Source organism: Rhodopirellula bahusiensis (assembly GCF_002727185.1).
Taxonomy (GTDB): Bacteria; Planctomycetota; Planctomycetia; order Pirellulales; family Pirellulaceae; genus Rhodopirellula; species Rhodopirellula bahusiensis.
On sequence record NZ_NIZW01000025.1, the window covers coordinates 57,672 to 101,674 of the forward strand.

30 protein-coding genes and 1 pseudogene (1 of these 31 only partly in view) are annotated in these 44,003 nt (G+C 55.7%); 15 read left to right on the plus strand and 16 right to left on the minus strand.

Features of this window, described 5'->3' with window-relative positions:
• Nucleotides 1-24, minus strand: a pseudogene (locus CEE69_RS33830) (IS91 family transposase) (its annotated part extends 175 nt beyond the left edge of the window); the annotation flags it as partial.
• Between the two features lie 150 nt (nucleotides 25-174).
• On the opposite strand from CEE69_RS33830, the gene CEE69_RS25325 reads away from it, so the two are divergent.
• On the plus strand, nucleotides 175-552 hold the full coding sequence (locus CEE69_RS25325; RefSeq protein WP_099263388.1) for a hypothetical protein: 378 nt from the start codon (nucleotides 175-177) through the stop codon (nucleotides 550-552).
• Between the two features lie 758 nt (nucleotides 553-1,310).
• On the opposite strand, the gene CEE69_RS25335 is transcribed toward CEE69_RS25325, so the two are convergent.
• The 6 genes from CEE69_RS25335 to CEE69_RS25360 form a co-directional block, all read right to left on the minus strand.
• Nucleotides 1,311-2,231 (minus strand): transglutaminase family protein, encoded by a 921-nt coding sequence (locus CEE69_RS25335; protein ID WP_099263389.1) that lies wholly within the window; start codon nucleotides 2,229-2,231, stop codon nucleotides 1,311-1,313.
• A 5-nt stretch (nucleotides 2,232-2,236) separates the two neighbouring features.
• Complete coding sequence (locus CEE69_RS25340) at nucleotides 2,237-4,909, minus strand: circularly permuted type 2 ATP-grasp protein (RefSeq protein ID WP_099263390.1); 2,673 nt, start codon at nucleotides 4,907-4,909, stop codon at nucleotides 2,237-2,239.
• 146 nt (nucleotides 4,910-5,055) lie between these two features.
• Nucleotides 5,056-8,403, minus strand: coding sequence for a transglutaminase family protein (locus tag CEE69_RS25345; protein ID WP_099263391.1), 3,348 nt, complete (start codon nucleotides 8,401-8,403; stop codon nucleotides 5,056-5,058).
• Nucleotides 8,400-9,350: an alpha-E domain-containing protein gene (locus CEE69_RS25350; protein WP_261341362.1), complete on the minus strand. Its 951-nt coding sequence runs from the start codon at nucleotides 9,348-9,350 to the stop codon at nucleotides 8,400-8,402. The genes CEE69_RS25345 and CEE69_RS25350 overlap by 4 nt, the downstream gene beginning before the upstream one ends.
• 113 nt (nucleotides 9,351-9,463) lie before the next feature.
• A complete protein-coding gene (locus CEE69_RS25355) occupies nucleotides 9,464-11,023 on the minus strand; it encodes a circularly permuted type 2 ATP-grasp protein (RefSeq protein ID WP_099263393.1) in 1,560 nt (519 codons plus the stop codon).
• 248 nt (nucleotides 11,024-11,271) lie between these two features.
• On the minus strand, nucleotides 11,272-12,126 hold the full coding sequence (locus CEE69_RS25360) for a metallophosphoesterase (protein ID WP_099263416.1): 855 nt from the start codon (nucleotides 12,124-12,126) through the stop codon (nucleotides 11,272-11,274).
• A 182-nt stretch (nucleotides 12,127-12,308) separates the two neighbouring features.
• On the opposite strand from CEE69_RS25360, the gene CEE69_RS25365 reads away from it, so the two are divergent.
• From CEE69_RS25365 to CEE69_RS25375, 3 genes are all read left to right on the plus strand, one after another.
• Complete coding sequence (locus CEE69_RS25365) at nucleotides 12,309-13,946, plus strand: outer membrane protein assembly factor BamB family protein (RefSeq protein ID WP_099263415.1); 1,638 nt, start codon at nucleotides 12,309-12,311, stop codon at nucleotides 13,944-13,946.
• A complete protein-coding gene (gene bshB1, locus CEE69_RS25370) occupies nucleotides 13,943-14,695 on the plus strand; it encodes a bacillithiol biosynthesis deacetylase BshB1 (protein ID WP_099263394.1) in 753 nt (250 codons plus the stop codon). The genes CEE69_RS25365 and bshB1 overlap by 4 nt, the downstream gene beginning before the upstream one ends.
• 97 nt (nucleotides 14,696-14,792) lie before the next feature.
• Nucleotides 14,793-16,217, plus strand: a complete 1,425-nt coding sequence (locus tag CEE69_RS25375; protein ID WP_099263395.1) for a hypothetical protein — start codon at nucleotides 14,793-14,795, stop codon at nucleotides 16,215-16,217.
• A gap of 71 nt (nucleotides 16,218-16,288) precedes the next feature.
• Here CEE69_RS25375 and CEE69_RS25380 read toward each other — a convergent pair whose 3' ends face one another.
• Entirely contained in the window at nucleotides 16,289-17,836 is a 1,548-nt protein-coding gene (locus CEE69_RS25380; RefSeq protein WP_099263396.1) for a sialate O-acetylesterase, read from the minus strand.
• 160 nt (nucleotides 17,837-17,996) lie between these two features.
• Here CEE69_RS25380 and CEE69_RS25385 point away from each other — a divergent pair, with 160 nt between their 5' ends.
• The 3 genes from CEE69_RS25385 (at nucleotide 17,997) to CEE69_RS25395 (ending at nucleotide 23,776) form a co-directional block, all read left to right on the plus strand.
• Nucleotides 17,997-18,590 (plus strand): sigma-70 family RNA polymerase sigma factor, encoded by a 594-nt coding sequence (locus CEE69_RS25385; RefSeq protein WP_199169943.1) that lies wholly within the window; start codon nucleotides 17,997-17,999, stop codon nucleotides 18,588-18,590.
• Nucleotides 18,587-22,219 (plus strand): PSD1 and planctomycete cytochrome C domain-containing protein, encoded by a 3,633-nt coding sequence (locus tag CEE69_RS25390; RefSeq protein ID WP_099263398.1) that lies wholly within the window; start codon nucleotides 18,587-18,589, stop codon nucleotides 22,217-22,219. Before CEE69_RS25385 ends, CEE69_RS25390 begins: the two co-directional genes overlap by 4 nt.
• Nucleotides 22,220-22,285: 66 nt before the next feature.
• Entirely contained in the window at nucleotides 22,286-23,776 is a 1,491-nt protein-coding gene (locus CEE69_RS25395) for a DUF1501 domain-containing protein (RefSeq protein ID WP_099263399.1), read from the plus strand.
• Here the strand turns inward: CEE69_RS25395 and CEE69_RS25400 are convergent.
• The gene (locus CEE69_RS25400; protein ID WP_233215627.1) at nucleotides 23,766-25,136 is read right to left on the minus strand and encodes an O-antigen ligase family protein; all 1,371 of its coding nucleotides are present in this window, start codon (nucleotides 25,134-25,136) and stop codon (nucleotides 23,766-23,768) included. The genes CEE69_RS25395 and CEE69_RS25400 overlap by 11 nt on opposite strands.
• Before the next feature lie 92 nt (nucleotides 25,137-25,228).
• Between CEE69_RS25400 and CEE69_RS25405 the strand changes: the two genes are divergently transcribed.
• Nucleotides 25,229-25,558 (plus strand): ArsR/SmtB family transcription factor, encoded by a 330-nt coding sequence (locus CEE69_RS25405; RefSeq protein ID WP_099263418.1) that lies wholly within the window; start codon nucleotides 25,229-25,231, stop codon nucleotides 25,556-25,558.
• Between the two features lie 93 nt (nucleotides 25,559-25,651).
• Nucleotides 25,652-26,758 carry a CobW-like GTP-binding protein gene (locus CEE69_RS25410; RefSeq protein ID WP_233215628.1) on the plus strand — a complete coding sequence of 369 codons (1,107 nt, stop codon included), beginning with the start codon at nucleotides 25,652-25,654 and terminating at the stop codon, nucleotides 26,756-26,758.
• A gap of 36 nt (nucleotides 26,759-26,794) precedes the next feature.
• Here the strand turns inward: CEE69_RS25410 and lhgO are convergent, their stop codons facing one another.
• Complete coding sequence (gene lhgO, locus CEE69_RS25415; RefSeq protein WP_099263401.1) at nucleotides 26,795-28,066, minus strand: L-2-hydroxyglutarate oxidase; 1,272 nt, start codon at nucleotides 28,064-28,066, stop codon at nucleotides 26,795-26,797.
• Nucleotides 28,067-28,208: 142 nt separating this feature from the next.
• On the opposite strand from lhgO, the gene CEE69_RS25420 reads away from it, so the two are divergent.
• Nucleotides 28,209-29,528: an HD-GYP domain-containing protein gene (locus CEE69_RS25420; RefSeq protein ID WP_099263402.1), complete on the plus strand. Its 1,320-nt coding sequence runs from the start codon at nucleotides 28,209-28,211 to the stop codon at nucleotides 29,526-29,528.
• A gap of 25 nt (nucleotides 29,529-29,553) precedes the next feature.
• On the opposite strand, the gene CEE69_RS25425 is transcribed toward CEE69_RS25420, so the two are convergent.
• From CEE69_RS25425 to CEE69_RS25435, 3 genes are all read right to left on the minus strand, one after another.
• Nucleotides 29,554-32,049 (minus strand): glycosyltransferase family protein, encoded by a 2,496-nt coding sequence (locus CEE69_RS25425; protein WP_099263403.1) that lies wholly within the window; start codon nucleotides 32,047-32,049, stop codon nucleotides 29,554-29,556.
• Nucleotides 31,997-32,392 carry a PEGA domain-containing protein gene (locus CEE69_RS25430; protein ID WP_233215629.1) on the minus strand — a complete coding sequence of 132 codons (396 nt, stop codon included), beginning with the start codon at nucleotides 32,390-32,392 and terminating at the stop codon, nucleotides 31,997-31,999. The genes CEE69_RS25425 and CEE69_RS25430 overlap by 53 nt, the downstream gene beginning before the upstream one ends.
• Nucleotides 32,393-32,577: 185 nt before the next feature.
• Entirely contained in the window at nucleotides 32,578-33,399 is an 822-nt protein-coding gene (locus CEE69_RS25435; RefSeq protein ID WP_099263404.1) for a class I SAM-dependent methyltransferase, read from the minus strand.
• 238 nt (nucleotides 33,400-33,637) lie between these two features.
• Between CEE69_RS25435 and CEE69_RS25440 the strand changes: the two genes are divergently transcribed.
• The gene (locus CEE69_RS25440; protein WP_233215630.1) at nucleotides 33,638-34,987 is read left to right on the plus strand and encodes an anti-sigma factor family protein; all 1,350 of its coding nucleotides are present in this window, start codon (nucleotides 33,638-33,640) and stop codon (nucleotides 34,985-34,987) included.
• 172 nt (nucleotides 34,988-35,159) lie between these two features.
• Complete coding sequence (locus tag CEE69_RS25445) at nucleotides 35,160-35,426, plus strand: hypothetical protein (protein WP_099263406.1); 267 nt, start codon at nucleotides 35,160-35,162, stop codon at nucleotides 35,424-35,426.
• A gap of 70 nt (nucleotides 35,427-35,496) precedes the next feature.
• Here the strand turns inward: CEE69_RS25445 and CEE69_RS25450 are convergent, their stop codons facing one another.
• Nucleotides 35,497-37,563, minus strand: a complete 2,067-nt coding sequence (locus CEE69_RS25450) for a S46 family peptidase (protein WP_233215631.1) — start codon at nucleotides 37,561-37,563, stop codon at nucleotides 35,497-35,499.
• A gap of 90 nt (nucleotides 37,564-37,653) precedes the next feature.
• The gene (locus tag CEE69_RS25455; RefSeq protein ID WP_099263407.1) at nucleotides 37,654-39,696 is read right to left on the minus strand and encodes an ABC transporter ATP-binding protein; all 2,043 of its coding nucleotides are present in this window, start codon (nucleotides 39,694-39,696) and stop codon (nucleotides 37,654-37,656) included.
• Between the two features lie 195 nt (nucleotides 39,697-39,891).
• On the opposite strand from CEE69_RS25455, the gene CEE69_RS25460 reads away from it, so the two are divergent.
• The gene (locus CEE69_RS25460) at nucleotides 39,892-40,596 is read left to right on the plus strand and encodes a hypothetical protein (protein ID WP_099263408.1); all 705 of its coding nucleotides are present in this window, start codon (nucleotides 39,892-39,894) and stop codon (nucleotides 40,594-40,596) included.
• A 117-nt stretch (nucleotides 40,597-40,713) separates the two neighbouring features.
• Nucleotides 40,714-41,607 (plus strand): hydrogen peroxide-dependent heme synthase, encoded by an 894-nt coding sequence (gene hemQ, locus CEE69_RS25465; protein WP_233215632.1) that lies wholly within the window; start codon nucleotides 40,714-40,716, stop codon nucleotides 41,605-41,607.
• Nucleotides 41,608-41,705: 98 nt separating this feature from the next.
• On the opposite strand, the gene CEE69_RS25470 is transcribed toward hemQ, so the two are convergent.
• Nucleotides 41,706-42,524 carry a sugar phosphate isomerase/epimerase family protein gene (locus CEE69_RS25470; RefSeq protein WP_099263409.1) on the minus strand — a complete coding sequence of 273 codons (819 nt, stop codon included), beginning with the start codon at nucleotides 42,522-42,524 and terminating at the stop codon, nucleotides 41,706-41,708.
• Nucleotides 42,525-42,783: 259 nt separating this feature from the next.
• Here CEE69_RS25470 and CEE69_RS25475 point away from each other — a divergent pair, with 259 nt between their 5' ends.
• The gene (locus CEE69_RS25475) at nucleotides 42,784-43,680 is read left to right on the plus strand and encodes a fumarylacetoacetate hydrolase family protein (protein WP_099263410.1); all 897 of its coding nucleotides are present in this window, start codon (nucleotides 42,784-42,786) and stop codon (nucleotides 43,678-43,680) included.
• Nucleotides 43,681-44,003: the final 323 nt, after the last annotated feature.

Here is a 44,003-nt window from a genome sequence, read left to right on the forward strand (position 1 = left end):
CACCAGCCACTTCACCTCTTCGACTTCACCGCGCTATCGCCGCTCATCGCCTCGAGTAACGACATTGCGTCGGTGTATGGATGGGTGACACGAAATTCCCCCATTTGGTGGCATTGGCCGAAAACACGACCTATCGTTTTAGGATCAGAACAAACTTGACCTGAAGCGAGCAGAATGATGAAACAATTGATTGGATTTGTTGGCGCCGTCACCATCTTGGCATGCCTGGCGATTTGGATGCCTGAGTACATGGAGGCTCGAGAAAGCCGGGGCGGTCATCGGGTCAATGTTTTGTCAAATCAAAGCGGTGGAACATCGGACCCTGAGTTCATTGCATTCTGGGAATCGATTCATCGGGATCGGCTGCTCGAGTACGTTGATCGATACAATGAGACCGGACAGGTTGATCTGGACTCGCTCTCGAAGTGCGCCGATTTTGATGCCTATTCAGTCTACTTGCGAATCTCGAAATTGGAGTCCGTCAAGAAGTTTGAGTATGCACTGCGTTTCACAGACAGCCTGTTGGAATTTCAAGACCGTTTGACGCGTTGACTTGTGGCGTGTGTTGGGGGTCAAGTTGCCGGGAGCGATAAAGGGGGACGGAGTTCTTTTAACCAAATCGCTGCACCGGAGAGCTTCGGACGCATTCTTGCTGGTGGATCGTCGAATGGTGCCAAGCACCATCGTTCGGCTCGATAAGGCCCGAAGGGCCGATACATCCATTGCCGGGGTCGTCAGGCCCCGGAACGATGAACCGCCCAAACAGTCCCCACGACGGCCCCGTCCGGGGCGGCCTGCTGGGTTCCGCATCGGTCTCGGGGCTTCCGCCCCGAGCTACGGACGATTGCCCCATCCGGGGCGAAAGTGGAGAAGCCCGATGAAGCCGGCTCGTTTTCCAAAAAGCCTCCAATACGGAGGTCGTGCAGTTTTGAAGTGCCGTGCTCGCAAGGTTGAAATCAGCCTCCTGAACGCAATTGGGGAGGATCGGAATGCGAGCGTTCAGCGAGAATTCCGGGGAGGGTAATGTGCGCCTTTTCCCATGCTCGGCCCTCACCCTCGCGTACGCCTGAACGGCGTCGCTCGACCGCTCACCAAACTTCGTTTCAGGAGAGGTACGCCGTGTGGGAATCTGCCGAAAAGCGGCATCAAAAAACCGCACGATCTCTACTCACGGCAGATTTGCGTGTCGATCAATTGATCGTTCCCACAGCAGCGACGTTCTTACAATGGACAAGATCCTTGTGGACGTTGCTGGGTGCCAATAGCGAATGGGCAAAGAGGCGTTGAGGCGAGAGGCGTCCAAAGGTGCCTCAGGCAGGTGGCCCCACCTCTGTTGGCAGTTCGACCGGTGCGACGTCCACCTTGACGGCAAGGGTCGTGTCGCCGCCGCCTAGTACGATGCCGCGCATGGGGCTGATGTCGTCATAATCTCGACCCACACAAACCGGAATATGGTCGACGCCGATTTGACACGCATTGGTCGGATCAAAATCGATCCAGCCCAACGTTTCTCCCGCGTAGACACTGATCCACGCGTGCGATTCGTCGTTGCCAATCAATCGCGGTTTTCCCGGGGGAGGCAAGGTTCGCAAGTAACCGCTGACATAACGGGCCGGCAATCCTAGGCTTCGCAAACATGCAATTTGGACATGCGAAAAATCTTGGCAAACACCCGCTTTCAATTCGAACGCGGCTTGTGTGGTGGTCGCGACATCGGTGGCCGTCGAATCGTATTGAAAGTCCTCGTTGATGTGCTTGGTCAAATGAAGCACTGCATCCAAGAGCGAGGAGGACTCGTCCATGATCGACCTGGCATACTCGGCGAAGTGGTCGCCCAAAGGAATGCGAGGTGAAGCGAAGATATATTCCTTCGCGAAAAGATCCGACTCATTTTGGCCCGTTCGAATCGCGTTGACCAATTCAGCCACCGTTGGAATGCCGGGCGAATCGAATGGGTTGATCGCGTTGACTTGCACCTGACTGGTGACATTGACGACCAAAGCCTCATGCGGCGATTCGATTGCAAACGAATCGACAATGTTGCCAAAGTAGTCCGGGTGCATGTCGATTTTCGCAGGCACCGGATCAATCGAAACCGAACACTGGTTGCAAACCACCGACGGCGGACGAGTTTGCGGACGCATGCGAAGTTGATTCAAGCAGACCGCAACGGGTTCGCTGTATCTGTACTTCGTTTCGTGAACGATGTTGTAAGTAACCGACCGAGGCATAAAATTCACCCTTGAGTCGCTTCGGGAGGCATCAATGACTCATCCAACGTTTGTTCGCGGTCACCAGTCAGAGTTTGTTCCGGCGCGGTGTGGATGAGGTATCGCCCCGCGATGGCATTGGCGAGCTGAGGGATTCTGGCCTGGACCAATTCGAGTAAGCGTTGCAGTTCGGCACGATTCCCCGACTCGCTGACTTCTGTCAATGTCGCCACGTCGGCAATCAACAACGGGTGCTGAAGTTCTCGCGCCAAACGCTCGTCTGCACCCAATGCGACCCGTCCGGGTTCGGTTGGCAAATCGTTGAGCAACTGTTGGATGTCGTTGAGTTGAAAACGCAGTGATCGTGGGTTGGTTTCATCCGTGACCATCAAATCAATCGTCGGTGCGGGACGAACCAACGACAAATATCGCGAACGATACGTCATCAAACTGTCGGTCGCATCGAGGATGCTTTCGCACAAGCCGACTTCGTCCGCGATCGGTCGGACCATCGTGGCAAGCAACAATTCCGCGGTCTGATCGGCTCGTTCCAAACGACGTCCCAACAAGACAAAACGCCATCCATGGGTTCGCGTGAGGCTTTCCGCAGTCAATCCACTGAACGCCATCAGGTGAGTGATCAGACGATTGAGTCGCTCCATCGCTCGAGAAACGTTGATCGTCGATGGTCGCCGCGAACCAGAAATATCCGCGTGCACACTCTGGAAAATTCGATAGGCATCGAGCGAGATCCGATCGCGAACCGCGGTCGCGTTGTGCAGCGCACTGGCGACCGATATTTGCAATGCGCGTGGATTGGAGGTGTCGAACACACTGGCGGGCAACATGCTGTCCACTTGCGGCATCGCGCCGTCGAGACCTTCAATCGCGTAGTCCGGTTCCAATTGGCCGACAGCCGCCAAAGCAGCAATCAACCTCGACATTTCGGGCGGATCAGTGAGGTCGTCTTCACCGACCAAACGAGCCAACGTCGTCCGCAGCAATCGTGCAATGGATTCACAACGCTCGACATAACGTCCCAACCAAAACAGATGCTCCGCCACGCGACTCGGCAATTCGGCGCCGCTACGTCGCAACACAATCGTGCTCTCGTCATTCGATAGCAACGTCGTGTCATGGTCGACGGGTTTGTCGCTCACGATCCAACAATCTTGCGTCAGCTGACCCTGCGTGGGCGAGTTGCTCAGCAGATCCTCTTTGGGACTGACACGAGCCAAGGCACCCGGCAACACTTCGATACTGGTTTTGGTCTGCAACACGAACGTTCGCAGTGAGACGTGCCACGGTTCGAATCGCTCGCCGTGCCACACGGGCGTGACGCTGTGAGCCAAACGATGCTGTCCGACAAATCGGTTGGGCTGCGCCTTGATTCGACGAACCAACGCCTCCTTCTCTTCGGCTGTGCAGCGGACCGGCATCACCGGACGAGTGTCGTTGACCGCGAATGCGTCTCGCAAAACCAATTCGTCGAGATGTTCCAGCACATAGCGACGTTCTTTCTCGGCCCCACACCAATACGTCGCGACGCTGGGGAGTTGCAGCGTTTCACCGAGCAACAACTTTGCGGCAGCGGGCAAGAATGGAATCAAAGCGGGCATCTCGGCGATCGCGGTGCCGATGGAATTGACCACCGCCAATTGGCCGCCGCGTTTGCATCGCAACAAACCTGTCACGCCTTCGGTCGAATGACCATCCAATTCCAGTGGATCACACTTCCGATCAGAAACGTGTCGCCAAAGAACTTCGATGGGCAGCAATCCACCCAACGTTTTCAAATGCAACCGCTCGCCACGCACGGCCAAATCACGGCCTTGCACGAGTGTGTATCCCAGATACCTCGCCAAATAAGCGTCTTCAAAATCGCGGTAACTGCCGTGTCCGGGCGTCAGCAAAGCAACCCGTGGATTCTCGTTTTGGCGAGGTGCCAGTGAACGGAAGTGCCGCCGCATCGTCCCGAAAAAAGATGCCAATCGACGCACGTTCGCTGCACGACTGAGATGCGGGAAAACGCGGCCGTGAACGATGCGGTTCTCTAGCAAATAGCCCAATCCGCTCGGCGCCCGGGTGCGATCACCGGTGACCCACCAAGCGCCATCGCTGGCACGTGCGACATCGAAGCCAACCAAGTGCAACCGATGTCCGGCCGAGACGGACAAGTTGTGATAGACGCGAAGGAACCGGGGATTGTCCCACAACAATTCCGGCGGCAACACGCGCTCGCGAATGAGTCGTTGAGGCCCAAGCAGGTCAGCCAAGATGGCTTCGAGGACGCGAGTTCGTTGTGCCAACCCGGTCGCCAACCGATTCCAGTCGTCGTCCGCGATTGCCATTGGAACGGTTGCCAATTGCCACGGACGAGTCTGCGTGCCTTCGCCCGTATCAATCTGAAAAGTCGAACCGTTTTCGCGAATCAATTGCTCGATTTGCGATTCGCGATCGTTCAGTCCCGATGCGCCGAGTGCCGAGACTTCATCGGCAATGCTTTTCCAACACGGACGCAACGGCCCATCGGGCAGCCGACATTCGTCGTATCGTTCCGCCATCGTGGCGTAGTTTGCCAGTGACAGAGCCGGGGGCGGTGCCGGCGATGATTCACTGGATTGGGCAGCTGCGGTGGGAATCGGCACGTTCACCTGTGGTTCGATCTGAGTTGGCAACAGCGACGACCCAAGGATCATCCATCTGGGTCAACACACTTCGTCGCGGTTAAGCGTTGACGCTCAATTGTAACGAAGCTCGTGGATTAACGAATAACCTGATCAGCGGCTGGTATTCACCATTTCCAAGGAAACTCGCGGCCTCAACAACGGTTTTCAGAGTTTCTTTATCCGCGTCGTAGATCCATCGTCACAGGGAACGGCTCAAATCCAGTTCGCGGTGGCAATCCAGGCAACACAATTTCGCCACCCGTCAGCGTCAATTCACGGAAACGCGATGCGCGACGCGATTCGGCTTCCTTCGGATTGACCGGGAAACGCTCGTGACTGAGTCCGCCCGGGTGGACGGTGTGGTAAGTGCACCCGCCAATGGAACGATGAGCCGCTCGGTTCACCAGATCAAATCGCAGCGGGGTGTGGATGCCGATTGTCGGATGCAAACATCGAGGTGGCTGCCACGCTCGATAGCGAATGCCAGCGACGTATTGCCCAGCGACGCCGGTCGCATGAAGCGGAACTTCGCGGCCCGCAACCATCAACGCGTGACGATCGGGTTCCAAACCTTCGACCAAGACCTGCAATCGTTCGAGCGATGAATCAACAAACCGAGTCGTGCCGCTCGCGCCGGGTTCTTCGCCCATTACGTACCAAGGCTCGATCGCACTTCGAAGTTCCACACGCATTCCATCGAGAACCATTTCCCCAATCAACGGGAACCGGAATTCGTGATGCACCGCGAACCAATCCGCTGACATCGGGGATCCCTTGGCGTTGAGTTCCCCGACCAGTTGCGTGAGGTCCTGCCAAGCAAAGTGAGGCAGCAAGAATTGATCGTGAAGCCGTGTGCCCCAGTGTTGGATCGGGCGGTCGTAGGGTTTTTGCCAGAACGCGGCGACACACGATCGAATCAATAACAACTGAGCCAAACTCATTTGTTCGTGCGGCGGCATTTCAAAACCACGCAATTCGACCAAGCCCAAACGACCGGTGGAACTGTCCGGCGAATACAACTTGTCGACGCAGATTTCGGCGCGGTGCGTGTTGCCGGTCAAATCAACCATCAAGTCACGGAACAAACGGTCGACCAACCACGGCGGTACATCCGTTTCTGACGGCGGCAACTGACTCAGCGCGATATCCATCTCGTAAGCCGCGTCCTGCCTTGCCTCGTCCATCCGAGGCGCTTGGCTGGTCGGGCCGATGAAACGACTGCTGAACATGTACGACAGCGACGGGTGATTGTTCCAGAACCGAATGAAGCTGGCTAACAAATCTGGCCGTCGCAAGAACGGGCTTTCGTTGGTTGATCGCCCGCCCATCACGATGTGGTTCCCGCCACCAGTCCCAGTGTGGTAGCCGTCCAGATCGAACTTCTCGGTTCCCAACCGTGATTTGCGGGCTTCGTGATATAGCGATTCAGTCAATTCAACCAACTCATCCCATGACGCCGTTGGTTGCGTGTTGACTTCGATCACACCTGGGTCAGGAGTGACCTTGAACAACTCAATTCGATCGTCCGATGGAGGCAAGTACCCCTCGATGATGACCGGCAGTTCAGTCGCCGCACAAGTCTGCTCGATCGCTGTGACCAGATCCAAGTAGTCTTCGATCCGCTGCGTTGGCGGCATGAAGACATACAACCGGCCATAGCGACATTCGACGCAAAGTGCCGTTTGCACGACATCTTCACTGGTTGGCAAATTGTCGTCGTCTTCTTCATCCAAAACCTGAGGATGAATCCGTGTGCGTGCCTCTTCTCGAGAATCTCCTCGTTGCTGGGTGCGAGGATCCTGTTCATTGCCGCGCGGCATGTCCGTCGATGGCAGCGGTCCATGCGGAGCGGTCGGGTCCATCGGTGCGGTGTAGAACGGAACTTCCGAAGCGGAAGCAACCGGCAAACGGTCCAACGGCAATCGCAAACCAATCGGCGAATCACCAGGAATCAAATACACCCGTTCGCTTCGAACCGGCCATCGCCCACTGATCCAACCCGGACGAGCCTGCCACCACGCCCGACGAACGGGAAGCACGAATCCAACCGGTGACCCCAATCCCGCGTTGAACGTCCGCATCATCATCGCGCGTTCGTTGGGGTCTTCTAACTTCGGGTCCGTTGGCTCGACGTCAATCGGAAGACGGTTCTCTCGCCACAGGTAGTGAAAGACGTCTTCGTGAACTGGAAACGTCATTCGAGCGCTGACATTCAGCTCACGGGCCAAAGATTTCACGAAACGTTCGGCATCGCGATGAGTGTGACCGTAGTCTTTGCCTTCGTCAGCGATCCACTGATCATCGTGCCAAATCGATTGTCCATCGCGACGCCACAAACAGGTCAGCGCCCACCGAGGCAGTGACTCACCGGGATACCATTTGCCTTGTCCGTAGTGCAGCAAACTGCCGGGAGCCCAGCGTTCGCGCAGTCGCGTGAGCAGCACATTGCTGAGCACACGTTTCTCTTCGCCAACCGCATCTGTGTTCCACTGCGGGTCATCCATGTTGTCGATTGAAACAAACGTGGGTTCGCCACCCATCGTCAACCGCACATCAGCGGCTTCCAGTTGCTCATCGATCTCTCGACCGGCCTGCAGAATGTCTTGCCAAGTGGATTCGGCGTACGGCTTCGTCACCCGTGGATCTTCATGGACCCGCGTGACTGTCATCTCGTGCTCAAATTCGACTTCACACGGTTCGTGTCCACCAATGATCGGTGCCGCGTCGGTGAACGTCGGCGTGCAGGCCAGTGGAATGTGACCTTCGCCGGCCATCAAACCGCTGGTCGGGTCCAGTCCGACCCATCCGGCACCCGGAAGGTAAACCTCGGTCCAAGCGTGCAAATCGCAGAAGTCTTCGGTCGGTCCATTTGGCCCATCCAAGGATTCTTGATCGGCAGTCAACTGAATCAAATAGCCCGAGACAAACCGTGCGGCCATCCCCATGTGACGAAAAGCGTTGACCAGCAACCATGCCGAGTCACGACACGAACCGCTGCACAGCGTCAGCGTTTCTTCCGGTGTTTGAACACCCGGTTCCATGCGAATTTTGTAGTCGACCTTCGACTGAGCGGCTCGATTGACATCGACCAAGAAATCGATGATTCGCTCCGACTTCTTGGGAAGCGTCTCAATCCACTGCTCGAACTTCGGCGTCATCTCCACCGGCGCCAAATAGCTGGCCAGTTGCCGTTTGACTTGATCGTCGTATTCGAACGGCCATTCCTGAGCCGAATCATCGACGAAGAACTCAAACGGATTGATCACGGTCATGTCCGCGACCAAGTCCACGCAAACCGTGAAGTGATCCGTCGGTTTTTCAAACACCAATCGCGCAACCGGGTTGGCAAACGGATCTTGTTGCCAGTTGCAGAAATGGTCCTCTGGCGAGATCGCTAGGTTGTACGACACGATGGGCGTTCGACCGTGATAGGCCGGACGCAATCGGACTTGTTGAGAACCGACCATGATCGGTCGTTCGTACTTGTAAGACGTTTTATGATGCAGCGCGACGCGGATCGTCATGTATTCACCGAGATTTGAAAATAGTCTTGTCCAAGAGCCTCACCGATTCGGTTGATCTCGGTTTGCACCGAATCAACGAATTGGTGCATGCCGCCCGCCAGGGCTTCTTCGACTTGTGTGTGAGCCAAACGATGCTGCAGTTCGTCGAGTATGGGACCCGCCGTCCGCGCCATATCACTGGAAGAGGCTTCTTCGATTTCACCAAGCGACCAGTTTGCTGATGCGATGCAGTGGTGAATCGATCTTGGAAAACTACGATTGAAGAGGAAGAAGTCAACGACCTTTTCAATTTCAATTTGATGGTGATCACGTCGATAGGCTTCGATCCCGCTGATTGCGAGAAGCAGCGCCGACCATTGCAAATCATCCACCGCCGTGCCAACGTCGGCCAAGTTCGGTAATAAGTTGAAGTACTTCACATCCAGGATGCGAGACGTCTTGTCGGCCCGCTCCAGCATGCGACCCAGGTTCGCGAAATGCCAGCCGCTGTCTTGGGCCATGGTGCTGGCAAAGACACCACTCCATAACAACGTTTGTTTGCGTACCGCGTCAAAGAACTGGCTGGTCGGATCCATCGCCGCAGCCGGCGAGGCGTCACCGACAAAGTGATAGAACTCATTCAATTGTTCAAACGCTTCGGATGACAACGTCTCGCGAACGCCCCGGGCATTTTCGCGAGCCGCACGCAAGCATGAAACCATGCTGTTGGGATACTCATCGTCAAAAGCGAGAAACTGAACAACATTGCGACTGTCCGGTTTGCCGTACTTCTCTTCAAACCATTCTTCGTCGGCAGTGACCTGCACCAACGGACTCCATGGATCAACCAAGTTTTCAGGTTGATCCAGGATCAAGTTCAGAGTGACCTCCAGGAAACGTGCAATGTTCTCGGCACGTTCCACTTGGCGACTCATCCAATAAACGGATTCAGCAACGCGTGAAAGCATATCAGTGGTGTCAGCGAAGAAAAGAAAAGCGGCGGTGGGATTGCAAAGAGAGTGACGGCGAAAACGGATCAAAGCAGGGTTGCCATCGTGGCCGACCAAACCCTGCCCAAGTCTTAAACCCGCGCGATGGCTTCACCAGCTTGGGCCACCACCCACGTGTCCTTGCTGCCGCCACCTTGGGACGAGTTCACGACGAGACAGCCCTTCTTGAGCGCCACACGAGTCAAACCGCCTGGCAGAACCCAGACGTCATCCGGACCATCACACAGAATATAAGGTCGCAAATCGACGTGACGTCCTTCCAAATGATCGCCCACCATGGTCGGAACCCTGGACAATTGCAGGGTTGGTTGAGCGATGTAATTGCGAGGATTCTCGATGATTTTCTCGGCGAATTCTTGGCGTTCTTCTGGTGTCGCGTGCGGACCAATCAAGATGCCGTACCCGCCCGATTCGCCCGCCGCTTTCACGACCAACTCGTCCAAGTGATCCAGCACGTAAGCGCGGTCTTCTTCTCGGTCGCACAAGTAAGTTGGCACATTGGATAGGATCGGTTCTTCGCCAAGATAGTATCGGATCATCTCCGGCACATATGCGTAAACCACTTTGTCATCAGCAACACCGGTACCAGGTGCATTGGCCAAAGCCACATTGCCGGCACGATACGCCGACATCAGTCCGGGGACACCCAACACTGATTTCGGGTTGAACACTTTCGGATCCAAGAACGTGTCATCGACGCGTCGATAAATCACGTCCACGCTTTGAAGGCCATCGGTCGTTCGCATGTAGACACGATCGTCCTTGACCAACAAGTCTCGGCCTTCGACCAGCTCGACGCCCATCTGGTGAGCCAGGTAAGAATGCTCGTAGTAAGCGCTGTTGTAGACTCCCGGTGTCAGAACAACCACGTTGGGATTCGTGATATGGGCGGGTGCCATTCGGCGAAGCATCTGATAGAGCCGTGCGGGATAGTCGCTGACCGGGCGGACCATCGATGCCGTGAAGGCTTGCGGGAAGTTTCGCTTCATCACCGAGCGGTTTTGCAACACATACGAAACACCCGATGGGCAACGCAGGTTGTCTTCCAATACGAACACGTTGCCGTCGTTGTCGCGAACGAGGTCGGTTCCCGTGATGTGGCACCAAACGTCGTGTGGCGGACGAAGGCCTCGGCACTGAGGCAAATAGGCCGGGCATGAATCCACGATTGACGCCGGAATGATGCCGTCTTCGATGATTTTTCGTTCGTTGTAGATGTCCGAAAGAAATCGGTTGAGCGCGCGAATGCGTTGCTTCAGTCCGCTATCGATGTGCGTCCAAACATCGGGCGCGATGATTCGCGGAACGATGTCGAACGGCATGATTTTTTCGGTACCAGCCGAATCGCTATAGACCGTGAACGTGATGCCCATCTGGTACAGGGATCGTTCGATCGCCAACTGTCGACGATTCAGCTCACCCGACGGCAGCCGGTTGATCAAATCGACCAGTGCGACGGCATCGGGCCGCGCACAGGCATCTTGATCCACCACTTCATCGAAGAACGATCCCGTCTCGTAACCGTCCAAACAAGGAACCGGCCCCGACTGAGATTGCATCTGTCCGTTTTGAGATTGACCGGCCTGAGCCTGAGCCAACTGCGACTGAGTTTGTTGCGGCTGATTTTGCATGGAGCAATCTACCGGTTCGCGTTCACGAAACCGGCCAACAGAGTAAACACGACGACACTCATCCCTCTCAACCACCGAACAATCGGTAGGGGTTCACGGTCAGTCCGCCTCTGACTGATACGCTGCAGTGTATCTCAACTGATGGTGCCAATGAAACGACTTGACTGTGACGATCTCGAAGGAAGGTCAGATTTCCACCGCGAAGCATTAGCAGTGCGGTGAATGCCATAAACGAACGTATGAGTCACTCAAACACTGACCGAAACCGGCAGAACCACGGGTTCGAATTTCACGTGTTTGACCGCGGCGCCGGCGTTGTAAAAGTCAATCCCAGCGACATGGACACCACGGAGGCACCGGTGAGTGTGACCAAACACGACTTGGCCAATGTTGTGGTGCATCCAATCAGGTTGTTGCCTCGCCCAGTGAAGCAAACGCAAACAAGTCGACCGGCGACGATGTGCCACTCCCGCTGCGGCCAAATGCAATCGCGCGGTCACCGCAGCGTCGTACAAACCGTTTTGTAGATTGGCCGGCGAGGTGGCTGGTTCGTGAGCCCAACGGTTTCGATATTGATCCAGTCCGACAGAATTGCGACCACCCTCGATCACGTCGCCGTGGACCATCAATGTGTCGGCCAGACGAATCGCATCCAATCCCACATAAACGGAACCCGGTCGCATCGGCAGCCGAATGTGCTGAGCTGCCCCCGTCGAGTCCGAGTTGTCCCCATTGGTATCGCTCGGCGACAAGTTTTCGGGCTGAGTGTGCGGAAGAGCCCACTGATCCAGCGACTCGCGAAAAGCGGCTTGGGCGTCGTGATTGCCGGTGAGATAAACGAACGTCTTCTCCGGAAATTCAGCTCGCCAGGCTTCCAACCAATCGATCGCGGCTTTGCGAGACACATCGCCGCCACCGATCCGACTCCAGCAAAAGTCGAACAGATCGCCGCCCCATACGCAGACGTCCGAGGCCTCCACCGCCCGTCGAATTGTCGCTTCATGCCGCTCATAATTGCAGCGTGAACTGAACAGATGCAGATCCGAGATGAATGCCAGTTGAAGCGGATCGGTAGGATCAGACTCGGGAACTAATTCCGCCAACCTGGGCGGCGTGTTACCGTTCTCCGATAGTTGTTTTTTCCTACGCTTCAACATTTCTCTCTCGCAGTGTTTGGTCGACCATGACCGTGACTCCTCCCGATTCGACACCCTCGGATTCTGAACCAACAGGTTTCGAACCCGCGAAAACCGTGCCTACTAAAGTAACCGCCGTCCGCCGCCATGTGCTGAAGGCTTTGGTCGCCCTGATCGCAGGCATCATTGTCGTCGGGCTGATTCAGTCCCGAGCCCACGAAACCGACTATCAAAAAGCTCTGCTGCAAAGTTTGGCGGCCGGAGGATTCGCGTTGCTGGTCGTGTTGTATCAGCTACAGCGAGCCAGCGCAGCGGCGGCACTGGCGTGGTTGGTGCCGGCCAGTTGCTTGGCGATGGTTCTCGCAGCTGTCACTTTTCTTCGATTCGAGAGTTTTTCGGGTGAGATGGTTCCACGCTTTTCATGGCGATTCGGCAGCGCGGAGACTCCCGATCTGAAAGTCACCCCGCTGGCTCAAACTGACTCCGATGAACCAACCGTCGAATCGGAAGGCCTTGCCGAAACCGGCTCGTGGTTGGAATTCCTCGGGAACAATCGCACAGGAATGATGCCAGAACGCGAGTTTGCCATTCCAACATCCGCCGATGAGGTCAATCGACGTTGGGACATTGGCATCGGAGAAGGATGGTCTTCATTCGCGGTTTCCGACGGCATCGCGGTGACCCTGGAACAACGCGGTGAGATGGAATGCGTCACCGCCTACCGACTGTCCGATGGTCAATTGCTTTGGTTGGTCGAGCACAAAGCGAATCACTTTCAAGCACTCGGCGGCGGCGGTCCGCGATCGACTCCCGCGATTGTTCCCGCAACCGAGTTGTCGCCCGGCAGGGTCTACGCCCAAGGTGCCGCAGGAACGGTTTGGTGCCTGCGACTTTCGGACGGCGAAATTCTTTGGCAACGCGATCTACTGGAAATCACCGGCTGGACGCTTTCGAATTCTGAGAATGCCATCTCATGGGGACGGGCTGGGTCTCCTTTGATCGTCGACAACCTGTGCGTGCTACCGCTCGGCGGCCCCGATTCTGAATCCGATGCAGGCCGGTCGCTCATCGCGTTGGATGCCGCCACCGGCGAAACACGTTGGCGTTCCGGCGAACAGCAGATCAGTTACGCCTCCCCGATGGTCATGACCCTCGGCGGCAAACGACAAATCGTGTCCGTCAACGAAGCCGACATCACAGGTCACGACATCGCATCGGGAAAAGTCCTTTGGTCATTCCCCTGGGAGGGCAAATCAAACTCCGGTGCCAATTGCGCCGCGGCGATCCCTGCCGGCGAAGACCAATTCGTAATTGGCAAGGGCTACGGTGGCGGAAGCTCACTGATTCAAGTTTCCCAGGCGGACGACACCTCGAGTTCCGATGAATCGTCATCGAAGCAGGAGAAGTTTGTCGCCACAGAACTTTGGCATTCGTCACGAGTCTTGAAGACCAAGTTCAATCACACGTTGGTTCGAGACGGCATTGCCTACGGGCTGAGCAACGGTGCTTTGCAGGCGGTCGAAATCGAATCCGGCGAACGGCTGTGGGAACAATCACGTCGAGATCGGCTCGGACAAGGGCAAGCTGTTTTGGTCGAAGACGTCTTGGTGGTGCAAGGAGAAGAAGGAGAGGTCGTGCTGGTTGCCGCCGATCCAGATGATTACCGAGAGTTGATCCGCATTCCAGCTTTGCAACACAAGACGTGGAACATTCCTACCGTGGTCGACAACCTCATTCTCGTACGCAACGCTCATCAAGCCATTGCATTGGAGCTACCTCAACGATGACCGTCACTTCCTCCGTGTTCACGGACTCTGATCCCTATCCTGATCCAGACAAGATCGAACCACTCGATTTTTTGGTCGTCGCACCTCATCCTGACGACGCGGAGTTGGGCATGGGTGGAACGATCATGCGAATGATCGACGAAGGAATGCGAGTCGGAGTGTTGGACCTGACCAGTGGCGAACCGACACCCCATGGAAGCCTTGAGATCCGAAAGCGTGAAACGGCCCGAGCAACGGAAATCATGAAGTTGACTTGGCGGGGCAACGCGGGGTTAACCAACCGAGCCGTCGAAGCCACCCTGCCCGCTCGAGAACACATTGCTTCTTTCGTTCGGTGTTTGCGACCGCGATGGTTGTTCGCACCCTATCACGAAGACGCTCACCCAGATCATGTTGCTGCGACTCAGCTGGTCGAAGCCGCACGGTTTCATTCCAAGCTCAGCAAAACGGCGATGCCGGGTCCGCGGCATCATCCCCAGCGGATTTACTATTACTTTTGCATTCACCTGCGTTTGGCGGTGCAACCCAGCTGGATCGTCGATATCTCTGAACAGTGGGACCGCAAACTCGAATCGATTCGTGCTTACGAAAGCCAGTTCATCACCGGTCGCGACCCGGGCCCGCCGAGCCTGACCGATCGATTCCGAGACGATGCGGCTTACTGGGGTCGTTTGATCGATCGCCAGTACGGCGAGCCGTTTGCAACCAAAGAACCTCTTGCGATGACCAGTTTGCGAGACTTGCTCTGAGAGCCCGTGTCGTTCCCAAATTGCATTTTGTCATCGGCGGATTAGCCTGTTCTCGAGAGCGACGCGCTCCATTTTCTTTGACGCTTGAGTTTCCAAAATGCCTGCACAGGAATCAGACGAGCCGCTGTTTCCTTTGCCGCTGACGCCGTTGGAAACCTTCTTCGTCCTGGATGAAAAAGAGTCTTGTCCGAGCGCCATGTTTATCGAGCTGCAATTCTCGTCACCTTTGCAGCTACCCACCTTGCAGAACGCGTTGGACGAGACGGTGAAAGATCACCCGTTGCTCGCTTGCAAACTGGTGCGTGAAGGCGAGCGGTTTTTTTGGCATTTTGATCCAGATCTGGCACCGCAGGTACTAACCAACGATGACCTGCCATTGACCACCGGACCCGCTGACAATCCCCAGACACAACCCTTCGATTTGTTTCGTGAGTCAGGATGTCGCTTCTGGTACGTTCCCGAGGAAACCGGCAGTCGCCTCTATGTCCAACTGCATCATGCTTGTGGCGATGGCGTGGGAATGCGGCAAGTCCTTCTAGAGACCCTCACCCGTTATGCGCAGGCAACGGGCGATCCAGAGTGCGGAAAAACCTCTCGAAAATCTTCGCGGTCCGCGCCCGATCCAGAACGTCTTCGCGATCGAAACGACTTCTCCGAGTTGCTTTCTAAACCACCCAAACGTTCGTTGACGACTTGGGATCGAATTCGGAATGCCTACTACTTCCACTTCCAACGTCCCGCGGTTCTTTCCAAACCCCGAGGGTTTGGCTCTGCATCAACCCAGCAAGCAATTGAGTCGCAGGCAATCAGCCAACCCTTGCGACATATTCTGTTCAGCAAGGAAGAATCAGCCTCGATTGAGAAGGCTTGCAGCAACGCGTCCATCCGAGTCAACGACCTTGCCATCGCGATGCTGTTCCAAACCTTTGAGCAATGGGAACAAACCCATGGCGGCGGCAAAGCGATTCGCTACCGAGTGATGATGCCGGTCGATTTGCGATCTCGAAGAGACTTAGATCTGCCCGCAACCAATCGGCTCAGCTTCGCTTTCTTAGGACGACGCAAAGACCAATGCCAGGATATTGAGGCACTCGTTTCCAGCGTCGCGGACGAAGTGGTGGCAATCAAGGAAACCCGCGTGCACATGGATTTTCTGGATGGTTTGGCTGCGGCGGTTCAACACCCACGTTTCATGCGGTGGGTGATCGATAAAAGTCGTCACATGACCACCAGCGTGCTCACCTACACCGGTGATCTTTCGCGAGGAATGAAAAAGTTCTTTCCGGAATCGGATGGACAACTCCAGATCGGCGACGCTTACCTTCGAAACGCGCTCGGATCGCCCCCAGCACGGGAGGGAACCAATATCGCTCTGGGCATCTGCATCAATTGGGGCCAGATCTGCATCTCCGCCTCCTGGAACCGCCAAGCCTGGGACGCAGCCACCACCGACCAATTCTTAGAAATGTACGCGAACAACTGGCGATCCTGGTTGCAGCAGCGAAACGAGATCTCCAGTTGAAACAAAAAACCCGCCCAAGCAAGAGACTTGGGCGGGAGAAGTCATTCTGTTACCGGACGATTCCGTACCACTCACTTCTTTGGTTGGGTGACGCCTGGCCAGTCGTCGGTTCGGAAGGGGGTCATTGGCAGGCCCTCTTTGCTTTGCACGTTACTGATCGGGTTGTCGGCCCAAGCGTAGCGAACGGAAGCTGGTTTTTTGACCGAGTCGGCTGAGACTTCGATGGTGTCCTTGCCGACGATCTTTGCCTTCGCGTGTACGAACTTTTGATCTTCGCCCGCGATTGTGAACCCGATCAATTCGCGAACGTCGAATGTGTCCAATCCACCACCGACGTGATCGAACTTGACGATTGCTTTGTTGTCCTCGAACTTCACATCGCGATAGGTTGGGCTTCGATAAGGAATGTCGTAGCCATAATCCTTCGCGAGCGCCCATCGTGCCAATCGTTTGGCCACGTCCTGTTTGTTCTTCGGGTGAATGTCAGCCGATTCGCCCAAGTTCAAAATCACCGCTTCGCCGGTGTTCGGCAAACGCGACATGGTCATCGTTTGCGCCTCGCGAAGTTCGGCCCAATCACTGTCGGCGGGCTCTTCGACTTCCGAACGAAAGTCAGCCAATTGCACCCAGTAAAATGGGAAGTCGCCCTGTCCCCATTTGTCGCGCCAAGTTTGAATCATCAGCGGGAACAAATCACGGTACTCGTAAGCTCGTCCCGCGTTTGATTCACCCTGGTACCAAATTGAACCACGAATCGTGTAGCCGATCGTCGGCAGCAACACGCCGTTATAAATGTTGGCAGGACGATGATTGCCGGCGGAGTCATCCCGTGGTCGTCGAGGTGCGTTGCCTTTGCGACCATCGGCCACCCATTTTCGATGCTTCTCTTCCCACGATTTCAACAGCGCGTCGTAGTCGTAGTTTGCCATTCGTTTGTCCCAACCCGCCAACAAGGATTCGTACTTGTCGTCGGCTTCCAAGACATCACGAGGAACCCAAGCTTCGGCCGCCGATCCGCCCCAGGCGTTGTCGATCAAACCAACCGGCACATCCAAGGTTTGGTGCAGTTGCCGGCCAAAGAAGTAACCCACTGCGGAAAAGCCTTTGACGGTCTCTGGCGTCGCAGCGGCCCAATTGCCTTTGAAGTCTCGCTGGGGCTCTTGCGTCCCGACTTGAGGCACGGAGATCAAACGGATCTCGGGGTAGTTCGCGGTCAGGGATTCCAAGTCAGCATCATTGGCACTTTGAACGGCCCAGGCCATGTTCGATTGCCCCGAGCAGATCCAGACTTCGCCAACCAGGACATCGGTGAACGTCTTGGTCTCGTCCGCCTTCACGGTCAAATCGTAGGGTCCGCCGGCAGGAAGGGCTGGGACGGAAATGTCAAACCGTCCTTCGTCGTTGGCTTTGCCTTTGGCCGCTCGATCGCCCAGTTGAACGCTGACCTCTTGGCCGGGTTTGGTCCAGCCCCAAATGTGAACGGGCTCATTTCGCTGCACGACCATCGAATCGCCAAAGATCGCCGGCATCATCAATTCCGCCTGGACGGTCGAGCCCGTCAGACAGCTCGCGATCGCGATTCCGGCAAGTAAAAACCGGGTGAAAAGGGGTGTTCTCATGGTGGGAACTTCTCCGTGGGAGGGAGGGAAGGTGGGAAAGTCTGCAGCAGCATAATCGCTTCTTCACCCCAATTGGGCTTGGGACCGATTTCACAAAAGTGTGAAAATTCCGAGTAAAACGAAGCGTGTTGGCAACATTACCTGCTGGAGACCCAATGGTTTGACTCGTTCCTGCAAGGCTTTCGAAGACCTGCTTCAGCAGGCTCAACGTCCGGTGCTTGGTCATTTGATCAGGCTGACCGGATCGGTCCACGCTGCGCAGGACTTGCTGCAATCAGCGAATGTGACCGCGATGGAAAAACAAAACACGTTTGAACCGGGAACCAACTTCGTTGCCTGGTTGATCCAGATCGCCTGCAACCACCATCGCAATCAGGCTCGCAAACTTGCCTCCTCGCGGTCTGTGGTGCTGATCGACGATCAACTCCACGAAGTCATCGAACGACGGTACCGCGAACGAGTCGAACAACAGCGTCAGCACAACGATTGGCAACGCTTGAAGCATTGCGTGGAACAACTGCCCGACCATCAGCGTGAACTGGTCAAGCTCTTTTATTTTGATGGACAAACGTTGAACCAATTGGCCGAACACACCGGACGCAAAGCCAATGCAATCGGCCAAGCCCTTCACCGGGCTCGCCAACGTTTGATTCGCTGCGTTCAACGGAACCAAGATCCGACGGACACCGAGTCCATCGACGTCGAGCTTCTCACCGATCCTCCCCTTTCTCAACAAACAGCGGAAACCCCATGAGTTCCCGGGAACGAATCGATCAATTGCTGACCGCTCACTCAGCAAACGAACTGACGGCCGAGGAAGCCAGCGAACTGCGCGGGATCTTGATGTCCGACAGCGATGCCTTGGACCACTACCTTGATCTTTGTGCTTTGGACGAAGCGTTGGTTTCGCAAAATGCGTTCGCAACGCCAATCACACGTTCGCCAATCGCATCCCAACACTCGAGCATGCGTCCGTTCCTCGCCTGGTGTGCCGCCGCCTGCGCATTGGTCGTTTTCAACATGCTTTGGTTGCAGAACTGGACTGCATCGAACCGCTCACCTGTGGCGATGGTGGATGAAATCGTGACCTCATCCCCTGAGGTCGATCGAACGACGACCCAGACCACCAATCACTCCGACGGCGGGCGTTCCTCCGACCGACGTACCCCCAATCCTTGGAAGGTCATCAATTCCTCTGGTTCGATGAACCATCCCGCGTTGACCGCCGTGTCGATTCCTGAATTCGAATCCGTTGCCGATCGCAAACTGAAATTCAATCGCGATATTCGTCCGATTCTTTCGGAAACCTGCTTTCACTGTCACGGTCCCGATGAACATGGTCGTCGAGCAGACTTGCGACTGGACACACTGGAAGGCGCCACGGCAGATCTCGGCGGCTACCAACCCATCGTGCCCGGCGACCTGGAAGACAGTGAAGCCTGGAAACGAATCATCAGCGAAGATCCCGACATGCTGATGCCACCACCGGAATCCCACCTGGTTTTGACGCAGGAACAAAAGACGTTGCTCCAGCGCTGGATTGAAGAAGGCGCCGCATACGAAGGCCACTGGGCGTTCATTCCACCGACCATGCCCGAAATCCCAACGGTTGATTTCACCGAGGAAGATTCCACCCAAAATTGGGCTCGCAATGAAATTGATTTCTTCGTGGCCCAGCGCTTGGCCGAAGCCGGTTTGGCACCCTCACCGGAGGCCGACGCGAAAACGTTGATCCGTCGACTGAGCTTTGACTTGATCGGTTTGCCGCCCACCCCCGAAGAAGTCAACGCATTCGTCCGCGACTACCAATTGCACGGTGAAACCGCTTACCAAGAAACGATCACCCGGTTGTTGAGCTCGCCACATCACGGCGAGCGAATGGCACTCCCGTGGCTCGATCAAGCTCGCTACGCCGACACAAACGGTTATTCGATCGACGGCGGTCGTCACATGTGGCTGTGGCGTGACTGGGTAATCCAGGCCTACAACGACAACATGCCATTCGATCAGTTTTTGACGGAACAACTCGCGGGTGATTTGCTTCCCAATCCAACCGAGTCGCAACTGATTGCGACAGGATTCAATCGCAACCACATGATCACACACGAAGGCGGCACGATCCCCGAGGAAAACCTCACCAACTATGTCGCTGATCGGGTGAAAACAACCAGTGAAGTATTCCTGGGTTTGACGATGGGTTGTGCCCAATGCCATGACCACAAATACGACCCCATCTCGCAACGCGAATACTATCAGTTTTTCGCGTTCTTCAACGAATTGCAAGACAACGGGTTAGACGGAAATTCGGGTCGCAATGCGTCTCCAAACGTCATGGCCAAAACGGTGCTGCAAACTGACGAGTTGCCGCAACTCGAATCAGAACTGGAGCAACTACGTGCGCAACTGGCGGAAACCACGGAAGGTTTGGAAGCTTGGTTGGAATCGCAACGACAGGAAGAAGCATCACGCGGTGACCAGTTTCGGTATGTGCCGATCGAACTGCTGGATGTTTCCTCGCCCAACCTTCGCGGTGCGATGGAGTTTGATGCAAACGGCACGGTGAAGCTCGCTCAACCCAGCGGCGGATTGAGTGGGATGAGTCACTCGCTGCGGTTGTCGGCGGATAAGCTGTCCGATGGATCACCGATCACGGGCCTTCGTGTCTCCTTTCACCCGCGACCCGGTCCAGCCAAACCCGCACAAGAAGCAAACAAAGAAGACGCGGCCAAGCCGACCGAACCACCGATGGTCCTCACGCCCTTTGACGAGGGGGTCCCCAAGGTCACCACCGTGTTGATCTCGGCAACGGAACAACCGGCGGACCAAGTTGATTACCACCGTCAGCTCTCATTCCACAAAGTCACCGCGAGCACTCAAGCTGAAGGACACGCAGCGGAATCAATCCGGGACGAAAGCAATGAACGTTGGTGGCAACCTGCCACCGGCCAATCAGAACAACATCTCACAGTGACTTTCGATCAACCGATCGATCCTCAGACGACACCGTACCTGAGCGTGCTGTTGGTCTTTGGCCAAGGGAAATCACTTCCGTACGAATGGCAAATCCAACCGTTCACCGGCAATGACACCGACAGTCTCTGGAGTGATTCGCTGGTCGATGCCATTCAAACTCCGTCCGACGAATGGGACGACACCACACGACAAACGGTCCTCAAAAAGTTTCGTCAAACGAGCGATCAGCTCCAACCGTTGCGAACCCGGATCAGCAACCTCGAAGAACGTCGTGATGTGTTGACCGGAACTTTCTCGACCATGGTGATGAACACCGCCAAGAAACCTCGCGAAACGTTTGTGCTCGACCGAGGCCAATACGATTCGCCCACGGATCGGGTCACTCCAACGACACCCAGGGTGCTACCTGGACTTGCCGATGAAAATGACAAAGCGGACCGATTGGACTTGGCTCGTTGGCTGACAAGTCCCGATCACCCACTCACCTCTCGCGTCGCGGTCAATCGTCTGTGGTCGCTGTTCTTCGGCACGGGGTTGGTCGCGACCTCGGCGGACTTTGGATCGCAAGGCGAATACCCCAGTCACCCGGAATTGCTGGACTATCTCGCGACACACTTCTTTGAGATTGGCTGGAACCAACAACAGTTGATTCGCGAAATGGTCAGCAGTGCGACCTATCGTCAACAATCTTCTGCCACACCGCAACAGATCGAACTCGATCCGAAGAATCGGTTGCTCGCACGCGGGCCTCGGTTCCGTTTGCCCGCCGAATTCATTCGCGATCAAGCTCTCGCGGTCAGCGACTTGTTGGTGCCTCGTGTTGGCGGACCAAGTCTGCAACCTTACCAACCACCGGCACTTTGGAAAGAAGTCAGCCACTTCGGCAGCACGCCCGCGACCAAACAAGTCTTCGTGCAAGACCACGGTGAGAAGCTGTATCGACGCAGCCTCTACACGTTTGTCAAACGAACCAGCCCGCATCCGGCGATGGCCGCCTTCGATGCACCCAGCCGTGAACTGTGCACGATGGATCGCGGCGTGACGAACACGCCCATCCAAGCACTCGTGACCCTGAACGATCCACAGTTCGCCGAAGCCGCTCGGGTCTTGGCCGAACGCTTGCTGAGCGAATCAGCATCAACGGACACGTCGGTCACAGACGCCCGACGCATCGATCAAGCTTTCACCCGAGTCGTCGGTCGATCCCCCAACGACGAAGAACGTGACGCTGTGTTGTCACTGTTGCAAAGCGAACGCGAACGATTTGCTCAATCGCCCGAGGACGCTTTGGCTGCGGTCTCGGTCGGCGAATCACCTCGCTTGGAAACACTCGATCCCGCTGAACATGCGGCCTGGATGCAAATCGCCACGCTGCTGCTGAACCTGAGCGAAACACTGACTCGACTTTGAGCAGCCTGTTCCGCAACCCTTCCCCATCATCGATCCGACGCACGCCACCTCGAAACGCAACTTCCTATGAACCAATCATTGATTCACGAACTTGGATTGCGACAATCGCAAATGATGACTCGCCGGTCGCTGTTCGGCAGCTCCGCCGCGGGTCTTGGTGCGATGGCACTGGGCAAGCTGTTGGCATCCGAAGCCAACCCTCACGCGGCTGCCTCTGGCGATCCGATCCAAGCGAATCTGGCCTCGGGATTGCCACACTTTGCCCCCAAAGCCAAGCGGGTCATCTACCTGTTTCAGTCCGGCGGACCAAGTCACATCGACCTGTTTGATCACAAGGATGAACTGGAACAACTGCACGGCACGGACCTGCCCGATTCGGTTCGCGGAGGACAACGACTGACCGGCATGACGTCGCGCCAGAGTCAATTTCCGGTCGTCAAACCTTTGTGGGGCGGCAAACGTTGTGGCCAGCATGGAACGTGGGTTGGCAATTTGTTGCCGCACTTGCAAGAGATCACCGACGACATCTCGATCGTGCGTTCGATGTGGACCGAAGCGATCAACCACGACCCGGCGGTGACCTACATCAACACGGGCTCTCAACAAATGGGGCACGCGTCGATGGGAGCTTGGCTGAGCTATGGGTTGGGATCCGAAAATGAAGACTTCCCCGCCTACATGGTCTTGCTCAGCCAAGGCAGCGGGAAGAATCCCGGCCAGCCCCTGTTTTCGCGGTTGTGGGGCAGCGGATATCTGCCGTCTAGCCATCAAGGCGTGATGCTGCGTCCGGGAGCCAACCCGGTGCTGTATCTCAAGAACCCCGATGGCGTTTCGCGAGACTCACGTCGAGAACTCTTGAACACGCTGGGACGGATGAACCAAATGCACTCGGAAGCCACGGGCGATCCGGAAACGCTGGCCCGTATCGAGGCCTATGAGATGGCTTATCGCATGCAGACGTCCGTGCCTGAACTGACCGATGTTTCCGACGAACCTGAATCCACGTTTGAACTGTACGGGGAAGACGCCCGGCGTCCCGGTTCATACGCCGCGAATTGTTTGCAGGCTCGACGCATGGCCGAACGCGGCGTGCGTTTCATTCAACTGTTCCATCGTGGATGGGATCAACACATCTCGATTCGCAATCAGTTGCCACGTCAATGCAAGGATGTCGATCAAGCTTCCGCCGCGTTGGTCCAAGACCTCAAACGATTGGGAATGCTCGATGACACCTTGGTGATTTGGGGCGGTGAATTTGGCCGCACCGTTTACAGCCAAGGACAACTGGAAAACCCCAGTTCCGGTCGCGATCACCACGGGCGTTGCTTCACCACTTGGATGGCTGGCGGCGGCGTGAAAGCTGGTTTTGACTACGGCACGACGGATGAATTTTCCTACAACATCGTTGAAAACCCAGTCCATATCCGTGACCTCAATGCAACCGTGCTGAATCTTCTGGGAATCGATCACGAACGGTTCACGTTCAAATTCCGGGGCCTCAGTCAACGACTCACGGGCGTCGAGGAAGCTCACGTCATTCGAGATCTCATTGCGTGAGATCACCAACCAATTGCTCTTCCGATTTCGACATCTCAACCGACGCGGCGAGCAGCACCAACAACCACAACAGCGTCGAAGCAAACGGGAATGTTTCGAACGCGGTGTCTTCGAACAAACCTGAAACACAAATGTATGCGGCGATCCCGCGAAACATTGGATCGACCACCGTGAAGGCGTGATAAACCGTCCACGCGATCAGCACCGCGACACAAATTCCGGCAAAGATGCCCGCTGAAAAAAGTGCGTGCAGCAACAAGTTGTGCGTGTGATGCGAGAAATCTTCCAACAACAATGGCGCGCTGTTCAATCCCCATCCGGTCAACGGTCGTTGAGCGATGTAGCGAATCGCCTCCGCCCAAATCTCCGTTCGCCCAGTTACCGACGTCAGTTCCTCCACATCGCCAGTCTTGGTACCAACAGCGACCACGCGACTGCTGACATCGGAACCTTCCGACAACAAGCCAATCGTCAGCATCAACAAACAGACACCCATCACCCCGCACAAACCAAGAGCCAACCCACGGCGGTTGGTTAGGCGATCCATCATCACGGCCAAGACCGATGCGGCACACGAAACGAGCGCAGTCCGACTCATCGATTCGAATATTGTGGCGGAGGAAATGACGAATACGAATCCCATCGTTGCGATCATGGTTGGGGTGAGGGGACGGGTTCTTGTTCGCCAAAGCCCCAAACAAACCAGGATCGCCAAGGCACCGATGCGACCGAGCGAGTTGGGGTGTGCCGTGCTGCCCATTCGTTCGATGATCAGTGTCTGCCCAAGTTCTTCTTGATAGACCGCCGTCTCACCGCCACCCAGATACAAACACCACGCCGCGATCAGGTGCAGCACCAACCCGACAAGCACACACTGCAGCGACTGTCGCAAAGATATGAACTGCAACGTGACCGCAATGAAAACGATGTAGAGGCAACTGATCATCGCCGCAGCGCGAGACACCGTTGCCGCAGGGCCATACGCCGCCGCGCTGGTCACCAAAAAGACGCCACCTAGCGCCACCAAAATCCAACCTGGAAATTTCGCCAGACGCTGACGGACCGGTGGGCACAACATCCAACCGAGCACTGCAACGAACCCGACCGCTCCGGACAGAAGCAGTTTCATCGCCACTTCCATCGTCAAACCTGCACCCGCCGATCCAGCGGGTGTTGAGTCGGATTGGTCCAGCGGATTTAGCGCGGCCGCGAGCATCAACAGCAGCGGGCACGCTAGCGCAAACGAGCCTTCCAAAACACCGTGTTCTGAGTTCGGTGATGGCGTTAGCGGTTCCACGTGTTCGTCGAAATCTTGGTCAGTGGGTTCTTCCAAGAGCGACGTTTCTGCCGGGGGGGACATGATCTCACTCTAGTTCGCCCTGCGACGATTGCCACGATCGAAAGATGACGCGATCGAATGTCGACCATGGATTTTTCTCTTACAATTCGGCCATGACCACTCCACCATCCGAACCGAATGAGTCGCAGTGTGCGGGCTACTTGAAGGCACTTGGCGACCCTCTGCGTCTGCAAATCGTGCGTGCTTTGCAGAGCGGCCCGCTGAGTGTTTCTGACCTGGCCATTTTGGTGGAACAAGAAATCGGCACCGTCTCGCACCACTTGCGAGTCCTCTTTCACGCCGATTTGGTGCAGACCCAGCGGGAAGGGAAGTTCATCTATTACTCGCTGAAAGAAGGCATGCTGCCCAGTCGTGGCAAGTCGAAGCAAACCGCGTTGAACCTCGGTTGCTGCAAACTCGACATGGGCCCGATGATTGACTGACGTTCTAACGATCGTCAGAATGTCGGATTCACGTTTTCGCGATCGACTGCCGCGTTTGGTCGGTTCCCAACATCAAAACCATGAGACTCACCGATGCCCCAGCCCATTGAATTCATCATGATCGGCGGTTTTTTGGGAGCCGGCAAAACCACGCTCATCGCTCGCTTGGCGAAACAACTGCAATCCGAAGGCAAACACGTTTGCATCGTAACAAACGATCAAGCCGCCGGTTTGGTCGACACGCAGTTGCTGAAGAGCCAAGGGTTGGAAGTCAACGAAGTCGCAGGGTCCTGTTTCTGTTGCAACTTCGATGGTTTGACCGACGCCATGGAAGAATTTGAGAATCGCCAACGTCCCGACGTCGTTCTCGCGGAACCAGTTGGAAGCTGCACCGACTTGATTGCGACCATCGCGGTTCCGATGATGGAACGTCTTGGCGGAAAGTTTGTGCATCGTCCCTATGCCGTGGTTTTAAAACCCAATCATGGAAAGAAGATTCTGTCGGGCGTCGGTGGAGGATTTTCCGAGAAAGCCGAATACATCTTTCGCAAGCAACTTGAAGAGTCCGAAATCATCCTGCTCAATCGCATCGATGAATTGTCCGACGAAGACGTGCAAGCGCTCAAGGAACAGTTGAACGAGCAGTACCCAGGTCGCAAAGTCATCCCGTTGTCGGCCAAGACCGGCGAGAATTTGGATGTGCTGTACCAAGCCTTCCAAGGCGACGCGGCTCCTCGCGAATCGATGATGGAAGTGGACTACGACGTCTATGCCGATGGTGAAGCAGAACTCGGTTGGCTCAATGCAACGGTGAATTTTCGGAGCGAAGATTCGTTTGCACTCGATGACCTCAGCGTGGGATTGGTTGATGAACTGCGACAACGTTTGTTGGCCCTGGGTGCTGAACCGGGACACTTGAAAGTTCTCTGCAGCGACAACGAGGCGGACGATCAACCGGTCAGCGTTGCCAACTTGATTGACAGTGATTCGCAAACCGTTTTGTCGATTGCATCCGAAACCAACTCACGCTCCGCCAACGCAATCATCAACGCTCGGGTTCGGTTGGCGCCAGAATCATTGACCGAAGAAGTCCAACAGGTTGTCCAGTCGGTGGCGGCTCGTTTGAACGCTGAGACCGAAACGACCCAGCTCGACAGTTTCCGTCCCGGTCGTCCGGAACCGACCTACCGCAGCGTTTAAGAACGCGGAAGCGGGTCCCGAATTCATCGTTGCCATTCAGGCGTTTGGATTCTGTTTCTGATGCTGTTCGATCACCCGACGAGCGATTGCCAGCGATGCCGTCGCCGCGGGGCTGGGGGCGTTCAACACATGCGTCACGTTGGGCGTCGATCGAAACAAGAAGTCGTCGACCAATTCACCGTTGGCTCGCACCGCTTGGGCTCGCACGCCAGCTCGGGCGGGGATTAGGTCCGAGGCTCGCAGCTCAGGGATCAATTTTTGAAGGGCGGACACAAAGGCGGACTTTCGTAGCGAACGATTCATTTCGCCGAGGCCTTTCCGCCAATGCTTCTGGATCAATCGACGAAAGCCGCTGTACCCCAACGTTCGTTGCAAATATCGAACATCGATGTCACGCCATCGGTAACCCTCTCGAGCGAGAGCCAACACCGCATTGGGACCACACTCGACGTTTCCATCGATCATCCGAGTGAAGTGCACACCAAGGAATGGGAACGCGGGATCCGGAACCGGGTAGATCAAATTGCGACACAAACCGCGTCTTTCAGGCCGCAGCTCATAGTATTCGCCCCGAAACGGAATGATTCGAACTTCCTCAGACGATGATTCTGTATCTGAACGGGAGGCATCGGATTCACTTTGCCGAACCAGCGTGTCGCTGTGCAGCCCCGCGCACGCAATCGCCGATCGGGCTCGGATATCAAACTTCCTGCTTGATTGATTGTGATCAACACCAGCTAATCGAACGCCGGAGTCATCCGCGTCCAAGCGTTGGACCTGAAAACCCAATTGGACGCTGCCACCCATCTCTTCGATGCAATGCCGATAAGCGTCGCAAACCGACCGGTAATCCACGATGCCCGTTTCGGGGACCACGATCGCATCAACACCCGCAACAGAAGGCTCGAGTTGCCGTAGTTGGTCGATTGTGATCCGTCGAAATTCCACTCCGTTGAGGTCCGCTCGCTCGATGATTCGTTCCAACGAACTCAGCTCGCTAGGATCGGTTGCGACGACGACTTTTCCGCATTTTTCCCAGCGAATCCCGTGTTTTTCGCAGAATGCTTCGAGTTTGGTTTTGCCCTCCCGGCACAACAAAGCTTTCTCACTACCGGGCTGATAGTAGATCCCTGAATGGATGACACCCGAGTTGTGCCCACTTTGGTGTTGGCCGACCCGAGCCTCTGTTTCCAGCACCGTCACACGACTCCCGGGACGGGTTTGCAACCAAGTCATCGCGGTGGCAAGGCCGACGATTCCCCCACCAATGACGGCCAAATCGCGGGCGGGGCTGAACGAGTGTTTCATAAAATTTGCGGAAGACTCCCACCCAAGCTCAGTTTGAAACCTAGATTTAGAGTATCGGGTGGGGCCGCATGCACGGGCAGCATTGAATTTGGACTTGTTCGATCGTACTCCACGAAGGAGCCAAAAATGAACTGGGCACAATATGAGTTCCGCTACCTCTAACGCGAATATGAGCAAGAACACTGTTCTTGTCCCCGTTGACGATCTTCAGGTCGGTGCGATTTGTCGTACACCGATCGAAGACGAGATTGGTCGACTGCTACTTGGTACTGGCACACGAATCACAAATGAAGTGATCGATGGCCTGCGGGAACGCGGCATCGAAGAGTTGACGGTCAATGCTGAAGAAGCCGATGGGCTGAGCAATCGTTCCAATTCCTCCGCAGTCAAAGCGAAACCGAAAAACACTCGAGACAAGGACGCGTCGCATGCTCCGGGACGAGATCCAACAAAGTGGATCAAGGGAGTGCCGTTGAAAGACGCTTTGGTCAATCGTCACCACGAGCCCATTGATCTCACTCGCCGACGAACGTTGCAAGGCCATGTCAAAATGGCTCGTAACAAGTTCGAAGAAATTCGGTTGGCATTGACCGAACAGAAGATGCAAACGGTCGAAGCGTTGTCGGACCTGTCCGGTGCCTTCGCGTCCGCGATGGTCGACGACCACGATCAAACCGTGGGCGAAGTTGTCGCCAGCAACACCGAAATGTCGCTGACCGACCGCAGCGTGAAAATGGGCGTGTTGGGCATGGCCATCGGAACGGAACTCGACTTGGATGGTCCATCCGTGTTGGAAATCGGCATGGCCGGTTTGTTGCATGACATTGGTTTGTATTCCATGGACCCCGCCTTCAGCTTGCCTGGCCGTGGTCCGTTTTCGGAAGAAGAAGGTTGGGAATACCGCAAACACCCCGTCGTCTCAGCGAACAGTCTTCGCGAAGTGTCGGACATTCCTCATTCGGTTCTGTTGGCAATCGAACAAGTCCACGAACAATACAACGGATCGGGATACCCGTTCGGATTAGAAGGCAAACGGATTCACATCTACGCACGCATTCTGAACGTTTGCGACACCTATCTTCGTTTAACGCTGGGTACCGGTTTTCGAAAGGCACTGGTGCCTCACGACGCTTTGGGATTCATTCTGCATCAAGCTCGCTACGGAAGCTTTGATCCACAAGTCATCCACGCGTTGTTGCGAACGAAGTCATTGTTCCCCCTTGGCAGCCGCGTCGAACTCACCAATGGAAAATGGGCGGACGTGATTCGCCGACCGGTGGAAGGTTACGCTTGCCCCGTGTTGCAGCTTTCCGACGGTGAACGATTCGACATGTTGGAAAACCCTGAAGAAGCGGTTCAGCCGAGCTGTGATCCTCAACGCAACCAAGGCCGACTTTCAATCGAAGCGATGAAAAACATTCGTTGGAATCCTGCCGACGAGTTGTTCTTCGACGCGGAGTGATCTCGCGAAAATTTGATTTGGTCATTCAGCTTGCTGAGCCCGTCATCCTGCCCGGGATGGACTGCGTGAACCACATGCGAATGAAAGAATTAATCGAAAGGACTGCGATGATCAACCCTCCCAACATCCAAACGATCACTGCCACGTTGTGCCCCGGGGGAGAGTAGATCCAACGGATCGTCCAAGATCCGGGCGGACACCAGACTCCTTGTGCGACGCCATCCGCATTGAACACGGTGCCCGGAATCGTTTCGATCGAGCAGTCCTGCGAAATCAATTCTGCCCTCCATCCACCGTCCTGGTAAACACGCCGCGACACAAAGGTGTCGTCGATTGCTCCCGCAGACATGGCGGATGATCCCACCGCGATCAAGTCGACCTGTTCGCCTGACTCGGATGCGGTTTCTATTCGAACTGGCCATGGAACATTGGGCTCCGTGACAACTTGATTGTATGGATGGAATCGCAAGTCGGTCGTTCGCCATACATGGCTGTGACCATCCGAAGTTCGTGATCCTCCCACACCCAGCCAAGCCGCCGTTTGTTGCCAATCGATCGGATCGTCTCGATCACGAACCGTGTTCCAAAACTGGTCAATCGCCCAGGGCCGGATGGAGACAATGCTGTTGAAGACAGCTTCCTTCTGCGTCAAATGCCAACGACCGTACCATCGCCGGCGGTCGTGAACTTCCATCGCCAACAAACGCTGCGGGTCTGACCTCGTCGCCCAATCAGCCGGGTATTCACCTTGACCCGCTGTCCGGATCCAACGACCAACTTCGGCGGTGTTTGAGGTCACATGGTCAAGCTCTTGCCAAGCCTGACGCTCCGCATTTCGATTGATCGTCGGTACTAAGTTCCAATGAGCGACCATCAAGTCACAAGCAATCAGAGCAACCCAAACCCAAGATACCGTTCGGCGAACAAAGAGAGCCTTCCAACAAAGGCCCATCGCGATGATAGTCGTGGCGATGATCCAAGTATGAGCCACACAAGCGAGCCATCCATACCACGCAACGTCGGTTTGAAACGGTCCCCACACCGCATCGATCGGTGCCGACTTCACTGATGCCATCGCGGACCAAACTCCGACGCTAGCGAGAACCGATGCCAATGTCACGCTTAGCCAAAACCAGGCGGCTTGCCACACTCCGTTGGCAAACACATCGTTCGGGTCAGATGATTCGCTGAGACATCGGAGGGCGCGTTGGCCCCCGAGTGCCGCCATCATCGCCAAAGCAAAGGTTCCAAACGGCAACCACTTCGCCGGATACCGAAACGCGTCGTAGCCCGGGACCCAATCGACCAACCATTGATACGGCACATGCCAAGGTCCATACCAACCCATCGCGGCCAAACTGGATCCCAACAAGACGAAACACCACAAGCCGGTCCCGCGAAAGCGATCTTGGTAGCTTCCGCGCAAACTCAACGCCACCAAGACCAACGTTGATAAACCGAGGTATAAACTGGGAGTCCACAACGCATCGACCGGGCTGAGGTCTCCACCAAGAAACAACGGCCGGTCCCAGCGATGGTTCACCGGCCACGGAGATCCAAACAACGATGGCATCGCCAACTCCAACCATCGCCAGGGTGCAATTGAAAACGCGAACGATTGTGTTTCATTCAACTCCGACCAAACACGACCACTGTGACGAGCCCAGTTCACCGATGCCCATATCTGAGGTGCAGCTAAGACAGTGGCCGTCGCCGCAATTCCAAACATCCGAGGTGCCCGGAGAAGCAGACTGGGCCACGCCTTTCGATCACGAAGATTTCGAATGACATCGACGATCAGCCAGAGTCCGGCAACGATTCCGACATGAAACGCTGTTTGTGGATCGCCACCCAGCACCATCATGGCCATAGCGATCGACGGTAATTTCCAACCGCGCGCTTTTGAGTGGACCAAAGGCACCAGAGCAAACGGCAACCACGCCGCACCAACCAGAAAAGGTGGATTGGTTGCGAGAAACAAAACGCTTCCCGACAGCGGATAGGCCAGCGACGCGATCGTCGAGCACGCAGGTTTGCATCCGAGATACCGAGCCGCCCAATACGCCGATAACGAAGCCAGAATCAAATGCAACGTCACATACCAAGCCAGTGCTAACGATGCGTCTTCAGACAGATCGTTGGGCGATGCTGTTTCGTTCGTGGAACGATCTACCAGCAACGGTATCGAATAGATCAAATGCCGAACCGGATAGTAGACCGCCGTCGTGGTCTCACCTGCCAATGGCATCCCAGTTTGATCGAGCGGGTTCCACATCGCTGACCAGAAAAACGTCAGCGGTCGCTCGGCGCATCGCTCGCCGACGTATTGATACAGCGGCGTGTAGAAATGGCTGACGTCACGAAACGCCAAACGATCGCGGCCCGACAATACCGAGGCCATCAACACCACGATGCAAAGCGGACCGATGAGTGGCCCGATCAATCTCGACCAATGAGAATCGGTCGAATCAACCTTGAGGGATGATGCCGCTTCGCGATTGATTGCGGAGGGCTTCGGCACGATTCAAGACATCCTCGGAGGGTTCGATCACTTGAGGCACCAATTCGATATCGATGATCCGCTCATCGCGAATTTCACCGGGCCAAAGCGTTTCGCTCACGAAGTCCAAAACTGGCAATTGGTACCATGGCGGTTTGATCTTGCGCAGAACAGTCTCTGTTCGAAAGCCCTCGCGTTCGATGCGAACCTCACGCGTGCCATAGTATTCAAAATTGGTGGCCGCTGGAGAGGTTCCAATCAATTGGTTGTCGATCGAGACCGTTGCACCTGGAGGACTGGTCCGCACCGTCATTCGTCGACGCACGCATCCGGTGCTGAGGACGAACAACATCGCGATCGCCACCAGAGTTTTCGCGTGGGAACAGAAAGATTGGATACGGGTGGCCAAAGCGTGAAACTCAGCAGTTCCAGAATGCGGTCAGGAAACCAACCATTTGCCGGTCAGTCCAATCGAACGAAAGGGCGACAACGCGAAGCAGATCAGTCGGATGCTTTGGAACTATCAATTGCCGCGGCGATCCGGCTAGATCAGTTTTCTGGAATCCAAAGTCTCTGGGCCGTGGGTGAATCCGCGGACAGCTCATTTCGCCGTCGAGCTTTGATCCGAACGTAGGGTGGAACGAAACGAGCTCGCTCGGCAAAGCTGCCCGGTTCGGCATCTCGTTTGGCATGCATCGGTTCGGCCATGTCCTCGATCACGAACCCGGATCGGCACATGCCGCCGATCAATTCTTCCCACCGATGCAGGAACTCCACCGCACCGGGTTCTCTCAATCGAGCGGCGACCGGATTGGCGGGAGGCGGCGGAACGGGTGTGTTGGGGCCAGACTTCACGGACAATCCACTGCGGTAGTACGCATGTTCCACCGTGTATCGGGGCGAACCGTTCGAGGCTGCACGGGGTTGGGTCGACGTTTGCAGGCTCGCCGGCGATTTGTGCTGGCTGATATAAATGCCGCCGCCGCGAATCACGCGAGCGACCTGGGCGTAGACAACCATGACCGAAGGCACATAACACGTGCTGACCGGGTGAATGACGATGTCGAAATGTCCCGCGGGCAACATGGACAAATCATCCATCGATCCTTCGATCAATTCGACTTGGTGACCCCGCTGGCGAGCCGCGATGCGGTCCTGTTCCAGCATCGCGGGCGAGAGATCCACAACCGTCACGCGAGCCCCCGCGGCAGCGTACAAGCAGCTTTGTCGGCCCCCGCCCGCAGCGAGGCACAAAACTTTTTGCCCCGAAATGTTTCCGCCCAACCACCCCGCCGCGTCGACCGTCCGCAGCGGATCGGCCAATTCCTCGTCCGAAACAATCTGGCACAGCGGAGATCCGGCGGCCGTCATCCGCTGATAAGCCTTGCGATTGGCCCCTAAAATGGTCTCGCGATCGATGGTGGGCACCCCAGACGGAACGATTTCAAGCTAATTTGGGAACTTTGTGAGTTCATCCGCCATCTGACACCTTGACAACCCGATGCACCGCTCTGGCGGCCGGCTTGTTCACACTGTACCCCTACGCATGGACGCGTCGCGTTGGTTCGATACGTTTCAAACCTCGCTTTCGCTGCAAAAGAACAGCATCATGTCTCTAAAACCCGAACAGATCGATCAGCTGATCAGCGACCATTTGGATGGTCGTTTGAGCGATGATCAATCGCAATGGCTCGCCGAGCAGTTGCGCATGGACGCTGACTTAGCCCAGCGAATCACCGATGCGGAATTCGATCGTCAAATGTTGCGATCGCTGCACCAAAGCACAACCACCTCATCGAGCTTGCCATCCGATTTTGCATCCCGCGTTGTCGCTGCGGCACAGCAACGAGCCATCGACGATGAATTGTCGTCCGATCACCCGCTGCGAAAACTTCCCGTTTCGGTCCCTGTCGAATCGGTGATTCCTCAATCCAGTCGCAATGCCCGACGAACTTGGGTGGCTGCGATCGCCGGATTGGCCGCGGCAGGATTGTTGGTTGCCTCGCTGCAAAATCGTTTGAGCGATACCGATCCGAACACTCCAATTGGTGATCCTTCCACCGTGGTCGCGCAAGCCGATCCGGCCAATGTTGAAGTCGATCCAGTCAATGACTTGGATTCGCGGAGTGCTCCCGCCGTGGAAACCATCGCGGCCAATGATGGTTCGACGGAACAATCTGCCGACGGTTTGCCCGTTGGCAACATGCTCGCTGAAGACACATCAACGACCACGAATTCGGTCGCAGACCTGGAGGCATCCACCAACAACGGACCGGACCGCCCCGAGCCAAACGCCATTGCTTCGGCAATGAATACCGAAACAACGCCCAAGCTAAACGCTGCTCCCGTCGACATGTCGGCGACCGTTGCTGCTGGTAACAACAGCGAAGTTCAGTCGCTCTCCGGTGCGGTTTTGATCTACGACGTTCAACTCAAACCAGAAGCCCGCGACCCTGGTGCACGCAACCACTTTGCGTTGAACAGTGATCCGGTTCGAAAGGCGATGACAACGGCCGGCTTGTCCACTTCAAGCAAGCAACTTGTCAACGAACGTTTGATTGAAGCAACTCGCGAATCAGTCACCCTGAACGACAACACTCGTTATCAAATTTTGTTGTTGCGAGGTCCAGCGAAACAATTGGATCGCTTGTTCCTCGAACTGCTCGCGGACGAAGACTCGATTGAATCCGTCGGTATGTCGATGGCGATGGGCAACGCAGTCTCCGGCATCGCTTGGCAACAAGATGAAGACGTGGCTCCTTCGAGTGCCGTTGCCTATGACTTGAATGCCAAAGACAAGCGTTCGTTGCAACGACTCGGCATGGCACTGAGTAACCGCGACTTCATGCCCGTCGAAGCCGAATCATTCACCAACCGAATTGATTTTGCTCTGGGTTCACCCGAAGCCGCCAGCACTGGCAACGACTTCATCACCGAAGTCCTGGTCATCGTTCGCTGAGACTCTTGGTTTCCAAAGCGGAAACAGCGAGACGCCTGCAGGTGCCTGTTTCAGGCGTGAAATTTCTGGCATGAAATGTGCGACCGTGGAAAAGTCTCACGCGTCAATGTCGATGGTTTGATTCATCGGGCGCGTCACTTAATTCTCACGCTCCCACTTAGAGAGGATCATCATGCCTTGGAAATCATTCGCATTGACCGCCGCGTTCGCAACCTGCTTGACCGCAATCGGATGTGACGAAGCCCAGTACGATATGTCGGTCGACAACTACAACGAAGAAGTGCAAGAAGGCCGAGAAGAGCTCAACGAAGCTCAGGTTGACGGTGCGATCTCGTCCGACGAATTGGAAGAGCTCGAAGATCAGAATGAAGAGATTCGCGAAGCAGCCGGCGAAGTCGCAGAGCAAACCGGTGACTTGATCGAAGCCAAATCGGACTGATTGAGAATCGACCGTTGAGCGACTGGTGGATCTTCTGTCCACCAGTCGAAAATCTTTTGGCCGAAACGACTCAGTTCCCGAGTTGATCGGCCAAGTCGTTGGCTTGGTAGATCGAACGCAGGGCTTCGGGAATTGCGACGCCGGACACACTCACCGCTCGGCTCAGGACGTCGGTGTAGAGGTAGTCGCTGGTCAGGCTTTGGATGTTTCCATCAAAGATCAGTCCCACCAAGGCTCCATCTCGATCGACCACCGGTGAACCACTGTTTCCACCAATAATATCCGCGGTGCAGACAAAGTTGAGCTGGGTATCCAAGTCGATCTTGTCTTTCGCGGACATCCAAGATTCGGGAAGGTCAAAATCTTCTTGCCCTTCATGTTCCTTCGCGTGGGTGAACGCACCTGCGAAGTTCGTTGTCGGCTCAATCTGTTCGCCGCGTTCTTCGTAACCAGAAACCACACCGAACGCCAAACGCAGTGTGAAAGTTGCGTCGGGATAGCCTCCGGTGCCTTCGATTACAGTCGTCGCTTGGGTGATCTCCGCGTAAGCCTGCTTTTCACGTTCGCTGAGTTGCTCGTTTATCTTGTCGATTCGGCGATACTCTGGTGCGATCACACGAGCCATTCGGATCATCGGATCTTTCGATGCCAAGACGGCGTCCAACCCACCCTCGATTAGTGCCTTGCGTGTTTCGACGTCCTTGATTTTCGTCCCGGACACCAATTCGCTGGCGACTTGTTTGGGCGAACGTCCCGCCAAGACTTCTTGAACGATCGAGTCGTTCATGCCGCGGCTTTCGAGCAACAAAGCGATCTCGTCGGCTAACTTCACCATTTCCAAATCGTCGTAGATCGGTGCCGGTGAAAGCAATTGAGCCATCAGCGATTCGCGCCCCGAATCGGTGTATCCGGGCAAACGTTCTTCATTGGGTTTGCGATCTTCTTCTGACAAAATCAGAATTCGAAGAGCGAGTTGGAAAAGCTCACTGCGAAGCGATACCGAGCGGTCTAGCAACTCAGTCTTCTCCTTCTGCACTTCCGCGACTTCTTTCCAAGCGTCCGCCAGTCCCGAGTGTTCCTGTGACTTAGAAAGTGCAGTCAGCAGACGATCTTGGCGACCTCTTTTGGACACAAACGTTTGCGGATCCTGCAGTCCAGCCAACATGCCTGAGTAAGCCTTGCGAGCGTTTTGGATTCCAAACAACTCGTCGCGTCCACGGCGAGCCGCTTCTTTGCCTTCCAAACGATATTGCTGAAGCAGAACCTCTTTGCGACGAAGCAAATCCAACACATGAGGCAATCGTTCGTCGCGAAGGTACTCCAGCGCCTCGACGGTGAAGATCCGCTGCGTGCGACCAGGGTGACCGCTGACAAAGACAAGGTCTCCATCTTTGGCCGGTTGATCGTTCCATTTCAGGAAGTGTTCCAGCTTGGCAGGTTCGCCATCCTCATAGACACGCATCAACGTCGCGTCGAGGTTGTAGCGAGGGTATTCAAAGTTGTCCGCGTCGCCACCAAAGAATGCGGCAGCGGTCTCGGGAGCCCATACCAATCGCACGTCGGTATATTTCTTGTATCGATAAAGGTGATACTTCGCTCCGCCAAACAGCGTCACGACGTCGCTTCGCAAACCGGTTTCATCGAGCGATTCTTTCTCGATCGTCGCGATCACTGCCCGGCGTTGTTTGGCGGCTTCTTCAGCGTCCGCGGCTTCGGTGATCTGCTCGTTGACTCGATCGGTCACGTCCTCGATCGAGATCAGTTGATTCAGTTCCAGATCAGGTGCCTTGAGTTCCTCGTCAAAGCTCTTCGCCAAGAACCCATCGTCAATCAGGTTGCGATCTTTGGAACTGAGTTTGGCCAACGTGTCGCTGGCAACATGGTGGTTGGTCAGCACCAAACCGTTGGAGGACACAAACGATCCGGAACCACCGGAATTAAACCGAACCGAAGAGAGCTGCAAATGCTTCAGCCATTCTTCGGACGGTTCGAACTGATGTCGGTCTCGCAGCAATTCGCGAGGGACATCGTTGAACAAATACATGCCTTCATCAGCATGCGAATTGCTGGACAGACCAGCCAACGCGAAAACCATGCAACTTCCCGACAAGAACCAACGGCGCACGTGTGCAAACATGATGGATAAACCAGAAACACGAGGGGACAGAATCCTGAATCTCTAGTTCAGCCGTTGCGACGGTCACATGCAACCGGTCGTCGGGCCTGATCAAGCCGCGTCGGTCAGATCGCTGTGGCAGAGGCTGCGATAGAAAGAATTGCTAGCAAGCAATTGGTGATGCGTTCCCACATCGGCGACTTGGCCCAAATCCAACACCGCGACTCGATCGGCCATCGCGAGCGTGCTGGCTCGGTGAGTGATCATGATTCCCGTGCGATTCTCCAAGAACGTTTCGAGCGCTCGGTGAATCAGCTGTTCACTTTCGATGTCGATTTGGCTGGTCGCTTCATCCAAAATCAAAATGTCTGGATCACGCAAGAAGGCTCGTGCGAGCGCGATTCGTTGCATTTGTCCGCCAGACAATCGAACTCCGCCGGATCCGAGCAACGTTTGATAGCCATCGGGTGTTTTCCGGCGAATGAAATCATCCGCGAAAGCCAACTTGGCCGCTCGAACCACGTCGTGAGCGTCCGCGCTGGGACTGCCGTAACGAATGTTGTTTTCGATCGTGTCGTCGAACAGCACCGTTCGTTGATTCACCAACGCGATGCGTCGACGAAGATCGCGGGTCGGCAAACGGTCGATCGCGACATCGTCGAAACAGACTTCGCCCTCGTGCGGGTCGTCGAAGCGACAGAGCAAATTGATCAACGTGCTTTTGCCACAACCATTGGGCCCAATCAAGGCGATTGTTTCGCCGTGCTGGATCGTCAGATCGATGCCTCGCAACACCATCGGTCCGGATGGGTATTGGAAGTGGACGCCTTTGAACTGAATCGCGTTGTGGGGTCGATCCAAGTGAACCGGATTGGTGGGCTCGGTGACGCGAATGGGTTCGTCGATGATTTCGTACACACGATTCGAAGCGGCAATGCCCCGCTGAAGCGACGTCCAAACGTCGGACAATTTGCGAGCGGGATCCGAAGCACCAATCAGAAGACCGAAGAACAGAAGGACTTGGCCAACGTCGAGCGGACGAGCGCTCATGCGAATGCCCAGCAAGTGTGTTTGTTGGTTGATGACCAAGTATCCGCCCGCCAAAATTGCCAAACCGACCATCGTTAGGCCGAGCAATTCGCTGCTGCTGCGAGCAAGTGTGTTGTACAACGCCACCTTCATCGAGCGGCGGAAATAGGCCTGCACACGGGCACGAAAACGGGCTCGTTCGTAGGCTTGTGTGTTGAATGATTTGACGACGTGAATACCACCGAACGCATCATTGAGCATCCCGTACAAGCTGCTCATCTCTTCCATCGCTCGGCGGCTGGCGCGGCGAATCGCACGGCTGAGGTGTTGCATCACAAACGCCATCAGTGGCGATACGATCATCACCAACAACAGCAATCGCCAGCAAACCGTGGCGGCTCCAAACAAACACACCGCCATCTTGAGCGGTTCGCGAATCAGACGTCCTAGCAGCGTGCTGACTCCAACGGCGATGTGTGCGACATCGTTGGTCAGACGACTGGTCAGGTTGGCGGATCCGTTTTGGCCAAAGTGATCGAGGTCCAAGTGCAAGGATTTGCGAAAGTACTTTTCTCGCAGTTCCATCACCGTGCCTTCGGCGACGTATTGAACGAGCATCAGGTTGATCGTCAGGGCAACCAACTTGATTGCGGTTCCGCCGACCAACATCACGACGATGAAGACCAACGTCGGGAAGGCTCCTCGCGGAGCGGATTGGTCGATCCAGGGCTGAGCCCACGACAGCCAATCCACGGTCTTTTCCGTCGCCGTTTGAGCCAACTCGGCGGAAGAAATTTCGAATGTGGTGGCGCTGATTTTCTGTTCCAGGGATGCCTTCGTGTCGGCGTCAGTCGCTGACTCGGCTTTCTGTTCCAGCTCCTTCAACTCGTCTCGCAGTTGGACGAGTTCGACACGTTGTTCTTCCATCGCGATTCGCGAATCGGCCAAACGCTCATCGACGTACGAAGGCAGATCGTCGCCTTTGAAGACGACCTCCACCATCGGGTACAGCGTGCCGATGTTTGCGCCCCACAAAGCTGCAATCACCAACGACGACAGCAAGATGCCCAACAAGGACATGCGACGTCGCAGCGATAATCGCAGAACTCGGCGAAAACTCTTCATGGAAGTAAATCAAACGAGCGGGAAATGGGTTTTGCTTGGCACACGGCTACCAAAGATCGCTTGTACCAAGCGGCTCGTTTTTCTCGCCAGGGTGATTCGCGTCTTGTGACCGAGTGTTCGAGTTTGGTAGCGAATTCGGTATGCACGCGGAGATTTTGACTCCCGCCCATCGGTTCCTCCATCGATCGCCGTCCCATGTTGAACTACCCGATTCGCCGAAATTTCGCTGGGACTTCGCCTTCCACCCCACGTTCACTCAATGATCTGAGCGCCCGGCGCTGGTTCGCTGGCTTGAGGTGCCTGGTATTCGCTGGGTTGGTCGTATCGCTGACGACTTCGGCTCGTGCACAGCTTCCTGCGCCGGTCCAATTGCCGCTTCAAAGCGGCGAAACCATCGTGTCATCCGAGACTTACATCGATGGAGCCCCTCAATATTCTGGCGAGGCGGACTACTGGGCTGGGTTCAACGCACCGGCCCAGGTTCCTCATGTGATTATCCAGGCTCCCACGCCGCCGAAGGTCACACGGAAACATGGCTACGCGCCGAACCAGTATTCCAGCCACCAGCAACAGGGATCCATGCAGCATGGGCCTCAGCCTTCCTCCGGTTCCTTGCACCCACATTTGCATCACGCTCACCAAAAAGCCGCCGTTGCGGTCGCCCCTTTGACCCATCCACCCGGGGTCGAAAACGATCCTGGTGCGAAAGGCCCCGGCCGTTTGGGCGTGGGTGAACACTGGGTCAAAAACCCGCAGGCTCGCCAAACGATCCCCGCTGCCACGGTCCAACCACGCTGGAAAACGCCGTATTCCTATGGCTATTTCGGTGCGGAAGGCAAACGACATTGGTCCCGACAACACGGCTACCAAGACCGTTCTTTGCAGTGGTCGCTGCGATAACGCGCTGCAAAATCATCGATCGAGATCTACAATGGGTGGCTCGATGAAGACTGGTCCTGATCCGGGACCCTCTGCATCGTGTCGACGTCCCTCAAAACACCCACTCGATCGACCTCCATGACATCTGATCCATCGCAGTCGCGTCCGCCCGCTTCCTCCGCTGGCGGTCCTCCTCCGGGAGTCGGCCGACCCGGACACGCTCCCTTGCCCGAACCAAGTGTGGTTCCCGAAGAAGGTTGGCACTGCGGTCACTACTTCTATCGTTTCCGCCGCGAAATGTTTGATGGTTCGATTTCACCGGGTCATCGCGAACAGTTCCTGGCGGCGCTGAACCCAACCGGCGACGCGGTCCCGGAACGCTTGGCGTCTTATTGGATCAGCGGTCATGACTGCGACTTCGGCGTCATGGTGATGGATCCTGATCCAGCCAAAGTCGATGGCATTCATCAAGCGATCATGGCACCGGGCATTGGCCGATTGATCGAACCCGCTTGGTCGTTTGTTTCTGTCAGCGAAGTCAGTGAATATGTGCCATCGATTGAAGAGTATCGCCGGCGATTGATCAAAGAAGGCAACGCACCGGACTCACCCGAATTGGCCGCGAAAGTGGGTGCCTACGAGCGACGTTTGCCGATGATGAATCGCAATCGTCTGCAGCCAGAGATTCCGGATTGGCCATCGGCATGTTTCTATCCGATGAACAAGAGCCGGGTCCCGGGTGCGAACTGGTTCATGGAACCCTTCAGTGCTCGCAACCAAATGATGGCCGAACACGCTCAAAGCGGAATGGCTTTCGCGGGCAAGGTCAGCCAACTGATTTCAGTCGGTGTGGGACTGGATGATTGGGAATGGATGGTGACCTTGTGGGGTCGCAACCCTCAGTACCTGAAAGACATCGTCTACAAGATGCGATTCGATAAAGCGAGCGCGAAGTACGCCGAGTTCGGCCCATTTTATGTGGGCTACAAAGCGGACGCGGACGCGATCTTGAATCACTGCCGTTTGGTCTGATCGCGGACTGATCACAACGTTGTTGCTCAATCGTAGGTCCGGTTCCCACCGGACGCCGATCTTCAACGCGTCAATCATTTGTCCGGTGGGAACCGGACCTACGTTGATTTCACAGGACCGAGGTTTTGGTCCAGATACGATCGGGTGTGATCGAGCACCGATTCGTAGCTGAGCGGTTCAACGTCTTCGCCGATCAATTCCACTTCGATCGGTCCGGCGAATCCGAGTTCCAGAACTCGATGCACGAGCGATTGAATCGGCACGCAGCCTTCACCCAGCAAACAACGATTCATCTCACCAAGTGGACTGTGACGCCCGTCGCCCAACTGCATCAAATGCATGAACGGAACGACGTGAGGCAGCATGTCCAGCACTCGGTCGTCCATTCCGACGTGGTAGGTGTCCAGCACGATTCCCAGGTTGGGACTGTTGACGATATCGAGAATCTCGAGGGTCGATTCCAAATCGTTGACGAATGACCATTCCACGCCACAACCGGCATGAATGGGTTCCAACGACAGCTTCACCCCAAATTCCTCGGCAATGATGGCCAAGTGAGACAACGCGTCGCAAAGCGTCCGCCGTGCGTGCTTGCGAATGTGATTGTTGCGGCCACCGGCCAACACGATCAGTGTTTCGGCTCGCAGTTCCGCTGCATCACGAACGGCGCCCATCGCATCGCGAACGGCATCGTCAAATCCTCGACCGTCGCTGCCGGTGAATCCGCCGACCCAACTCAGCGAGGTGGCTTGCAGATTGGTTTCGGCCAACAACTCCACCGCTCGATCAATTCCCAGGTCGTCCAACTTGGGTCGGAACAAACCAATGCCTTCGAAACCTCGATCGGAATAAGCTTGTGCGTCTTGCTCGAATTCCCATCGAAGTGTCGACAATTGGTTGATCGCCAAGGTGTTCATAGACGGTGGGAAAAGAGAGGATCGAACTCGCCCGCTGGCAACGCCATAGCGACCGCGGGGATCGGAGTATGCCGACGCGAGGTCGCAGTGTAAAGATTCGTTTGGGCCGCTGCAGCCATCCCCAAACAATTGAGCGGATCGCTATGGTATTGCTTGCAAATGAATGTATTTGCTAGCAAATCGACTTTCGGTCTGATTCGCTTGCTTTGACGACTCGCATCCACTTCCTCACCTTCTTGCCACTTCGATTGGTTCCCTCATGGTTGCTTTCTGCCGTTACATTGATTCTTCCGGTGACACACGTTTGGCGATCCGAAAAGAGCCCGAAACTCAACTGGCTCCTCGCCCAAAGGTTTGTCCCGTTGGCGATTTGTTGGGTGCGGAAGTCGAACAAAAGTGGCTACAGGGCAACACTCTGTTTTCGCTTGGCCAATCGGACTTCGATCAGTTGCCCACTCCCGATGAGTCTCAATGGACTGATGCGCCGGACCAGTTGCTGCCACCGGTGCCCTGTCCGGAAAAGATTCTGTGCATCGGTTTGAACTACCTCGATCACGCGATTGAGACCGGCGCCGAAAAGCCGTCGTTGCCAGTTGTGTTCAGCAAGTTCAATTCAGCTTTGGTCGGACACGGACAAGACATCGTGCTGCCGAAGATCAGTGACAAAGTCGACTACGAAGCCGAGTTGGTTGTGGTCATCGGCAAAACCACTCGCCACGTCGATGCCAGCGACGCGATGGATTCGGTGTTTGGCTATGCGGTCGGCCACGATGTTTCATCGCGAGATTGGCAAAAAGGTCGTCCCGGTGGCCAGTGGCTGGTCGGCAAATCCTTCGACACGTTCGCGCCGCTTGGACCGGCTGTCGTCACCGCCAATGAGATTTCGGATCCAGGCAATCTGCCAATTCGATTGCATATCAACGGCGAAACCCTGCAGGAAAGTAAAACCGACCAGCTGATCTTTGACATTCCGACGCTGATCGCTCACCTGTCGAAATTCATGACGCTGAAGCCTGGGGATCTGATTTTCACGGGCACTCCATCGGGAGTCGGCGACGCTCGAACACCGCCACGTTACTTGGCACCCGGTGATCGCTGTGTGGTCGAAATCGACGGCATTGGACGTCTGGAAAACACCTGCCAAGCCGAAGCGTGATATCGAAGGACCGAGAGTTTTCTACACCTTCCCTCTGGAAGGGTCGGCCCGCTTCGGTCCGGGGAGGGTTAGGCGCTGGATCCGATGCTCGACCATCCCGGAGGCCGTGCAGTTTTACTTCACCTTCCCTTTGGGAAGGTGATTGGTTTTGGTAACCCCCACGCGTCAGTTTTGAAGATGCGCTTTTTCCTCTAATGGCCAACGGCCTCGTTCAACATAGCCAGGGGCATCGCCCTTGTCTTTACCCACAAGTCTCGTTCGTCTTGTGAAACACTTGGTTGAATTTTATCGTTTTTCAGCTTTGAATTCTGGTCGGGAAACTC

Bases quoted from the DNA above. Each gene is read 5' to 3' on its own strand.
- CEE69_RS25325 (WP_099263388.1), top strand. From the start codon at position 175: ATGATGAAACAATTGATTGGATTTGTTGGCGCCGTCACCATCTTGGCA.
- CEE69_RS25335 (WP_099263389.1), bottom strand. From the start codon at position 2,231: ATGCCTCGGTCGGTTACTTACAACATCGTTCACGAAACGAAGTACAGA.
- CEE69_RS25340 (WP_099263390.1), bottom strand. From the start codon at position 4,909: ATGATCCTTGGGTCGTCGCTGTTGCCAACTCAGATCGAACCACAGGTG.
- CEE69_RS25345 (WP_099263391.1), bottom strand. From the start codon at position 8,403: ATGACGATCCGCGTCGCGCTGCATCATAAAACGTCTTACAAGTACGAA.
- CEE69_RS25350 (WP_261341362.1), bottom strand. From the start codon at position 9,350: ATGCTTTCACGCGTTGCTGAATCCGTTTATTGGATGAGTCGCCAAGTG.
- CEE69_RS25355 (WP_099263393.1), bottom strand. From the start codon at position 11,023: ATGCAAAATCAGCCGCAACAAACTCAGTCGCAGTTGGCTCAGGCTCAG.
- bshB1 (WP_099263394.1), top strand. From the start codon at position 13,943: ATGACCGTCACTTCCTCCGTGTTCACGGACTCTGATCCCTATCCTGAT.
- CEE69_RS25375 (WP_099263395.1), top strand. From the start codon at position 14,793: ATGCCTGCACAGGAATCAGACGAGCCGCTGTTTCCTTTGCCGCTGACG.
- CEE69_RS25380 (WP_099263396.1), bottom strand. From the start codon at position 17,836: ATGAGAACACCCCTTTTCACCCGGTTTTTACTTGCCGGAATCGCGATC.
- CEE69_RS25390 (WP_099263398.1), top strand. From the start codon at position 18,587: ATGAGTTCCCGGGAACGAATCGATCAATTGCTGACCGCTCACTCAGCA.
- CEE69_RS25395 (WP_099263399.1), top strand. From the start codon at position 22,286: ATGAACCAATCATTGATTCACGAACTTGGATTGCGACAATCGCAAATG.
- CEE69_RS25400 (WP_233215627.1), bottom strand. From the start codon at position 25,136: ATGTCCCCCCCGGCAGAAACGTCGCTCTTGGAAGAACCCACTGACCAA.
- CEE69_RS25405 (WP_099263418.1), top strand. From the start codon at position 25,229: ATGACCACTCCACCATCCGAACCGAATGAGTCGCAGTGTGCGGGCTAC.
- CEE69_RS25410 (WP_233215628.1), top strand. From the start codon at position 25,652: ATGCCCCAGCCCATTGAATTCATCATGATCGGCGGTTTTTTGGGAGCC.
- lhgO (WP_099263401.1), bottom strand. From the start codon at position 28,066: ATGAAACACTCGTTCAGCCCCGCCCGCGATTTGGCCGTCATTGGTGGG.
- CEE69_RS25420 (WP_099263402.1), top strand. From the start codon at position 28,209: ATGAGTTCCGCTACCTCTAACGCGAATATGAGCAAGAACACTGTTCTT.
- CEE69_RS25435 (WP_099263404.1), bottom strand. From the start codon at position 33,399: ATGACGGCCGCCGGATCTCCGCTGTGCCAGATTGTTTCGGACGAGGAA.
- CEE69_RS25440 (WP_233215630.1), top strand. From the start codon at position 33,638: ATGTCTCTAAAACCCGAACAGATCGATCAGCTGATCAGCGACCATTTG.
- CEE69_RS25445 (WP_099263406.1), top strand. From the start codon at position 35,160: ATGCCTTGGAAATCATTCGCATTGACCGCCGCGTTCGCAACCTGCTTG.
- CEE69_RS25450 (WP_233215631.1), bottom strand. From the start codon at position 37,563: ATGTTTGCACACGTGCGCCGTTGGTTCTTGTCGGGAAGTTGCATGGTT.
- CEE69_RS25455 (WP_099263407.1), bottom strand. From the start codon at position 39,696: ATGAAGAGTTTTCGCCGAGTTCTGCGATTATCGCTGCGACGTCGCATG.
- CEE69_RS25460 (WP_099263408.1), top strand. From the start codon at position 39,892: ATGTTGAACTACCCGATTCGCCGAAATTTCGCTGGGACTTCGCCTTCC.
- hemQ (WP_233215632.1), top strand. From the start codon at position 40,714: ATGACATCTGATCCATCGCAGTCGCGTCCGCCCGCTTCCTCCGCTGGC.
- CEE69_RS25470 (WP_099263409.1), bottom strand. From the start codon at position 42,524: ATGAACACCTTGGCGATCAACCAATTGTCGACACTTCGATGGGAATTC.
- CEE69_RS25475 (WP_099263410.1), top strand. From the start codon at position 42,784: ATGGTTGCTTTCTGCCGTTACATTGATTCTTCCGGTGACACACGTTTG.